Raw genomic sequence first — 57,671 nt, 5'->3', positions numbered from 1 at the left:
GCCATCGCCCAGATCGAGCGTCTGGCCAGCGAAGTGGTGCGTTCCACCGAAGCCATGAGCGTGCTGCAACAGGAAAGCGACAAGATCGGCAGCGTCATGGACGTGATCAAGGCCGTCGCCGAACAGACCAACCTGCTGGCCCTCAACGCCGCCATCGAAGCCGCCCGTGCCGGTGAGGCCGGTCGTGGTTTTGCCGTGGTCGCCGACGAAGTCCGTGGCCTGGCCCAGCGCACCCAGAAATCCACCGAGGAAATCGAAGGTCTGGTGGCCGGTCTGCAGAACGGCACGCAGCAGGTCTCCGCCGTGATGAACAACAGCCGCGCCCTGACCGACAGCAGCGTGGCCCTGACCCGCAAGGCCGGCGACTCCCTGGAAAACATCACCCGCACGGTGTCGAACATCCAGTCGATGAACCAGCAGATCGCCGCAGCCGCCGAACAGCAAAGCGCCGTGGCCGAAGAAATCAGCCGCAGCATCATCAATGTTCGCGACGTGTCGGAACAGACGGCTGCGGCGAGTGATGAGACCGCCAAGTCCAGCGTTGAACTGGCGCGGTTGGGTGGGCAGTTGCAGCAGATGGTTAGCCACTTCCGCGTGTAAACCTGCACACGAAAGCCGATGTACAAAGAAGGGCAGCTGAAAAGCTGCCCTTCTTTTTTGTCCTGAAATTGCCATTTTCAGGAATTGGATGACGGGTTCTGGATCGCTATTACACAAGCGTGCGCTCGCCATTTTTTGTCTGAGCCAACAAAAAAGCCCCGCGCACACTACGTGTGGCGGGGCCCTGGAAATCAACCGTCCTTTACAGGCGTCTCAAACGACACCATGCATGAAAAACTCGACCGGAACCTTGAAGAACTCAGCAAAGCCTTTGATCTGAGCGACGGTCATCTTGCGCTTGTTATTCAATATCTCTGAAACGGCACTCTGAGTTGCGATCCCGGCCAAATCCTTCTGCTTCACTCCTCTTTCGGAGATCAGAAACGCAAGCGCTTCCGATTGCGTGGAGTAAGGAATCAAAACGGTTTCAGTCTCGTACTCATACACACGATCAGCCACCAACTCTGCAAATCGTGCCGCTGCATGATCCTCACTGTCAGCATGAGAGTAGAGCTCATCGATTAATGCCATCCGCCCTTGCAAGTCAGCATCGCTCTTTATCGGATCGTGGCAGGCAGACAGCAATTTGGACAACGTAGCGATCTGATCGCCCAAACCATCAAGCATGGGTGAAATGTCAGCTATGAAGGAGTCCAGTCCAGAGGCTTCGACCTTATTGCGCTTCATGTTGCCACCCTTCATCTCATTAAACATAAATAGTACGGTTCATTCTGACCCACTACTTAACATCACCCTTCCACCACTTGTCATATCCGGCATGGGGCAAAATCTCCTTTATATAAATGGTGCCGATCTTGGGGTTAATCCATGTAATGACCCGGCACTCATTTTTCTTGATATCGAAAACATAAATATCAAGAGGTCCTTTTTTACTCTTAATCCTCAGCTTCGAGTGAGGGATTCGATCAACGTTCCAGCCTGATGCCATAGCCCAGTCTTTTCGAAGCTTCTCGAAAGACTCGAACCGCAGGGATGCCCTGTCGAAGATGGTTAACCATAAGGTGAGAGGATCTCTCCACTGGCTATGGGTTTCGATAGCCCGCGCAACCGCCGCTTTTGTGATCACTCTCATAGATTTTTCGGTTCTGGCGTCCCTACACGCAGAGCAACTTATCTCGGATTCAGATATCTGTAAAGCAGATATTTTTTTGTGGATCTTTGCCCTGTCAGTCAAAGGCGGGAAGCGCTGTACTCATCGCAAGAGTCCTCCCTCACCCCAAATTGGGCTTGGGAGGAAAGGAGCTGATTAGGTCTCACCGCGTCCCCCGCTGCCGCAACGCCGACGGCATGAAATACGAATCCTCCGGCACCGGTTGCGAGAAGTCGACGGTGGAGGCTTCTTCGTTATCCAGGTTCTGCACGTAGTACCGACGCGCCTGCAAGTCGTGGAAGACGTCGAGTGCGCTCCAGGTGGTGGGCAGGTCGTAGAAGTTTTTCAGGTAGGCCATCGACACGCGCCACAGCTCGCCTCGCCCGTCGTATTGGTCCACGAGGGCCGCGCCCCAGCTGTCTTCGTCGAGGAACAGCACGCGTTTGGAATAGATATGCCGCGACCCTGGTTTGAGGGTGCCTTCGACCACCCAGACCCGGTGCAGCTCGTAGCGGGTGTATTGCGGGTTGAGGTGGCCGGGGGTGAGCAGTTGGGCGTATTTGACGTCGGGGCTGCCGACTTTGTAGTTGTTGTAGGGGATGTAGATTTCCTGTTTGCCCTTGAGCTTCCAGTCGAAGCGATCCGGCGAGCCGTTGAACAGGTCGGTGTCGTCTGCAGTGCGCAGGCCATCGGAGGAGGCAATCGGCGTGTCGTACGCGAGGTTCGGTGCGCGGCGGACGCGGCGTTGGCCGGCGTCATAGATCCAGGCCTGGCGGGCGTCCTTGAGCTGGTCCAGCGTCTCGTGCACCAGCGCGGCACCACCGGCGAGGCGCGCCGGGCTTTTCACGAAGGCGAGGTAGTAGAACAGGATGTTTTTCAGGTCAGCGAACTGGCCGCCCGGGCGGTAGTAGTTGAAGAAGCCTTCCTGTTGCGAGGTCACCAGCGCGAAGCTGCCGTTGCGCTGCACCGGTGCTTCGGAGGCGCGACGAACCACGTAGATGCCGCGATAGCGAGTGATGTGATTCCACAGCACTTCGACCCCATCCTTGGGCACCGGAAACGGCACGCCGCCATAGGCATCGGCGAATCCGCTGCCGCCCTCCAGCAGTTTGGCCGAGGTCGCATTTTTCAGGGTGTTGTCATACAGCCACTGCGGCGCCGAGCCGGAGCGGCGCGAGGGGTAGACCGGCATCTGGAAGGTGTCGGGGTAGCTGTTGAACAGGGCGATCTGACCCGGCGTGAGATGCGCTTTGTACTGGTCGAGATTGGCCTTGGTGATGGTGAACAGCGGTTTGTCCGCCGCGTACGGATCGGGGTGATGCTGGCCGGGTTTGTAGCCGGCCGGCGCTTGGGTGATGCCGCCGGTCCAGGCCGGGATTGTGCCGGCAGCATTGCCGGCGCGCTCGGCGCCCATGGGGGTGAGCGAGGTTTTCAGCTGTTCGGCTTGCTGGGGCGAGATGGCGGCCAGCGTGCTGGCGGCGGTGAGGCTCAAGAGCAACGCCAGTGTGGTCTTGGTCAGTCGTGATGCTGGAAACATGTTCGTTCTCCGAAAATAAAACCAGGTCTGCATAGCCAGCAAATCCCCTGTGGGAGCCAGCCTGCTGGCGATGGCGGTGAGTCAGGCAACACAACGTCTGGATGTGCCGTCCTCATCGCGAGCAGGCTCGCTCCCACAGGGGGGCACCGGTGTTCTGGATATCAAAGGAAATACTTGAGGTTGAAACCGACGTTGTCGCGGTCGCGAATGCCGTTGTTCTGCCCACCGCCGTAGAACTCGGTGTACTGCAACTCGGCTTCGAGCCTGTTCTGGTAGTTGGCCTTGATCCCCAGCGTGTAGGCCTTGCGGCCCTCGATGGTGTTGCCGGCCTGGTAGCTGTTGCCTTTGAAGTCGTCCTTGTAGACGACGTAAGGCGAGACGTTGACCCCGGCGTACACGTCGTTCCAGGTGCCGTTGAACATCACCGTGTAGCTGTAGGAATCGCGGTTGACCTGATCGTCACGATCGCCGCCGGACACATATGAAGTGTTGCCGGTGCCGGCGTAGTAACGGTTGCTGCCGTCGTAAGCGGTGTATTGCAGGCTGCTGCCGCGCAGATGCTCGGAGGCCAGTTCGAAGATGCCGAACATCGAGTCGAACGACAGCGTCGGGCCGAAGTTGTAGATACTGCCCAGCGAAGTGTTGAACGCTTCGACCCGCTCGGCGTTGTTGATCTGGCTGTCGAGCGTGACCATTTGCCCGCCGACGTTGATGGTCTTGCCGGACACCGCTGCGGCAGCGCCATTAGCCAGGTCGCCGATCAAGTCGTTGGTGGCCGCGACGCCGATGGGCAGGTTCGGTCGGTAGGCCACTTCACCGAACACCGAGGCCTCGCCCAGCGTGGTGTTGAAGCTGAAACCGTACATGCGGATGTCTTCGGCATACCGCCGATGGGCCTGGATATTGCCCATCACATCGGCAGTCGCCAGACCGTTGGCGAGGGCCCCGGCCTGACTGCCGGCAACGCTGGCGAGCATGTTGGTCAGGGCATTCATGTCGATGCCGTTGTAACCGCCCAGGTCGGCAGCGATGGTCGGCTCCTTGGCGTGGTAATTGACCATGTACAGGCCGAACTCGGTGCTGTTGAGTTCTTCGGCGATGTAGCGGAAGGCGAAGCCGAACTGGCCGTCATTGCGCGCGTTGTAGTCCTTGCCGATCGACGCCACTTTCAGTGTGTTGCCATAGGCCGGAGTCACGCCGTTGGCGTAGAGGCCGGTGGATTTCAGGGCCGGGCCGAGCAACGGATTGTTGCCCAGTGCGCTGTACAGGCCGATGACATTGCCGAACCCCGGCACCGGCGTATCAAGCGCGGTGCCGCTGAAGTTGTTGTAGGCGGTGTTGCCGCCGTCGGCAAACAGGTCGGTCTGCGAGTAGAACGTGCCGACCGGATCGATGCGGGTTTCTTTCCAGTTGGTCTGGTAGAAACTCTCCATCGTCAGGCTGTCGGTCAGGCCGATGTTGAAGCTGACCGCCTCCACTGGCATCAGCACTTCCTTGACCTCGGCGCCGGGCAAGCGATATTTCGCGGCGTCCACCGGGTTGGTGGTGTTGACCCCGCCGCGATAGAAAATCCCCTCGCCCCAGTTGAACACCTGCCGCCCCACTCGCGCGGTGACCGGCATTGATGCGACGTCCCAGGTGCCATGAACGTAGGCGTCGAGCATCTCGATCCGGCTGCCGGCGATGTCGCGGGTCTGGCCGGTGAAACGGTCCTCCTGGGGATAACTCTGGCTCGGCTGCGACGGGCTGTTGTTGTGGTAGTAGTCGTTGCGCTTGTCCATCAACTGGGTGTCGTAGAACGCGGTGCCGCGCAGGAACATCCCGTAGTTCTGGTAGTTGGCTTCGAGCTCCGAAGTGATCTTGTACACCTCGGAAACCAGACCGGTGTCGAAGTTGCGATTGCCGTCGTTGGTGTTGACGTCATCGTTGGTCTTGTCCCGGCCCTGGACCCGCCACAAGCGGCCATAGGACAAGGTCGTGTCGAGCGAGCCGGTGACCTGATTGTCCAGCACGCTGAACTCGGCGGCCTGCACCGCATCGACTGCGCAGAGTTGCAGCAGCCCTGCCAAACCGACACCGGGGAGCGCTACGCCAGACAGGCGCAATCGATTGTTGATCATCTGTTCCTCCTTCCCTGTTCTTATTGTTGTGTGTTGCCGCGATGCTTAGGGCGCCAGCCCCGCACGGACATAAATCCGGCTGTGGGCGCCGAAATGGCCGAGCAGTCTGAGCAGTTGCTGATTGAGTTGCGGATGCTCGAAGGTCTCGCGCTGCAACTGATTGCCTGCGCTGAAATCACTGGTAACGGGCGCCGTTTCCAGCCACTGGCCGATGGCTTCATCGAAGGCGGCAGAGTCGTCGACGGACTCGGCGCTCACCACTTCGCGCAGGTAGTCCACGGAGTACGGCGGGTAATGCGCGTCCCCGGCGGCATCGGTGTAGGCGTCGAGCATCGGATGCGGCTGACCGGCGCGCAGCACGCGACGCAGCCAGGTCGACTGGTATTTCTCGACTTCCATGTGGCGGGTCGCGACCCGTTCGATGGACGCCTGTTTGTCCTCCGCAAAACCGGCCAGCGCCTTGCCCTCCAGCAGCAGAAGGCTCGGCAATTCGACGCCCGGCAACGGCTTGGCGTGATACGGCTGGGTCAGGTCCTGAACGTGGTGCAGGCCCCAGCCGAGAAAGCGATAACCCCAGTAAGAATGACCGCTGGCAAACGCCAGTCGCGCCAGCCCCATGTACTGATACGCGCGCCAGTCCGGCCAGCTGCGCTCGAGAAATCCGGCAGCCGCGTACACCACCGGGCTCTCATGGAAGAAGCCCATGTGGAACGGCGCCTGGGAGCTGTACTGGAAGCGCGCATCGCCAAACGGCTGCGGGCCGAAGCCATACAGCGCGGCGACTTTGCCGGGGTTGTCGCTGAAGAGGTTGATGTCGTGGCCGTAATCCGGCTCATCGGCGGCGCTGGCCAGCACGGCAAGGGGTGCGACTTTTTCGTGGTCGCTCACACGAATGAAACGCTGGCGATTCCACGGTGAAAGAGTCTGCTCGACCATCACCTGATCAGCCTGCAAGTGTTCGCGCTCGGGCAGGTCCTTGCCCGGCAGCGGCTGGATGACCATCGCCAGAAAAATCTGCGGATTGATCCGTAACGCCGTGAGGAAGTCGTGGCGCAGATTGTCGCTCGGCTCGACGGGCAATTTGAGGTTGTCGGGGCGCGGCGGGTATTGATTGAAATGCTCGCGGGCGAAGCGTTCCTGCTCATCGAGCAACGCGACGATGGCCGGGTATTGCTCGGAGAGAAACTGCTCCAGCGGTTCGACTTCGACGGGCGACGCATCGCGCAACGCTGGCAGGTCCTGCAACGCCAGGTAACTGCCCACCGTATGGTTCGACCAGCCCCACGCCGTGGGGGCCATTGCGCAAAGCAGCAGGAGGGAGATCAGCTTCATTGCTTCTGGTTCTTGTTATGTGTGCCGTGGGGATCGAGCCTAACAACCGACCCCGCCTCTGACACTGTCCGATCTCACCAGAAAAGTTCTCCGATAGCGCCACGCGCGATGTTCTTTCAGGCCGGGTAACCGGTGATCTTGCGGATGCTCTGGTACAACGGTTTGAGCTGTCGATACATGCGCAGATAGACGTCCCTGTACAGTCGCTCATAAACCTGCTGCGCCTCGGGTTGCGGCTGAAACACCGCGCCAACCCGGGTCATCGCGGCTATCGCCGTGGGGAAATCCGCATGCAACCCCAGCCCCACCGCGCAGCAAATCGCCGCGCCCAGACCGGACGCTTCATAGACGTGTGGACGCTCCGCCGGCAGACCGAAAATGTTCGCCGTGAGTTGCATCGCCGCATCACTTTGCGAGCCACCGCCAGCGACTCGCAAACGGGTGACGGAGATATTCGAACGCTTCTCGATTTTCTCCATGCCCTGACGCAATGCGTAGGCCAGGCCCTCAAGGATCGCCCGGTAGATGTGCGCGCGGGTGTGCACGTCGCCGAAGCCGATCATCGCGCCTTTGGCTTCCACACCCGGCTCGCGAATCCCCGGTGACCAGTACGGTTGCAACATCAATCCCATCGAGCCCGGCGGCACCGCCTCGACCAATGCATCGAACAGTTGCTCGGGCTCGATGCCCTGCTCTTTGGCCTGCTGCATTTCCCGCAGGCCGAACTCGTTCTTGAACCAGCTGACCATCCAGTAGCCGCGATAAATCATCACTTCGCAGTTGTACTGATCCGGCACCGCCGACGGGTACGGCGGAATCAACGGGACGATTTCCAGATAGCGCGAACGGGTGCTGGTGATGGTCGCGGTGGTGCCGTAGGACAGGCACACCGTGCTCGAGTCGACGACGCCGGAACCGAGCACTTCGCAGGCCTTGTCAGCGCCCGCCGCGATCAGCGGAATGCCTTCGGGAATGCCGGTGTGGCGACTGGCTTCGGCGCTGATGTGGCCAAGGGTTTCACCGGGTTTGTGCAAGGTCGGCAATTGCTCGGGACGCACCGCCAGCGCCTGCCATTTCCAGTCACGCGGCCCGGCCCAGCGCAGGCGTTTGAAGTCGAACGGCAAGTAGCCGACGCAACAGCCCACCGAGTCGACGAAACGTCCGCACAGGCGATGCGTGAGAAACCCCGAAAGCAACAGAAACTTGTCGGTCGCCGCCCACACGTCAGGTTGATGGCGAGCGATCCAGTTGGCCTCGGCCTGGGCGCGAAAGTAATCCACCGTAGCCTGCGCGCCAGCCAGTTTGAACAGCCAGCCCCACGGCCCCTTGATCCCGGCTTCGACTTCGCTCTGACGTTGATCGAGCCAGAGAATCGCCGGGCGCAACGGCTTGCCCTGCGCGTCGACGTTGATCACCGTGCCGCGCTGCGTCGTGAGGGAAACCCCGGCAATCTGCGAACGATCGATGCCGGTTTGCGCCCACACCTGCTGGCAGGCTTCGCCCAGTTTCGCCCAGTAATATTCCGGGTCCTGCTCGGCCCAGCCCGGTTGCGTCGAGTAATAGGCCTGCAATTCAACCTTGCCCTTGCCGAGCAGATTGCCCTGCAAATCGAAGAGCAGCGCGCGCACGCTCTGGGTGCCATTGTCGATGGCCAGCAGGTAACGCTTGTTCGGGTGGTTGTCCATGGAGCTCTCTTCGAGGGGCATCACTGCGCGATATCCGGCAGGCCGTGATGGCGTTGCCATAACGCCTGATAGCGTTGCTGTTCCTGTTGCCAGTGTTCGTCGTCCCAGCCCAGCCGTGGTTGGCAGAGTTGGCGAATATCCGGGAAATAATCCGCGCCGCCATGGGGCAGCAACAGGCCGAGACGGGTGCGGCGCAGCAGCAGGTCATCCAGGTGTAAAACCATTTCCGCTTCGCAGGCGAAGGCCAGTTCGGCCCACAAGGTGTCGGTGGCGCCCACCGTTTCATGGCCCAGTTCGGTGAGCATTTGCGCCAGCCTTGGCAGGTCCCGGCCATGTCGCCCGGCCAGACGTCGCCAATGACCGGGGCTGAGGCCGGGGATTGTCAGTGGCGGCACGGCGGCAAATACCGGCGCGGCATCGTCATCGAAGGAACGGCCGAGCATGTCGGCGCAGGCCTTGAGCACTTCGATGGCTTGCGGGCGGAACGTCGTGAGCTTGCCGCCGGCCAGGGTGACGCAACCCGGCTCCTGCCACAGCACATGTTCACGGGTTTCGTTCGACGGTTTGTCCTGATGCTCACCCGCCGCACTGCCCACCACCGGGCGTACGCCTGACCAGGTTGAAAGCACGTCGGTCGCTGTCACTTCAGCGCCGGGAAACTGCTGTCGGCAGGCTGCCAGAAGATAGTTGAGCTCGTCGGTGCTGATGCTCGCGCTCTGGTCCAGATTCTCGCGGTGATCGAGGTCGGTGGTGCCGACCACCGTGGCGCCTTCCCACGGGAAAACGAACACTGGCCGACGATCCCGCTCATGCAGAAACGTGAAAGCCTGCGCCACCGGCAAGCGCCAGCCCGGCAGCAACAAATGACTGCCGCGCAACGGGCGCAACTGACGGGGCGCCTCGGGTGGACGCAGGCGTTCGGCCCAGGCCCCGGTGGCCACTGCCAATACACCACAACGTAATTGCAGTGACGTGCCGGCTTCGCAATCCTCGACCTGAACCCCGCACACCCGCCCGCTTTCCCGCAGCAGATGTTCGACACGCACACCGTTGAGCACCACTGCGCCGTCGGCCCGTGCTTCGCTCAACACGCGCATTACCAGCCGCGCGTCATCGGTCAGCGCATCGACAAAACAGGTGCCGCCCAGCAGGTCATTTTCTTTCACGCCCGGCGCCAGATAACGCAGTTGCTGCGCATCATGGAAACGATGATCGCGGCGCCCGGCCAATGCGTCATAGATCGACAGCAGACCACCCAACACTCGCGGCCCGGGAAAGCCGCCGCGATAGTGCGGCATCATGAAACTCATCGGTTCCACCAGCCCCGGCGCTTCGTCGAGCAGACGCTGGCGTTCGCGCACTGAATCTCGGGTCAGGCGCCACTGGCCCTTGGCGATGTAGCGCAAACCGCCATGGACCATTTTCGAAGACCGACTGGAGGTGCCCCAGGCGAAATCACGCTGTTCCAGCAGCAGGCAACGCCAGCCACGGCGCGCGGCTTCACGCAGGATGCCGGCGCCGCTGATACCGCCGCCGATGACGATCAGATCCCAGGTTTCACCTGCCAAAGTCGGCAGGATTTGCTGGCGCCATTCGGCGTTCCAGTCCGCGCTCATCGCCGTCACTCCTGCAACAGCGTGCCGGGGTTCAAACGCCCGGCCGGGTCGAAGTGCCGGCTCAGCGCCTGCAAGGTGTCCATCGCCAGTGCGCCCTTTTCGCGCGGCAGGTAAGGCGCGTGATCCTTGCCCACGCCGTGCTGGTGGCTGATGGTGCCGTGGTTGTCGACGATAGTCTGGCTGGCCGCGTGTTTGAGGGCTTTCCAGCGGGCCAGTGTCGCGGGATAGTCCGCCGCCGGGCGAAACACGTAGGTGGTGTAGATGCTCGAGCCTTCGCCGTAGACGTGGGACAAGTGCGTGAACACGTGCACTCGCTCACCCTCCGCCGCCAACGCATCGCGCAGGCTGTTTTCGATCCGGTTGAGCAGGTTGTCGACGTTGCTCCAGTCGGTGGCTGTTTCGAGGGTGTCGACCACGTAACCGGCGTTCCACAGGTTCTCCCGCAGGTAAGGAAAACGGAAGCGGTTCTGCGCCCATTTCTTGCCCAGCAGCGTGCCGGTGAACACACCGCCGAACGCTTTCAAATGCTGACGGGCCTGACTCAGGGACAGCGCATTCTGCTTGCGATTGCCGGTCACGCCGAAGGTCAGCAGGCACTTGCCCTGCCCCGCGCCGCGCAGGTTCAAGTATTTTTCCAGCCAGGCGATCTGTTGCGGATGGCCGGCCAGCGCCAATTGGGTTTCGGTCTCTACTGCATTGGAAAGACGCAGCATCGACAGCGGTACCCGCGCTTGCGCCAGTTGCTGAATGGCTTGCAGCGCCTTGCTCCAACTGGGCAGAAACACGCCGTAGAAACGCTCATCGGCCGGCAACGCACTGACCCGCACCTTGACCTCGGAAATGATCCCGAAACGCCCCTCGCAACCCAGCACCACTTCGCGCAGATCCGGGCCGGCCGCCGAGGCCGGGAAGGTCGGGATTTGCAGCGGCCCGGCAAAGGTTTCCAGGGTTCCGCCGGCGAACAGTTGCTCAATCCGCCCATAGCGCAGCGACTGCTGACCGCTGGAACGACTGGCCACCCAACCGCCCAGCGTCGACAGCTCCCACGACTGCGGAAAATGCCCCAGCGTGTAGCCACGGGCGCGCAATTGGCTTTCCACCTGCGGGCCGCTGGCGCCGGGGCCGAAAGTCGCCAGCAGGCTTTGTTCGTCGAGGTCGATCAGGCGGCTCATCCGCGCCAGGGACACCGTCACCACGGGCCGCGCAGAGTCTGGCGGGTTGATGTGCCCGGCCACCGACGTGCCGCCGCCGTAGGGGATCAGGCACAGGTCCTGCGCCTGGGCGAGCGCCAGCAATTGGCGGATGTGTTCGGCGGTTTCCGGGAACGCCACGGCGTCGGGGTAATTGCCCAGCGCGCCTTCGCGCAACGCCAGCCAGTCCGGCAGGCTCTGGCCTCGAGCATGCAGCAGACGATCATGGGCATCGATGCTGTACAACGCGTGTTCCGCCAGCCGCGAGACCGGCACGCGGGCCAGCGCCGCTTCGAGCGTCGCATCGGGCAGCGCGCGCCCCTTCCCCAGTCGTTCATGGAGAAAACTTGCGCCCTGGGCCGGCAGTTCGACCACCGTGGTTGCATCTCCCCAGCCGTTCCAGCGTCGCATGCGTGTGTCCTTCTGTGCAGTCTGATCAGTGAGATTTCAGGCCCTCATACTAGTCAGCCGGCCGAAAGTGTCACGGTCGCATCCGGCCAGTTCGAGTAGCCAATTGAGTCAAACGTCGCGCAAGCGTCAGCCATTTACTTTAGTCGTGGATTCAAATTACCTTTCAGGGCGCTCATCCGCCCGTGGCGGCCTCGATCAAGGGAATTCGGTCATGCAATCGCTCGGCTTCACCTCCGTTCCGCCGCTGCTCAAGTACCTGCGCCATGCCGAACATCTGGGCCTGGCCATCGAGCCTGCGTTGGCGGCGGCCGGGTTGCAGGCGCAGCAGTTGAGCGACAACAGCCTGCGCCTGCCGGGTGAAACCCATGAGCGGTTGCTCGATTACTTTTGCGAGCACTCGGGCGATCCGTTGTTCGGTCTCAACGCCGCGAATTTCGTCCTGCCCAACTCCTGGAGCGTGCTGGGCTACATCACCATGAACTGCGCGACACTGGGCGACGCCATGAGCCGCATCATGCCGTTCGAAAAACTGGTGGGCGATATGGGCGTCAGCCGCGCCGAGGTGCACGACAGCCACGTTCACCTGATCTGGAGCTGCCGCTTTGAACGCCCGCGGATCCGCCGGCATCTTGTGGAAAACGTGCTCGGTTCCTGGCTGCAATACGCACGCTGGATCGCCGACACCCAACTCTCGCCGGCCGCCGTGTGGCTGGAACACTCGATCCCGGCGGACACCACGCAGGCGCAGTACGAACAGTTTTTCGAATGCCCGGTGCAGTTCGATCAGCCGTATTCCGCGCTGATCGTGCCGCTGCCGTATTTGCAGTTGCCGTTGCGCCAGGCCGATGCGCATTTGCTGCGCACCCTGGAAGAACACGCTCAGAGTTTGATGGCGACGCTGGAGGATGCATCGCTCGAACAGCGGGTGAAAAGCATCCTGCGCCAGTTGCTCAAGGAGGGCCTGCCGCGCAAGGAGCAGGTGGCCGAACTTCTCGCCGTCTCGGTGCGCACGCTGCAACGCCAGCTGCATCAGGCTGGCACCTCGTATCAGCAGATCCTCGATGAACTGCGCCAGGAACTGGCCGAGCATTACCTGCTCAACAGCACTTTGCCGATTCAGGACATCGCCCAGTATCTGGGCTTCACCGAACCGCGCTCGTTTCACCGCACCTTCAAGAGCCGACGCGGCATGCCGCCCGGTGAGTTTCGGCAGACTCACCGGGTAGCGAACGACAGCTAGAGACTGATCGCGTTGGTGAACACCAGACGATTGCCGAACGGATCGGCGATGGTCATGTCCTGGCTGCCCCACGGCATGGCCTGGATGCCCGGGTGCGAGAACTTGTAGTTCTTGGCGACCAACTGCTGCTGAAACGCCTCCAGCTCATCGGTCTCGATCCGCAGGGCCGAACCCGGTGTCGCATCGCCGTGGTGTTCGGACAAATGCAGCACACATTCGCCGCGCGAAACCTGCAGGTACAACGGGAAACCGGGTTCGAAACGATGCTGCCAATCGATCTTGAAGCCGAGGAAGTCGACGTAGAATTCCACGGCCTTGGCTTCATCGAAAATCCGCAGGATCGGGGTGGTTTTGCCGAAGCTCATGGGTTGCTCCCTGACTGATTGGCCCCAGAGTGTAGCCGGGGTGGATGTCAGCAATTCGGCTTGGTGATGGCTTTCTTTAATTGCAATGTGCCATCACCGTGACGCAGTCAGCAAAATTCAACGAAAGCCGTCGCGCAGATCGCCCTGGCGCGCCAGGAACCGCCCTGGTCTCTGGCCATTGGCCTGACCGTCGCGGTAACTCAACACGCCATTGATCCACACGCCATCAATGCCTTGGGCGGCACGTTGCGGCTCGTTGAAATCCGCCACGTCACGCACGGTCGCCGGGTCGAACAACACCAGATCCGCCCAGTGCCCTTCACGAATCTCGCCCCTTTCCTTCAAGCCGAAACGCGCGGCCGACAGACCGGTCATCTTGTGCACGGCGGTGTGCAGCGGAAACAGCCCGACATCACGACTGAAATGTCCGAGCACCCGTGGGAAAGCTCCCCACAGGCGCGGATGGGGGAACGGGTCTTCCGGCAGGCCGTCGGAGCCGACCATCGACAGCGGATGAGCAAGGATCCGTCGCACGTCGTTCTCGTCCATCCCGTAATACACCGCACCCGCCGGTTGCAGACGTTTGGCGGCATCGAGTAACGACAGGTTCCATTCGGCGGCGATGTCCGTCAGGTCGCGGCCGCCCATTTCAGGATGCGGCGTCGACCAGGTGATGGTGATGCGGTGGGCGTCGGTGACCTGCTTCAGATCCAGCGTCGAAGAACTCGCCGCATACGGGTAGCAATCGCAGCCGACCGGGTGAGTTTTCGCCGCCTCTTCCAGCGAAGCAAGCAACTGCGGACTGCGGCCCCAGTTACCGGCACCGGCGCATTTGAGGTGGGAAATGATCACTGGCGACTGGGCGTGACGTCCGATACGGAAAGCCTCGTCCATTGCTTCCAGCACCGGTTCGAATTCGCTGCGCAGGTGGGTGGTGTACACGGCGCCGAATGCTTTCAGTTCTTCGGTCAGTTGCATGACTTCGTCGGTGGATGCCGAGAACGCGCTCGCATACGCCAGACCTGTGGATAAACCGAGGGCACCCGCCTCCAGGCTTTCACGCAACTGCTCGCGCATCGCGGCGATTTCATCGTCAGTCGCGGTGCGAAACAGATCATCAAGATGATTGCTGCGCAGCGCCGTGTGGCCGACCAGCGCCGCCACGTTCAGTGTGGTGTTGGCCGCCTCGACCGCCGCGCGGTAATCGCTAAAACGTGGATAGACGAATGCTGCCGCCGAGCCGAGCAGGTTCATCGGATCCGGCGGATCGCCGCGCAAACTGACCGGCGCCGCACTGATCCCGCAGTTGCCGACAATCACCGTGGTCACGCCCTGGCTGAGCTTGGGCAGCATCTGCGGCTGGCGGATCACCACGGTGTCGTCGTGGGTGTGCACGTCGATGAAACCCGGTGCCAGCACACGGCCGGCGGCGTCGATTTCCTCGGTGGCGCGGGCCTCGTGCAAGTCGCCGATGCGCGCGATGCGGCCATCGAGGATCGCCACGTCGGCGGCGTAACCGGGGCTGTTGCTGCCGTCGATGACCAGGGCGTTGCGAATCAGGGTGTCGTACAGCATGTCAGTCTCCCAGCGGCAGGTGATCGTCGCCGCCACGGTATTCGTCGAGGGCGAGTTTGATCCGCCGCAGACGCTCTTGATTGTCTTCAGGATTGGCCAGCGCCAGCTCGGTGGCCAGCACGTCGATGGCGAGCAGCATGCCGTAGCGCGCCGCCGTCGGTTTGTAGATGAACGAGGTCTCGGCGCCTTGCAGCGGCAGGACGATGTCGGCGAGTTCCGCCAGCGGCGATTCGGCGCGGGTGATGGCAAGAATCCGTGCGCCGTAGTTGCGCGCCAGCGCCACGGTCTCCAGCAACTCCGGGGTGATGCCGGTCAGCGAACAGACGATCACCACCTGCTCGGCGCTGAGGCTGGCGGCGGTGACGCGCATCATCACCGCGTCGTGGCACACCGCAATCGGGTAGCCGAGACGCACCAGCCGCACTTGCAACTCATCGCTGCACAGGGTCGAGCAACCGCCGATGCCGAAGGCGTGAATCATCCGCGCCTGGCCCAGCAACTTCACCGCATCGGCGAAGCGCGACTCGTCGAACGCCGCCAGATGCTGGCGCAAGGTGGTTTCAATATCGCCGACGATCTGCCCGTAAAACGCCGACTGCTCGGGCGTGCCCGCCGGGTCGAGGAAACGGCTGCCAACACCACTGGCCTGAGCCAGTTGCAGGCGCAGGTCGCGCAAGTCGCGGCAACCGACCGTGCGGGCAAAACGCGACAGCGTGGCGGTGCTGACTTCGGCGCGCTGGGCCAGCTCTTCGAGGCTGGCGGAGGCGGCAAATCCTACGTCGTCGAGCATCAGACGGGCGATGCGTCCTTCACCGGCGCTGAAGGAATCCTGACGGGCGCGGATCTGATAGAGGATGTCCATGGCGGATAACTCCGACTACAGCAGGTAAGAAAGACCGACGGTCAGGGCAAAAGCGACAACCGAGATCAGGGTTTCCAGCACCGTCCAGGTCTTGAACGTCTGGGCCACCGTCATGTTGAAGTATTCCTTGATCAACCAGAAGCCGCCGTCGTTGACGTGGGAAAAGATAACCGAGCCCGCGCCGGTCGCCAGCACCAGCAGTTCCGGGTGTGGATAACCCAGACCGATGGCCACCGGCGCGACCACGCCAGAAGCCGTGGTCATGGCAACGGTGGCCGAACCGGTGGCGATGCGCATCAACGCGGCGAACAGCCAGCCCATGATCAGCGGGGACAGGTGAAATTCGTGGGCCAGGCCGACGATCTGATCGGTGACGCCGGCGTCCACCAGAATCCGGTTCAGACCGCCACCGGCGCCCACCAGCAAGGTGATGCTGGCGGTCGGTGCCAGGCATTCGTTGGTGAATTTGAGGATCGATTCCCGATTGAAACCCTGCGCAATGCCGAGCGTCCAGAAACTCAACAGCGTCGCCAGCAACAGCGCGATCACCGAATTGCCGATGAACAACAGGAACTGATTGAAACCGCTGCCCGGCGTGGAAATCAGGTTGGCCCAGCCGCCGATCAGCATCAGTACCACCGGCAACAGAATGGTCGCCATGGTGATGCCGAAACCCGGCAGGCTGTCGCGGGGTTCGCGTTCGAGGAATTGCTTTTCCAGCGGGTTATCCGCCGGCAACTGAATGCGCGGCACGATGAATTTGGCGTACAGGGGGCCGGCAATGATCGCCGTCGGAATACCGATGGCAATCGCATACAGCAAGGTCTGCCCGACCGACGCCTGATAGGCCTGCACCGCCAGCATCGCCGCCGGGTGCGGCGGCACCAGCGCATGCACCACCGACAGCCCGGCGACCATCGGCAGACCGACCATCAGAATCGACACGCCCACCCGCCGCGCCACGGTAAAGGCAATCGGCACCAGCAACACGAAACCGACTTCGAAAAACAGCGGCAGCCCCACCAGAAACGCAATGCACACCATCGCCCAGTGCGCGTTCTTCTCGCCAAAGCGTTCGATCAGCGTGCGCGCCATCTGCTCGGCACCGCCGGACTCGGCCATCATCTTGCCGAGCATCGTCCCCAGCGCCACCACCAGCGCAATATGCCCCAGCGTCTTGCCCACCCCGGCCTCATACGCCCCCACCACGCCGGACGGCGGCATCCCCGCCACCAGCGCCAGGCCGATGGAAATCAGGGTGATGACAATGAACGGATTGAGCCGGTAACGGGCGATCAGAACGATCAGGGCGATGATGGCAACGGCGGCGTAGACCAGCAGCCAATAGCCGAAGGACGGTGTCATGCGGTACTCCTCGAAAGGGTCACGTTCGAATGGGTTGTGAAACTCATAAATCATTTCGAGATCGAGTTTTCAAACGAAGTGAAAGTAATTTTCGTGGAGGGATAAGGGTTGTCGTTTTTGGATATGTCTTGTCGCGAATAATGAAAATCGAGGGGTGGGATTTTCATAATCCTCGGGCACAAAAAAACCGGTGAAAACAAGCAAGCTTGCTTCCACCGGTCTCGGGAACGTCACCTTTTCAGCGTGGACTCACACCATTTCGTTACGAATCCATTCAACCACCGACGTACGCTTCGGCGCCCAGCCCAGCAGTTCGCGGGCGTGTTTGCCGCGTACGCGGCTGTTGGAGCCGAGGCCGTAGTTGGCCATTTCGTAGCCCCACTCGGCTTCGGCGTCTTTCAGCGGCCAGTCTTGTGGCTCGCCGAGGTTCAGGGCTTCGGCCATGGCGGTGGTCATGTCGATGAACGACGCTTCGCCGCTTTCGACGAAGTAGAAGGTGCCCGGGACGTTTTTGGTCAGGGCCAGCAGGTACAGCGCCACCACGTCTTCGATGTGCACGTTGGACCAGATGTTCTGCCCAGTGCCGACGTGACGCACCACGCCGCTTTTGCGCGCCTGTTTCAGCAGGCGCGGCAGTTGCACGCTGTCGCGATTGACGCCCAGGCTGTGGCCGTAGATCAGGGTGTTGCAGATGACGGCCGAGTTCACGCCGTCCTTCGCTGCGTCGAGGATCAGGTTGTCGATGGCCACGCGTGCGGCCTTGTCGACGGTCGGCTCCGGCAGGTTGTCTTCGAAGTAGATGACGTCGCTGGATTTGCCGCCCGAGGCGTCGCCGACGATGCTCGAACCGCTGGTGTGCAGGAACACTTTGTTCGAGCCGCGCAGGGCATCGAGCAAGGCTTCGACCGCGCCGCGTTGATCGCTGCTGGCGGCGTTGATCACGGCATCGGCGGCGCGGGCCTGTTCGGCCAGCAATGCGCTGTCGTCGAGAGTGCCGATCACCGGGGTGATGCCCAGTGCTTTCAACTCATCGGCCTGTTCCGCGCTGCGTACAAGACCGGTGACGGTGTGGCCGGCCTGAACCAGACCGGTGGCGATGGAGCCGCCGATAAAACCGGCAGCGCCGGTGACGAATACGTTCATGGAGAAACTCCCTGCGTGAGTAAGTGATGCAACGAGTATCGACCGGCGAGCTCGGTGGAAAAACCCGCCGACAACCAAATCACTGTTGCGCAGGGGTCACGAATCAGCCTTTGAAATCGGCACTGGCGTAAGCCGCCAGTTTGCTCTGGATGAAGTCGAGGAAGCACTGGATGCGCAGCGCCAGCTGCGAGTTGCGGTAGTACACCGCGTTGATCGGCTGGCGATAACCGCTGTTGAATTCCGCCAGCAACACCTTGAGGCGCCCTGCGCGAATGTCGTCGATGGTCATGAAGTGCGAGAGGCAGGCAATGCCCTGGCCTTCCAGCGCCAGATGGCGAACCGTCTCGCCGCTGGAGGCGCTGATTGCCGGAGTGATCGGCCAGCGGTCGCCGTGCACGTAACGCAGCGGCCATTGGTTGAGGCCTTCGTTCTGGGTGAATCCAAGCAAGGTGTGTTCGCTGAGATCGGCCACTTGGAGCGGTGCGCCATGTTTTTCCAGATAGGCCGGACTGGCGACGATCAGCAACGGACTGCAACCCAACGAGCGGGCATGCAACGTCGAATCGGCGAGGGTGCCGATGCGGATGGCGACGTCTGTGCTTTGTTCCAGCAGGTCAATGATCAAGTCATTGCTGTTGAGTTCGAGCTGGATGTCCGGGTACAGCCGACGAAACTCGTCGATGTACGGCACGATGGCGTGGAGCATGAACGGCGATGCGGCGTTGATGCGCAACCGTCCTGATGGCGTCTGCTGACGCGAAGAGAGGCGCTCTTCGAGTTGATCCATCTGGTCGAGGATCAGCTTGGCCTGTTCGAAGAAATACTTGCCCTCCTCGGTCAGGTCCATGCGCCGTGTGGTGCGGTTGATCAGCGTCGTGTCGAGCTTGGCTTCCAGCCGCGACAGCGTGCGGCTGACGGCCGACGGCGTCTGTCCGACCTGCTCGGCGGCGGCGGAGATCGAACCGCATTCGATCACGCAGACGAAAATCTGCAACTCATCGGATCTGGCTTTCACGGGTGTCCTCGAATCGAAAGGCCTGCTACGCAAGCTCAGGCCTTCGATAGTAGCCGAGCGTCAGGCCTTGAGGCCAAACACCTCGGCCAGATGCTGCTCGTAACGCGCCACATCCGCTTCGATGTTCGGGCGTTTCATCACGTCCACACACAGGAACGTCGGCAGGCCGGTCATGCCAAGAAACTCGTTGGCCTTGTGGAACGGGAAGTACACGGCGTCCACGCCTTTGGCTTCGAAGAAGTCGGTCGGGTCATCGAACGCCTGCTGCGGTGCGTTCCAGGTCAGCGACAGCATGTATTGCTTGCCCTGGATCAGACCACCGCTGCCGTACTTCTGCGACGCATCCGAACGGGTGCGGCCATCGCTGGCGTAGAGGCTGCCGTGGCCTTCGGTGAACACTTCGTCGATGTACTTTTTCACGGTCCACGGCGCGCCCATCCACCAGCCCGGCATCTGATAAATGATCACGTCGGCCCAGAGGAATTTGGCGACTTCTTCGGCGATGTCGTAACCCTCGTCAATGAAGGTGGTCTTGACGTCGACACCGCCACGATCCAGCACGCTCAGCGCCGCTTCATGCAGGGTGGTGTTGTAGCGACCGTCGGAGTGGGCGAATTTTTTACCGCCATTGAGCAACAGCACTTTTTTCATGGGAGAGCCTCGATCGGATTCCGATGCGCAGCGCAGAGCGCTGGATGGAGAAGGGGAAAAATTGAATGGCGGCAGATTAGCGATCCGCCTCGCGCGGAATAAGCACCGATTGCGCAAAATTCATTTGAGTAAAACGCACGAATCGAATGCCGATTGTTGCCGTAGGATTGGCCGCCATCTGAATCTGAATGGAGTTTTTTGCGATGAGCGAACGCCAGGGTTTCATCCTGCACGCCAAGACCCGCCCGGAAAAAGCCGAGGCTTTCGAAGCGTTTTTCCGCGCCTACGTCGAGCCGAGCCGCGCCGAACCCGGCTGCATCGAGTACCACATGCTGCGCGACAAGGAAGACCCGAGCCTGTTCATCTTCTACGAGATCTGGGAAAGCCAGGCGCATCTGGACGTGCACTCGAACCTGCCGCACATGCAGCAGTTTCTGGCCCAGCGCATGGAGTATCTGGAGCGGGATTTCGATATCCGCCCGATTGAAATGCTCAGCGATTCGTCCGCTAGCCGCTGATCAGCAGATGGGCGCCGAGCGCGCCCAGACCGATGAAAAACACCCGCTTGAACAGCACGGCTCTGATGCGCTGGCGCAGCCATTGGCCGAGCAGCATGCCGAGCACCGCCGGGATCAGTGCCAGCAGCGAGGCGCTCAATTCAGCGCCGCCGAGCGAGCCACGCCAGAGCAATCCACCGGCCAGCGCCAGGGTCGACACGGTGAAGGACAGGCCCAACGCCTGAACCAGTTCATCGCGGCTCAAACCCAGTGCCTGCATGTACGGGACGGCGGGAATCACGAACACGCCCGTGGCCGAAGTGATGACGCCGGTGATCACGCCACACAGCGGACCAAGCCACGGTTCATGGCGGCGACTGACACTCAGCGTCGGCAAAAACAATCCACTCAGCGCATAGAGCAACAACGCCGCGCCGAGCCCACGCACCACCCAATGCCCGCCGGCCATGCCGATCCACAAAGTGCCGACGGCCGTGCCGAGAAAGATCGCCAGCAGCATCGGCCACAAGCGTTTCACCAGCCCCTGCAAATGCCCGCCGAATGCCAGTTGCCAGACGTTGGTGAGGGTCGCCGGAATGATCAGCAATGCCGCAGCCTGCGATGGTGCCATAGCCAGACCGAGCAAACCCATAGCGACAGTGGGCAGGCCGAGACCGATCACACCTTTGATCATGCCGGCGACGACGAAGGTCGAAATCACCAGCAATGAAAGGGCCAGACCGAGGTTTTGATAGAAATCTGCGAGTGCGTTCATGGCGATACTGTGCGCCTGCGCGGGTGAACTGAAAATCTGTCATACACTGAGGCAGCCTCTACCTGTACAAGAGGCTTGTAAATTCTTCGCGGCCACTGGCCTCTTCGCGGGCTTGCCCGCGAAGGCGTCAGGACTGACACCACTGATATTGAGGCTGCCCCATGCACTTCGACCTCACCGACCTGCGCTTGTACCTGCACATTCTCGACAGCGGCAACATCACCGCCGGTGCCGCTCGCAGTCATCTGTCGCTGGCGGCAGCCAGTGCGCGGATCCGGGCGATGGAAGCGTCGCTGGGCACCGAGTTCCTTGAGCGCGGACGCCGTGGCGTTACGCCTACACCGGCCGGCAAAGCCCTGGCGCAACATGCGCGGGTGTTGCTGCAACAGGCCGAACGCCTGCAACAGGATCTGGCCGAATACGCGCGCGGCGTCAAAGGCCAGGTGCGTCTGCTGTGCAACACCACGGCGCTCAGCGAATACCTGCCGGAGGTGCTGGCGGATTTCCTGCGCGAGCACCCCAACCTCGACATCGATCTGCAGGAATTGCCCAGTGCCCGCATCACCCATGCCTTGCGTCAGGGCGCGGCGGATCTGGGCATTGTGTCCGACGCGATCGACACCAGCGACTTGCAGACCCGAGCCTTTCGCGATGATCCGCTGGTGCTGATTCTGCCGCTGGAACACCCACTGTCTGACGCGACCGAAGTCGGCTTCAGCGACGCCCTGCGTTACGACTTCGTAGGGTTGCATGCCGACAGCGCGCTGGCGGTGTACCTGGAAGAACAGGCCCTGCACAGCGGCTCGCGGATGCAGATCCGTATCCGTGCCGATGGTTTCGACGGGGTGATGCGCATGGTGGCCCGAGGTGCCGGTCTGGGCATCGTGCCGCTGGCGGCGGTTCAGCGCGCTGCGCCGCAAGCCTTCAAGACCCTGCCGATGAATGAAGGCTGGGCCAGGCGCAAACTGTTGCTGTGCGCCCGCGATTTCACCGCCCTCCCCGCTTATGCCCGCGCCGTGCTCGACGCCTTGACTCTGCCCTGAGGGGCAGACTTTACCCTTGGGGTTTCTTCCTCAGGGGCAGTCATGATGGGCAAGCGGATTTTGTTGATTCTCGGCCATCCATCCAGCGAAAGTTTCTGCGCGGCACTGGCCGGACGCTACACAAAATCGGCCCGCGAGGCCGGGCACGAAGTGCGGGAAATCGCCCTCGGCCAACTCGATTTCGATCCGATCCTGCGCAAAGGTTACCGTCAGGTTCAGACCCTTGAACCGGATCTGCTCCAGGCCCAAGCCGACCTGTTGTGGGCGGAACACCTGACGCTGGTGTACCCGATCTGGTGGGGCGGGATTCCGGCGCTGCTCAAAGGTTTTTTCGACCGGGTCCTGCTCCCCGGCTTCGCGTTCAAATACCGCCAGGGCAAAGCGTTTCCCGACAAACTCCTGCAAGGTCGCAGCGCCCACCTGCTGGTCACCATGGACACCCCGCCCTGGTATTACCGCTGGATCTATCGCATGCCCGGCCTGCACGAGGTGCGCAAGAACACGTTGGCGTTCTGCGGGATCGAACCGCGCCGGACACTGACCTTCGGGCCGGTACTCGGCGCCAGCGACCATCAGCGTGAAACCTGGCTGAAGCAGGCCGGATCGATTGCCCGCCATTGAGTTTTCCGCTATTGGTGCGCATGCCCGCTGACGGAGAAAAGGGATTTGCACATGTACATCGGCCAGGCCGCACAGCGTTCGGGAACCACGATCAAGACCATCCGCCATTACGAGTCGATCGGCCTGCTGCCCGAGGCCCCGCGCCAGGGCAAATACCGGGTCTACGACCCGCAGACGGTCGAACTGCTGAGCTTTATCAAATGCGCGCAGGCGCTGGGATTTCGCCTCAGGGAATTGCAGGCGATCTTTGCTGGCCAACCCGAACTGTCGCCCTATGAAAAGGCCCGCCGCGCGATTGCCGACAAGCAAAGAGAGATCGCGGCGCAGCTGCTGAAACTCAGCCGACAGCAAGAGGAATTGAGCGCGCTGGAGGCCAGTCTTGAACACGCGCAACAGCAATGCCTGTCGAGCGTATCGACCGCAAAATAAGCACAAGGAATAGCTTGCAAGGTACGTATACATACGTACTATATCGCCAGAGCGAACGTGTTGCCCGATACCCGTTTTCGCACAACGACAACGGACAAGGAAGAACGGATCGGCTCCATTAAACCTACATGGAATGAGGTGACGCGATGGTTGATTCAACGGAGTTTCGTAATGCGATGGCGATGCTGGGGAGTGCCGTCACCATCGTCACGACCGATGGCCCTGCGGGGCGTTTCGGCTTTACCGCGTCGGCGGTGTGCAGCGTGACGGATTCACCGCCCACGCTGCTGGTGTGCGTCAATCGCTCGTCGTCCAATCACGAGCATTTCAAGACCAATGGCGTGCTGTGCGTGAACGTCCTGACCGGTGATCACCAGTCGACATCAGGGGCGTTCGCCAATCGGCAGTTGAGCATGCAGGAGCGTTTTTCCAGCGTGAACTGCCAGACCCTCAAGACCGGTTCGCCGGTGATCGAAGAGGCGCTGGTCAGCCTCGATTGCCGGGTCAGCAAGGTCGACGAGGTCGGCACCCACAGCATCTTCTACTGTGAAATCCTCGAACTGCAGCAACACAGCGAGGCCACGGAAGGCCTGGTCTACTTCAACCGCAGTTACTACCGTCTGAACGACGAACTGCGCCTGGCACCCGAGCAGTGATCCAGACACCCGCCGGCATCGCAGATTGCTAGCCGGCGGGCCATGACAGGGATGTAACCATGCTATTCAATGAAGACAACTTCGCGGATATCGACCTGAACCTGATCATCATTTTCCTGGTGCTGTTCCGCGAACGCAGCGTGTCACGCACGGCCGAGCGCCTGCACGTCAAACAACCCGCCATCAGCGGATCGCTGGCACGACTGCGCAAGCGGTTCGATGATCCTCTGTTCCTACGGTCATCCAGAACCATGCGCCCGACCTCGAAAGCCGAGCAACTGGCGCAAGCGCTGACGCCGGCCATCAAGCAGATCGAAGCGGTGATCCGGCTCTGAAAAACCGGCGAAAAAAACCTGCGGGCGTGAACGCCCGCAGGTTTTTTTCATCAGGCCGACTTGAGCGCCTGAGCGTATTCAACCCGTGCCCAGAAGGCAGGCAAAAAGCACTCGCTGACCAGCAGCGCCGAACCATTGCGGGTGAAACGCGAACGCCGGGCCAGCAGACGTTTGGCCTGTGGCGCGAAGCGATAGGACAGCGCCGCCAGCGGTGCGCCGGGGGACAGCAAGGCGCACTGGAAAGGCTCGCGCAGGGTCTGCTCCGACGTGTAGAGAATCTCGGCCAGCGGTCGACGGCCATAGCCGTTCAGATCCGCCCAGTCGCCATTCAGTGCCGGCACGCTGGTCAGGCTGCGCGCGGTGACGCAGGCTTCGCCATCGAGTTTCATCACCACTTCACGCACCCAGCCGATAGTGGCCGGCGGCACGTTCAGCGCTTGCGCTTCTTCAGGATTGAGCGGGCCATGGGACTGCTCGACGACTTCGATTGAATAATCGCCCATGGCTTTCAGACGTGGGGTCAGTGCCCCGGGCAAAAACAGCCAGTGATGCTCGGAGCCGGTCAATTCCGACAGCGGTCGCGATGACCAGTAATGACTTGTATCCATACCCGCTCACACCTTCCTGGTGATGGTGAATTGTTGGTTGCCGTGGAAGGCCAACCCTTCACCGGCGGTGTCTGTCACTCGGCTCCGTTTTCTTCGGTCACTTCGTGTTTGCTGATGACGGCGATGGTCTGTTCATCGGTCTTGACCGCCGACAGCAGCGAGTCGAGCAATCCCGGAAAACGCACGTCCATGTCTTCACGACGCAGGGACAGCAGGTTTTCCCGACCGTAAGGGCGCTGCCAAATCAGACCGCTGTCGCGCAGAACCCGCCAGTGGTGGGTCATGGTCGACTTCGATGCGCCCTTGAGGATCCGGCCGCATGGATGTTCCTGGCCATCGGACAACACTTTCAACACGGTCAGGCGTAGCGGGCTTCCCAATGCGTTCAGCACATTTTCCAGAAGGATCTGATCCTGATTGGGATGATTCGGGACGTTCATAGGTAGGTACCCTTGATGATATAGGCGGGAAAAATCCGGCTTGTATTCGTCTATACGAGAACAGTAAGACTATACACAAGATGCTTTTTCCCCGCGACAGCCGCCCCGAGGGCGGCGTCCCGGAAAACACTACAAATTGCTGCTCTGCGCTGTCTCCAGCGCGGGCGCCTGGAAGCCGCCGCCCAGCGCCGCCATCAACGAAACCGAACTGTCGATGTGCTTGCTGTTGAGGAAGGCCAGGCGCATTTCGTCCTGGATCAATTGCTGCTCGATGTTCAGCGCATCGAGGAACGTGTCCTCCCCGGCCTTGTAGCGCGACTGCGACAGATCGTAAGACGACTGCGCAATCGAACAGGCATCGCGCTGCACGACGATCTGCTGCTCGAACGAACGCAACTGCGTCACCGAAATCGCCACCTCGTGCAGGGCCGAATTCAACACCCGATTGTACTGCGCAATCGAACTGTCGAGTTCGGCATTGCCGGCCTTCAGATCCGAGCGCAGACGACCCGCATCGAAGATCGGCAGCGACACCGTTGGCGCCACATTCCAGAACTTGCTGACCCCGGCGAACAACGCATCACCGGTCAGCGCATGGGAACCCGCCGCTGCCACCAGATTGATGTTCGGGTAGAACGTGGTCTTCACTGCCTCGACGTTCTTGGTCTCGGCCTCCACGCGCCAACGCGCAGCGACGATGTCCGGACGACGGCCCAATAGTTGAGCCGGCAACTGCGCCGGCAATGCCACCACGCTCGCTTGCAGATTCGATGGCCGCTCAAGCGTGTGCGCACGATCAACGCCCTTGCCGATCAGCGCCGACAGTTGAAGACGAGCAATTTCGATGTCTTCGTTGGCGCCGATCAGGGTCGATTCCGAACGCGCCTTGAGGCTCTGCACCTGCTTGAGTTGCGACAAGTTGTCGAGCCCCGAGCCATAGCGTGAATCCGTCAGATCCACCAGTTTGCTCAGGCGTTCGAGATCCCGTTGATTGAGCTCCGAGACCTGCCACGCATACGCCAATTGGTTGTAAGCCTTGACCACGTTGGTCGCCAGAATCAGCCGCGAGGATTGCAGGTCGACTTCCGCCGCTCGTGCGCTGTTGAGCGCCGATTCCCAGGCGGCACGCTGGCCGCCCCAGAGGTCGAAGGTGTAGCTGAAATTCACCGCCAGATTGCGCGCGGTGAAGTACTTGTGTCCCTCGCCGCTGTAGTCCTCGAATCGCGACAGGCGACCGCGAGTGACACCCGCCGACGCGTCCATTTCGGGATAGCGTTCGGCATCGCGCAGGTCGAGAAATGCGTTGGCCTTTGCGACCCGCGCAGCGACTTCCTGCAGGTCCGGATTGCTCGCGTACGCTTCTTCGATCAGCGCGCCCAGACGTGGATCACCCAGCGATGTCCACCAGTCCGCACGCGGCCATTGGGCCGGCGGCAGTTTGTCTTTCAGGCTGTCGGACGGCGCATCGGCGACCGCCAGCAATTTGCCCTGATGATCGATCCCGGCGTAGTTCACACAACCCGCCGCCAACAGGATGGACGCCGCCAGCGGCGCCAGCATCAAACGTGTAATCGAATGCATGTCACGTCCTCACAGGATGGGTTGCGGCACACCGGCCGGTTCGGCTTCGGGTGCGTGGCTCGGTTGCTTGATCGAACTGAGCAGCGTGTACACCGACGGCAGAATGAACAGGGTGAACAAGGTGCCGATCAGCATCCCCACCACAATCACCAGGCCCAGGCCGAAGCGGCTGTTGGCGCCGGCACCGCTGGCGAACAACAGGGGCGCGAGGCCGACCACCATCGCCGCAGTCGTCATCAGGATCGGCCGCAGACGCACCTGCGCGGCGTGCTGGATCGCTCGCACGCGGTCCATGCCTTGCTGGCGCTGCAACTCGTTGGCGAATGCAACCATCAGGATGCCGTGCTTACTGATCAGACCGATCAGCGTGATCAGGCCGATCTGGGTGTAGATGTTCATCGAGGTCATGCCCAGCGCCAGCGGCACCAGGGCCCCGCAGATCGACAGCGGCACGCTGATCAGAATGATGAACGGGTCGCGGAAGCTCTCGTACTGCACGCTCAGCACCAGGTAGATGATCACCAGGGCCAGGCCGAAGGTGAACGCCAGGCTGTTGCCTTCCTGCACGTATTGGCGGGCGTCGGACTGCCAGTCGAAACTGAAGCCGGCCGGGAAGCCTTCCGATTGTTTTTGCAGGAAGCCCACGGCATCACCCAGGGTCACGCCCGGCGCCGGAATGGCCTGGAACGTGGCGGAGTTCTGCTGGTTGAACTGGGTCAGGCGATTCGGCTCGACCTTGACGCTGAGGGTGGCCAGCGTCGACAGCGGCACCGGGTTTCCCTTCTGATCCTTCACGTAATACAGCTTCAGGGTTTCCGGGGTCAGGCGATCCGCCGACACCGATTGCGGAATCACGTCATAGGAACGGCCGTGGAACGAGAACCGGTTGACGTACTTCTCGCCGATCAGGCTGTTGAGCGTCTCGCCGATGTCCTGCATGCGGATGCCCAGGGCGTTGGCCTTGGCGCGGTCAACCTGGATTTCCACCACCGGGTTGTTGAAGTCCAGATCACTGTCGACCACCGCGAACAGACCGCTGGCTTGCGCCGCCTGTTTGAGCTGATCCATCACGTTGTACAGCGCCAGGTATTCCTGATCGCTGCGGATCACCATCTGCACCGGCAGGCCACCGGTGGAGCCCGGCAGCGGCGGCATCTGGAACACGAAAATGCTCGTGCCTTCGATCTGGTTCACCCGCGCCTGCAAGTCAGGCTGGATGGTGTTGGCATCGCGGCCGCGTTTTTCCCAGTCCACCAGGTTGATCCCGCCGACGCTGTTGGACAGACCGTCGGAGCCGTTCGCCACCCAGTTGCTGTAGCCCTCGGGGATTTCGTTGAAGGTCTTGTACAGCTCGTGGGCGTAGGCCTCGAGGTAATTCAGGTTGGCGTGCTGCGGTGCCTTGATCGCGGTCAGCAGGATGTTCTGGTCTTCCAGCGGCGCCAGTTCGGTCTGCGCCGAGCGATAGAGGAACGGCAGGCTGAAGAAGATCACCAGCGCCACGCTCAGGCTGATCCAGCGACGCGACAATGAACCGCCGAGCAGCGCGCCATAACGACGGGACAGGTACTGGAAGAAACGGTCCGCCTTTACGGCCATGAAACCTTCGCTGGTTTTCGCGTCCAGCAGGCGAGTACTCATGATCGGCGACAGGGTCAGGGCGACGATGCCGGAAATCACCACGGCACCGGCCAGGGTCAGTGCGAACTCCTTGAACAGCGTGCCAGTGAGGCCGCCCATCAAGCCAATTGGCGCGTACACCGCCGCCAGAGTGAAGGTCATCGCCACCACCGGACCGGCCACTTCACGGGCGCCGATCAGTGCAGCGTCGAACGGCGTCTTGCCCTCTTCGATGTGACGGTGAACGTTTTCCACCACAACGATGGCGTCGTCCACCACCAGCCCGATGGCGAGCACCATGGCGAGCAGGGTCAGCAGGTTGAGGCTGAAGCCGAACATCTGCATCAGCATCGCCGCGCCGAGCATCGACAGCGGAATGGTCACCAGCGGAATCAGCACGGTGCGGAACGTGCCCAGGCACAGGTAAATCACCAGCACCACGATCACCAGCGCTTCGAGCAGGGTGTAGCTCACCTCGTCGATCGACGACTGAATGAAGTGCGCCACTTCGAACGGGATCTGCACGGTCACGCCCGGTGGCAGGGTTTCCTGAATCTGCGGCAGCAATTCACGCACACGTTTGACGATGACCAGCGGGTTGCCGGTCGGCGCCGCGTCCAGACCGAGGAACAGCGCGGGTACATCGCTCATCGCGCCGCTGGTGTCGGTGGAGGCTGCGTTCAGTTCCACAGTACCGACGTCACGCACACGGATGATGTGGCCGTTGTCGTTGCGCAGCACCATGTCGCGGAAATCTTCGACGCTGTTCAGGTCGGTGTTGACCCGCAGGTTGCTGACCACGTACAGGCCTTTGACCTGACCGGGAGCCGCCTGGAAGTTGTTGCCCTCGATGGCCGCCGACACGTCCTGCCCGGTCATGCCGTATCCGGCCAGACGCTGCGGGTCGAGCCAAAGGCGCATGGACAGTTTCTGCTCGCCCATGATGTTGATCTTGGCCACGCCTTCGATGCCGGCGAACATCGGCTCGACGACGCGGGAGATGTAATCCGACATCTCCGGAATGGTCAGGTTGGAGCTGGCGAACGCGACGTAGGCCACGCTGGTGAAGCCGCCGGAAGTGCGCTCCACCACCGGGTCGTACGCGTCCTTCGGCAAGCGGTATTTGATCTGGTTGACCTTGGCCATGACCTCGGTCAGCGCCGCGATCGAGTCGCTGTTGAGCGCCATGCGGATCGTCACCTGGCTGCGACCCTGGGTCGAAGTCGACGACAGATAGTCGATGCCCTCGACCGAGGCCACGGCCTGGCTGATCGGCTGCGTGACGAAGCCTTGCATCAGTTCCGAAGAAGCGCCGGGATACTGGGTCGTGACCGTGATGGTCGATGTTTCCAGCATCGGGTACTGGCGGATCGGCAGGTTCATCAGCGCGCGCACCCCGAACAGCAGGATCAGCGTGCTGACCACCACGGCCAGCACCGGGCGGCGAAGAAAGAGGTCGGTGAAATTCATTTTTCCAGCCCACTGAGTTTAAGAGCAATCGTGTCCGGCACGCCTTCCACCGCCACGCCGTCGTGGAGCTTGAGCTGGCCGGACGTCACCACTTGCACGCCTTCGGTCAGGCCCTTGTCGACCACCGCCCAGCCATCGCGGCGCTCGCCGACCTTGATGCTTTCGCGCTTGACCTTCTGCACGCCGGCCTCGTCGGTGTAGACCGAGAACACGCTTTCGCCGTAGGCGTTGTAGGTGATCGCGGTTTCCGGAATCAGCAGCTCGGCGGTCTGCGGCAGGGTCACCGAGACCCGTGCGTACATGCCGGGACGCAGGCGTTTTTGCGTGTCGGTGATGACCGCTTGAACGTTGATGGTGTGGGACTGGTTGATCTGTGGATCGACCGCCACGATCTTGCCGGCGAAGGTCACATCACCCCAGGCATCGACCTTGGCCTGCACGGTCTGGCCCAGTTGCACTTGCGAGCCATCGCGCTCGGCGAGGGTGAAGTTGACGCGCAGCACGCCCGGATCGGTCAGGGTCGCCACCGCGCTGCCGGCTTGCAGGTATTGGCCCAGATGCGCCTGGCGAATGCCGAGGGTGCCGGCGAACGGCGCACGAATGTGCCGTTGGGCGATCTGCGCCTGCATGCGCTCCATGTCGCCTTTGGCCGCGTCGTATTGAGCGCGGGCACTGTCGAAGGCGCGACGGCTTTCAGCGCCGGTCTTGGCCAGTTCCTGGACACGGGCAAACTGCGCCTTGGCCGATTCGTACTCGCCTTTCAGGCGCACCAGTTCGCCTTGCTCCGGCGCATCGTTGAGCTTGAGCAGCACCTGCCCCGCCTTCACTTCATCACCGGACTCGAAATCGATGTCCACCACTTTGCCGCTGACTTCAGCCGACACCAGCACCTGACGCTGGGCTTCGAGTTTGCCGATGGCCTCGAGGTAGTAGGTGTAAGGCTGCTTTTTGACCACGGCCAGACCGACCCGGGTGCTGGGGATCCGTTGCTCGGCCGCCGCCGGTGGCGGCGACCAGAAACGCCAGCCCAGTGCAGCGGATAACACCACCACAAGAATAATAAAGATCAGCGACTTGATAATGTTTCGAGCAAGCATGTGGCACTCCCTTGACTCTTTGCTGCGAGCACAAAAGTTTGAGTTTTAAGAAAATAAAGGTGCAACTTAAGGCGGGCGCGTTATCGATCCCTGTGAATTTTCACTTGTAAACGCGCCCGCTTTATTTATCCGCTGTTACGCCGCGGCCAGTACGTTGGTTTTATCCAGGTAGTACTTGCCGATACCGTGCAAGTTCAAAGGCGACAACGTGAAGTGCTTCGATCCGGTGTGAATATCGCGGAAGCAACGCTCCAGGAAGTGCGACTTGTAGACGGCTTTGGAACCGGCCATCGAGTAGATCTGGTTGACCGCATTGACCGAGTTCTCGGTCAGCACCGAGGCTGCCAGGCCGACGCGGGCGCTGACCGGTTCGCCGACGGTTTCACCACGGTTGATGACCTGGTGGATCGCATCTTCCAGCAGCAGTTGTGCGGTATGCACCGAGGAGATGGCTCGACCGGTCTTCTCGAAGATCACCCCTTCCAGACCCGGATCGGTGTTCACGGCGCGGTCATTGCGGAAATGATCGACCGCAGCGCGGGCCACGCCCAGTACGGTGGACATCGCCGCCAGGGTGCCGAACTCGTAGTAACCGGTGGCATAGGCCCGGGAGCTGCGTGCTTCGGGGGATTGCTTGAGGGTCTCGACGTCCAGCGAGAAGGACTTGTGGACGATCACGCTGGAGCACTGGAAGTGATGGCTGCCGGTGCCGCGCATGCCCAGGGTGTCCCAGGTCGGCAGGATGGTGCATTGGCTGGCGGGCACGAAGAACATCCGCACTTCCGGAGTGGTGTTGTTTTCGGTGCCTTTGACCGTGGCGGTGCAGACCAGCCAGTCGGCGTGGGCCGAGCCACTGGCGAACGCCCATTTGCCGCTCAGCAGGTACTCGTCGCCCATCGGCAGCGCTTCGCCGCCGGAGTGGATGGCGCCGATCACGAAACCGTCGCAGTGGTTGTAGATCGCTTCGGAGGTGGCTTCCGGCAAGTAATCCGACAGGCGCCCCATCGCCACTTGCACCGCCAGCTGCCAGGACAGCGAAGCGTCAAACCGGGCGAATTCCAGCAGCAGCGCCGAGGTGGTCTGGATATCGACCTGGGACCCGCCGAACGCTTTGGACACCGAGGTGCGGCCAAAACCCTCCTTGAAGAATCGGGACATCACATCCTTGTGCGTCGCATTGGTCTGCTCGCTGTAATCGCGGTGCTGAATAATCAGCGGATTGAGTGCACGCACCTTCTCGAGCCATTCATTGGATTCGGAGGGAAGGCTGTTCCATTGCATTAGATTTTTCATAACGGCTCCTAGCTATTATTTATTTACGATCAGCAGACGAAAAAACAGACAGAACTTTTTATTGTTGTTAAACCCCGATAAAAATGTACGTCTACAGTCGTACATTTGACAAGCACTATTATCAGACTTCTTTCATTTCCCAATAAAAGAGCAATCACTGTCCGACAATTACGCAAGGCGCAAGAGGCCAACGTAACTTGCGAACAAGTTACGTTGCTTGAATCTTTTTGCTTACTTCACGCCGGCGCGCCGGTCACTGACTTTTGACAGTGAGGCCCAGTCCTGATCGGCCTGACCATGGGCCATGCCGTCCAGCAGGTTGTCCTTCAACACGCTGGCAAACGGCAGCGGCACCTGCGCCGCCTCACCGGCCTCCAGCGCCAGGCGAACATCCTTGAGGCCCAGCGATAATTTGAAACCGGCCGGCTCGAATTTTTCATCGACCATCAGCTTGCCGTAGCCCTGATAGACCGGCACGGCAAACAGGGTCGAGGTGATCATTTCGATGAACGCCTCGCGACTGATGCCGTAACCGCCGGCCAGGGTCGAGGCTTCGGCCATGGATTCGATCGCCGAGGCAATCATCAGGTTAGCCGACAGTTTGGCGGCGCAGGCCACTTCAGCCGTGTCGCCGAACGTCCAGGTCTTGCGCCCCAGCACATCGAACAGCGGCTGCACCCGGGCCAGTGCTTCGGCGGGCCCGGAGGCGAGAATGTTCAGATTGCCGGCAGCCGCCACATCGACCCGCCCCAGCACCGGTGCCGACACGTAACCGACGCCACGTGCTTGATGCACGGCCGCCAGTTCCCTGGCCAGCGCCACCGATACGGTGGACATGTTGACGTGAACGCTGCCGGCCCGCAGACCGTCCAGCGCCTTGGCATCGAAGAACACCGAGCGGATTGCCGTGTCATCGCCGAGCATCGAAATCAGCACCTCGGCCTGGGCCGCCAGTGCCGGTGTCTCGACAGCTTCGGCGCCGGCCGCAGCCAGTGCTTCCAGCGGTGCCGACGAACGATTCCACACGCGGACCCGATGCCCGGCTTTCAGCAGGTTCAGCACCATCGGTGCGCCCATCGTGCCCAGACCGATAAATCCCAGTTCCATGTCGCGCTCCTCTCTCGATGAGGTCTTCAAATCCGTTTGTGCAATGACCCATGTTTGCGATTGTACGTGTACAGGCGTACATTTCAAGTGCCGCGATGATTCATTGTTCGCGGCAAGGGTTTCAAACACACCTTTACCCAAGGCAAGGAGGCTTTATGCAATTCGGGATCTACACCGTTGGCGACGTCACACAAGACCCTACCAACGCCCGTACCCCCAGCGAATCCGAGCGCATCCAGGCCACCCTGCAAATTGCGCAGAAGGCTGAAGACATCGGACTGGACGTGTTCGCCACCGGCGAGCACCACAATCCCCCGTTCATCACCTCCTCTCCCACCACGCTGCTGGCCTACATCGCAGCCAAGACCCAACGCATCATTCTCTCGACGTCCACCACCCTGATCAGCACCAACGATCCGGTGCGTCTGGCCGAAGAATATTCGCTGCTGCAAAACCTCTGCGGCGGCCGCATGGACCTGATGCTCGGCCGGGGCAACACCGCGCCGGTCTACCCCTGGTTCGGCAAGAGCATCGCCGACGGTCTGCCACTGGCGATGGAAAACTACCGCCTGCTGCACCGGCTCTGGCGCGAAGAAGACCTCAACTGGAGCGGACGCTTTCGCACCCCGCTGAAAAACTTCACCTCGATCCCGCGGCCCCTCGATGACCTGCCGCCCTTCGTCTGGCACGGCTCGATCCGCACCCCGGAAATCGCCGAACAGGCGGCGTATTACGGCGACGGTTTTTTTGCCAGCCACATCCTCTGGCCCCGTGAGCACTTCATGGCGCTGGTCGAGTTCTACCGCGCGCGGTTTGCCCATTACGGTCACGGCACGCCGGAGCAGGCGATCGTCGGTCTCGGCGGGCATATTTTCATGCGTCGCAACTCGCAGGATGCGCGCCGTGAATTCCGTCCCTACTTCGACAACGCCCCGGTGTACGGCCACGGTCCATCCCTGGAAGAATTCATGGAAATGACCCCGCTGGCCGTCGGCAGCCCTCAGGAAATCATCGACAAGACCCTGACCTTCCGCGAGTACTTCGGCGACTATCAGCGCCAGCTGTTCCTGTTCGACCATGGCGGCATTCCGCTGAAAACCGTGCTGGAACAACTCGACATGTTCGGCAAGGAAGTGTTGCCGGTGCTGCGTGAAGAAACCCGCAAACGCCGCTCCCCGCTGGCGGCCGAAGCGCCGACTCACGCCAATCGCCTGGCCCGTTTGCAAACCCCGTCGGCCGAACCGCACTCGACGGTCAAAGCTGCCCAACTCGACAGCGTGACCGGCCACTGACCCTGTGGGAGCGAGCAGGCTCGCTCCCACACTTGATCAGGCAGCGCCTTTCAACGGGCGCTGCGCATCCATCGCAACCACCACGTCATCGTTGATCAGTCGCGCCAGATACTGACCGTAACCGGTCTTGCTCATGCTGCCCGCGTGCACCAGCAATTGCGCGTCGTCGATCCAGCCCTTGTTGTAGGCGATCTCTTCGAGGCAGGCGATTTTCAAGCCCTGGCGTTTCTCGATGGCCTGCACGAAATTGCCGGCCTCAATCAACGCATCGTGGGTTCCGGTATCCAGCCAGGCCATCCCACGACCCATCACCGATACGTTCAATTTCCCGCGTTGCAGATAGACGTTGTTGACATCGGTAATCTCCAGTTCACCTCGCGGCGATGGCTTGATGTCGGCGGCAATCTTCAGCACTTCGTTGTCGTAGAAATACAGGCCTGTGACGGCATAGTTGGACTTCGGATCGCTCGGTTTTTCGCAGATGCTCAAGGCCTTGCCGGCAGCATCGAATTCCACCACGCCAAAGCGCTCGGGATCGGCCACGTAGTAGCCGAACACTGTCGCGCCTTCATCACGCGCCGCCGCTTGCAGCAGGGTTTCACCGAAACCGGCGCCGTAGAAAATATTGTCGCCGAGCACCAGGCACACGTTGTCTTCACCGACGAATTCGCGACCGATGATGAACGCCTGCGCGAGGCCGTCCGGGCTCGGTTGTACCGCGTAGCTCAGGCTCAGGCCCAACTGGCTGCCGTCGCCGAGCATGCGCTGGAAGCCCGGCAGATCTTCCGGCGTGGAGATGATCAGGATCTCGCGGATTTCCGCCAGCATCAGCACCGACAGCGGGTAGTAGATCATCGGTTTGTCATACACCGGCAGCGACTGTTTCGAGACGCCCAGGGTGATCGGGTGCAGACGCGAACCGGCGCCGCCTGCCAGCAGAATTCCTTTGTACTTGGCCATGCTTTTTTCCTTTCAAGCAGTGAGATTTGAATGACTGAATGGTCAGGCCACGAGGGCTTCGTCGCGTTGCTCGCCGAGGCGCTCCAGCGCGTAGGCACCGGACATCACCCGCACCCACCAGGCGCGGTTGTCCAGATACCAGTCGACGGTTTTCTTCATGCCGCTTTCGAAGGTTTCCTGCGGCGTCCAGCCCAGCGTCGCGTGGATTTTTCCGGCATCGACCGCGTAGCGTTTGTCGTGGCCCGGACGATCCTTGACGAAGGTGATCAGGTCGCGGAAGTGCGCAACACCCGCCGGTTTCTCCGCACCGCGCGCTTCGAGCAGGTCGCACAGGGTGTGCACCACTTCCAGGTTGGTCTTCTCGTTGTGGCCGCCGATGTTGTAGGTCTGCCCGACCTCACCGCGCGTGACCACCGCATACAAGGCGCGGGCGTGATCCTCGACGAACAGCCAGTCGCGAATCTGCGCACCATCGCCGTACACCGGCAACGGCTTGCCTTGCAGCGCATTGAGAATGACGTGTGGAATCAGTTTTTCCGGGAAGTGATACGGCCCGTAATTGTTTGAGCAATTGCTCATCACCACCGGCAGGCCGAAGGTGCGATGCCAGGCGCGGACCAGATGATCGGAACCGGCCTTGGTCGCCGAGTACGGCGAACTTGGCGCATACGGCGTACGCTCGGTGAACGCCGGATCTTCGGGCTCCAGGTCGCCATACACTTCATCGGTGGAAATGTGATGGAAACGGAACGCCGCCTGACGCTTAGCGTCCAGTCGGTTCCAGTAACCACGCGCCGCTTCGAGCATCGTGTAGGTGCCGACGATGTTGGTTTCGATGAAGGCTTGCGGGCCATCGATCGAGCGGTCCACATGGGACTCGGCGGCCAGGTGCATCACCGCATCCGGTTGCAGGCGCGTGAACAGTTCGTCCAGCGCTGGCTTGTCGCAGATGTCGACCTGGCAGAAACGGTAACGCGGCGAATCGGACACATCGGCCAGCGATTCAAGGTTGCCGGCGTAGGTCAGTTTGTCGACGTTGATCACTTCACATTCGGTCTCTTCAATCAGAAACCGCACCACGGCCGAGCCAATGAAGCCCGCGCCCCCTGTCACTAAAATTTTCATCAGCGCCTCCCCTGGCAAAATGATGACTTAACGTCCTTCGATGCTGTGTGCGGGTCAGTTCAACAACGCCACCCAGTATTGCGACAGCCCTTGTTCGAGAATCAGCAGTGTCTGGATGCAGACGAAGCTTTCGTCGGTGGTCGCCGAGGTCGCATTGAGCGGGCCGAATCCACCGTCCTGCTTCTGATGGGAAGCGATCCAGTCTTTCGATGCCTGCAAATACGTCGGCTGCGCGTCGAGCAGATACATCGCTGCGATGGCCATGTAAGTGCCCACCAGGCTGACCGCTTTGCCTGGCCGGTAATGGAACGAGCCGTTGGCCAGTTGCAGCTTTTGCAGCCAGGCGACGGTCTGTTCGGCATCGACGATGCGTCGGTTGAGAATGAACAGCGTCGACACCACGCGGTACACCGAAAACGCGTCCGGCGGATATCCGGGCTTGTTGGCGAAACCGCCATCGGCCGAGCGGCAGCGCAAGGCAAACGCCATCACGCCCTGCTCGTCCGGCGCCTTGGCTTCAAGGGCATGCAGCGACAACACTGCCAGATTGGTGTGCCAGATGTCCGAGCCGAAACCCGGCACATCGCCGAACCCGCCATCGGGGTTTTGGCACGCCTGCAGGTAACGCACACAACCGCCGATATCGTTCGGCAACGCGCCCAGCACCCGCAGCGACAACACCGCGCAGTAAGTGGCGAACACATCGCTCAGATGCCCCGGCTGCTCGGCGAATCCGCCATCGGTGTTTTGCGAAGCCCTGATGCAATCGATCAGGCTGGCCTTGTTTTCGATTTGCAGACCCAGCGCGTGCAAGTCCGAGATCACGTGCAACCCGGAAAACACCTGCCAGGTCTTGTCGGCACGGAAACCCAATGGCGCGGTTTCGGCGGTCAGCCCGTAAGGTGTTTCATTCGACGCCCGGGCCTTGGCCAACCACGCCAGATAACGCTGCAGATCGACATTGATGGTCGGCACGCCATTCGGGTGAATGCGCTGCACATCACCACCGCCATCGATCACTTGCAGTTCACGGTTTACCAACGCCGCATCGTCATGATGAGCGACGGCAGCGGCCGGCTCGATGGACTGCAAGGCGTGGGCCGCGGCGAGTTGGGTTTTCAGGCTTTTCAGGTGCAACGGCAGGTACGTCAGGTTACCGATGCTGAAGATCCCCGGCTGACGCGGCGGCGCCCAGAACTGCCGAATGAACGGCACGGTCGGGTCATCCGGCGTCGACCAGAAATAGCCCTTGCCCATGAACAGCCCGCCATTGCGGGCGTCGTGAAACTCCAGCAACGCCGCCGTCACCGAAGCCCGATCCGTTTCGCTCGCGCCGGACGGCAAGGCTTGAATCGCCTGCAACAGCAACGCCACGTCGTAGGCAGTCTTGATCGGGAATGGCGACTCGTGATGCTTGTACGAGGTGTGCCAGTCGCAACGCACTTTGCCGTTGATCCCGACCCGGTCCCAATACCCGCCGTACGCCGGATCGCGGAACAGCGCCAGGGTTTGCAGCAGGAACGAGCGGGCCACATTCGACAACGCATTGTCGTCGCGCGCATCAGCCAGTTGCGCCAGCACCAGGCTGACCTCAGCACGCACGCCGCAACGGGTCAGCGCCACATCGACACAGGACTGGCTGTCGCTGCCGGCCACCCGGCCGATCAGGGTTTCTGCATGAATCTGCAGATGCCCGACCAAGCCGAGACCCAACGGCTGATTGTCGATACGCGCCAGCAAGGCCGTGGCGCTGATGTCGAGATCGATCGAAGTCGCGAGTTCCAGCGGCGTCGACCAGTCGCTGCTGTACAGGCCGGCGACCGTGGAGCGGGCATAGAGCGCTTCAACCTTTTCCAGCAAGCCGTGGATCGCGGCATCGTTCGCCGCGTCCTGCGGCACCCTACGCTGATAGGCAATCAATGCCGCCAGCGCGTCCAGTTGCAGCGCCAGCGTGCGGCAGCGCCCGGAGCCGTGCGGCGTCCAGTAGCGATCAGCGAGCTCGTGGAAACCGCCATTCGACGCATCATGCAAACGCATCAGCCCGTCATGGGCAAAACGCAGTTCGACATCGTCGCCGTGCTCGGCCTGATAGAGCGTCGCGGCGACCTGATCCTGCAACTGCTTGTCGCTGGAAATCGCAACCTCGCCACTGGCATCGGTCACGGCGAAAAAGCCGCCGTGGTCGATGTCTTTGAGGCCTTGATCAAATAGAAACTGCGGATGCAGTGACATGGTGAATCCCTCTTCCTTGAGGTTAAGCGGCTTTGCTTTCGGTCAGCGACACAACGCTGCCCTGGCACAACTCGATGATGCGCGTCGCGGCGCGGGCGGCACCTTCGCCATCCGGCGCGGCCACTTGCTGATGCGGCGCGTAGTAGGTCGAAGCGTCGGTGTCTTTTTCCAGTTCACCCTGGATCAGCTCGACGATCGCATCGCGGTCGTGGCCCAGATGCGTCGGGAAACCCAGCAGCTCCAGGCGACGCAGCGCCTCGAGTTCGTGGTACTCGGATTTGGACGGCAGCACGAACAGCGTCGGAATCTGCAGTGCGGCGATTTCCGTCACGGTGATCCAGCCCGGCGCCGAAATCAGCAGGCTGGCTTCGCGCAGCAGGCCCATCCAGTCCGGGTAGTACGGCACGCAGACGACGCCGTCCTGAGCCTGGATATCCTGACGGCCCAGCAACACCAGTTTCAGTTCCGGATTGCGCTCGCGCAGGATCTTGAAGCTGTCCAGATAGGCGGCAAGCAGCGCGTCTTTGTTCTGGGCAAACATCGTGGTGCCGCTGATCGAAGCCACAATGAACGGCGAGTCGCCGAGGTTCAGTTGCTCGCGCACGTTCAAGCCGGTCTGCACATTGATGTCGCGGATCATCGGGCCGACGAAATGCGCCTTGCCACTGACCAGCGCTTCGGCCACCGGTGTGCCCTGATCGAGAGAGGCCACATACGGTTTGTCGGTCAGCACCAGTTGGCTCTGATTGATCATCCAGTTGAACTGACTGTGCAGCGCGGTACGGGCCCGGGCCATTTCCAGCGCGTTGACTTCGAAACCGCCGTCAGCCAGATCATGGTCTTCGAGCTGGCACAGGGTGAAGTCGTAGCGCTCGGTGACGAACACCAGCGGCGTACCGCTGAAGATCGCGGCCAGGCAGGCGGCCATGTTGTAGTCCGACACCAGAGCGGTGGGCTTGTATTCGGCGATCAGGGCCAGGTAAGACAGAATTCGCTCACCGGACAGGAAGGTATTGGCGATATATCCGCCAATGTAATTATTCCAGTCGAGCTCTTTCGACAAGTTGCTCTTTTTCGAGTAATCGACCAAACGGCCGGCAATATCCACAACTTCAACGCCAGACTTTTCGAACATCGGCGTAAAGGTCGGCTGCAGGGAAGCCAGGGCCACGGTCAATGGCATGTCCGGACGCTGTTTCTTGATCGCCTGAGCGATGGACAGCGCGCGCATGTTGTGACCGGAACCGGTTGGATTGGGGGCAAATAAAATCATTCTTGAATCTCCATTAGTTGAACAACGCCATGAACCACAGTGTTTTCCAATACATCCCTTATAACCACCGAGTACGGTTTGATAACGGCACCGTCACCAATATTCAGTGGACCTACCAAGATGGCGCCCTCGCCAATAACGCAACGACTTCCAATGCGCACCGGTGCCTCCTCCCAGGGCAGTGAGCGGAACGAATGATCATGGGTGGAGGCAACGATCGTGACCCCCTCGGACAACTCGCTGAAGGCACCGACGGACACCCCGCCGGCCGCCTCGATAACCACACCGGCAGCCAGTCGCACGCCGGTGCCCAATTCGATGCCGCCCAGTTGCGACATGCCGCCCTGACGGTTGCTGCGCCCGATCAGAATGCAGTCCCGGGCGATTTCCACCGACGCTCCGCCGCGCAATTCGGCATCGATCAGGGCGTCGTCGCTGATGTCCCAGGTCTGGGTGTCGGGGTTCAGCGACTTGAGCCGCGCGACCGACTGCGTGGACCGATCGAGCATCGACGGCAAGCCCTGGCGCGCCCGCTCCCGGACTTTGGCCAGCACCGGTTCCGGGCTCGGCCGGCCGTCCTCGACCACGGTGCGCCGGGCAATGACCCGCGCCGGACGACCGACGACGATTGCGTCCGGCGGCACATCCGCTGTCACCAACGCGCCAGCCGCCACCACGGCCCCGGCACCGATGGAGACACCGGCAGCCACGGTGGACTTGGCGCCCAACCAGACGTTTTCGGCAATCCGAACGGGCGATTGCGCCGTCCCCAGGCACCGGGCCCCGGTGGCGAACATGCTGGATTTACCGATGGACGCGTGCTGCAAATCGCACCTGAAGCCGATGAAGCAGTCATCGCTGATCTGCGCATTTGTCAGGCGACTGCCGGCACGCACCCAGACGTGCCGGCCAAGTTCACTCGCACTATCAACAATCGTCGAAACTTCAATTACGTTTATGTCGTCCACAATAAAGCCTCATTCCATTGATGCCGGGCACATAAAAATTCGATAGGCGTGCGTATCCCGCAGATATAAATCCGCCAGTACACAAATAATAATTAACTGTTTATTTAAGGCCTCTACTCAAAGCACGCGAGACATTGCGTCCGCGCCACTTATTAACTGACCGGTTCATTCAACTGTCATTATTCATTAACAACAGATAGAAGTTCACACTTGAGCCGAAGACCAAGTCAGTTATCGAGATGAGAAAAAGCCGATTCAAGTCTGTCCGTGACTCAGTTGGAGCTCCCTTCCGAGGAATAGTCCTTTAGTACGAATGTTATAGTACAGACGATTTTGTTTTGCAATAGGTGTCAGAATGGTTATCTCGTTTTAGTCTAAAAATTGATTGAACTTTTACGGTGCATGCTTGTATTAAAACCGTCATATATGCACAGCGATGGTGCAAATCCAGTTTTTACGCAGGTCTGCGCCAGCGCTTACAGGCATCTGGAGGTCGACCCCAGACATTCCGACAGCACCCGCGAAGGCTACGGTGACGGCTCTAACTCCCTCTGGCCTGGAGCCGTCATGCCCGCACCTATCACCGTTTTGCGCGACACCCATCCCCTGCCCGTACTCGACGCCTGCAAATGGGAAAAGCTCGAGGGCGACCCGCACACCGTCAACCTCAACGCCTACACCAGCGAAGACGGCAGCAAGATCATGGGCACCTGGATCTGCACACCGGGCAAGTGGCGAGTGGATTACGTGAAGTGGGAGTACTGCCATTTCCAGGAAGGCTACTGCGTGATTACCCCGGACGGCATGGAGCCGATCCACCTGCGCGCCGGCGACATCTTCGTGGTCGAGCCAGGCATGAAGGGCACCTGGGAAGTGGTCGAGACCGTGCGCAAATATTTCGTGTTCGCCTGATACAAAAAAGCCGGGAAACCACCCGACGTGATTTCCCGGCAACACCTACTGCATCTGAATTGCAGGCCTGTGACGAGCACAGGTCTGACGACGATTACTGCGGCTTGCGATAGCTGTTGATGATCGCCGAGAAGTCCTTGCCACCTTCCCCGCGCTGACTCATCGCCTGATACAACTGCTGCGCCACCGCGCCCAGCACCACCGGCTGATGGGCCTGACGTGCCGCTTCGGTGGCCAGCCCCAGATCCTTGAGCATCAACTCGGCGCCGAAGCCACCGGTGTAGCCGCGCGAGGCCGGCGCCGTTTCGACGATGCCCGGCCACGGGTTGTACATTTCCGAACTCCAGCAACGCCCGGTCGAGCTGTTGATGATCCCGGCGAGCACCGTGGTGTCGATGCCCAGCGCATCGCCCAGCGCCATCGCCTCGCTGACGCCGACCATCGAAATGGCGAGCAACAGGTTGTTGCAGATCTTGGCGATCTGCCCGGTGCCGACTTCACCGCAATGCACGATGTTGCGGCCCATCTGCGCCAGCACCGGTTGCAGGGTGGCGAACAGTTCCGGGGTGGCGCCGACCATGAAGGTCAGCGTCCCGGCCGTGGCGCCACCAGTACCACCGGACACCGGTGCATCGGCCATGGCCACGCCTTGTTTGGCGGCCGCCGCCGCCACATCGCGCGCAGTCTGCGGGTCGATGGTGCTGCAATCCACTGCCGGCACACCTTTGCCGATTCCGGCCAGCACGCCATCTTCACCGAGCCAGACACTGCGTACATGCACCGCCGCCGGCAGCATGGTGATCACCAGTTCTGCATCTTCAGCAGCTTCGCGAGCCGAAGCGCGGATGGTGCCGCCCAGCTGCTCGAGCTCCGCCAGCACGGTTTTGTTCAGGTCCACCAGATTCAGCGAATGCCCGGCCTTGATCAGGTTGCGCGCCATCGGCGCGCCCATGTTGCCCAGACCGATAAATGCGATTTTCATGGCCATTCCTCAGCGCAGGTTGATGGTGGTGTTCACGCCGTCGTTGACGCTGTCGTCATCGAACCAGCGCGCCGTGACCGTTTTGGTCTGGGTGTAGAACTGCACCACTTGCTTGCCGTACGGGCCGAGGTCGCCGAGTTTCGAACCACGCGAACCGGTGAAGCTGAAGAACGGGACTGGCACCGGAATCGGGATGTTGATGCCGACCTGGCCGACATCGATTTCAGTCTGGAATTTACGCGCCGCCGCACCGCTCTGGGTGAACAGGCCAGTGCCGTTGCCGAACGGGTTGGCATTGACCAGCGCGATGGCCTGATCGAGAGTGTCGACTTCCAGCACCACCAGCACCGGGCCGAAGATTTCCTGGGTGTAGATCTGCATGTCGGTGGTTACCCCGGAAAACAGGGTCGGGCCGACGAAGTTGCCTTTCTCGTAGCCCGGCACGCTGATGTCGCGACCGTCCAGCTCGAGTTTGGCACCTTCCTTGATGCCGCTTTCGATCAGATCGAGAATCCGCGCCTTGGCCTTTTTCGAAATGACCGGGCCGACATCGGTACCCGGCTCGTTGCCGGCGTTGACCTTGAGTTTCTGCGCCAGCGCTTTCAGATCCGGCAGCCACTGCTTGGCCGCGCCCACCAGCACCACCACCGAGGTGGCCATGCAACGCTGACCGGCCGCACCGAAACCGGCGCCGACCAGCGCGTTGAGCGCTTGCTCACGATTGGCGTCCGGCAGCACCACCGCGTGGTTCTTCGCGCCCATCATCGATTGCACGCGCTTGCCGTGTTTGCCGGCCAAGTCGTAAACGTGGGTGCCGACGGCGGTCGAACCGACGAACGAAACCGCCTTGATGTCCTTGTGGGTGCACAGGCCATCGACCACGTCCTTGCCACCATGGACGACGTTCAGAACACCGGCCGGAATGCCCGCTTCAATCGCCAGTTCCACCAGCAGCATGGTCGACAGCGGATCCTGTTCGGATGGCTTGAGGACGAAGGTGTTGCCGCAGGCGATGGCCATCGGGAACATCCACAGCGGAATCATTGCCGGGAAGTTGAACGGGGTGATGCCGGCGCAAACGCCGATCGGCTGGCGCAGGGTGTAGGTGTCGACGCCGCCGGCCACGTTCTCGGCGAACTCGCCCATTTGCAGGCTGCCGATGGAACAGGCGTGCTCGACCACTTCCAGGCCACGGAAAATATCACCTTCAGCGTCAGCGATGGTCTTGCCCTGCTCGGCGCTCAGCACCACGGCGATGCGTTTGGAATGCTCGCGGATCAGCGCTTGCAGCTTGAGCATGATGCGCATGCGCGCGCCGATCGGGGTCAGCTTCCAGGTCTGGAAGGCGCGCTGTGCGGCGCTGACGGCGGCGTCAACTTCAGCGGCGGTGGCGAACGGGACTTTAGCCAGCACTTGCTGGGTCGCCGGGTTGACGATGTCGTGCCATTCGGTGGTCTGCGACTCGACCCACTCGCCGTCGATCAGCAGCTTGACCTTCTGGACCGTGGTTTCGTTGGGCGTAAGCGATGCGTTCATGCTGGTCTCCAGAAATTGTTTTTATCTTGGGAGCCAAGGCGAAAGGTTCGCCTTGAGATGAGGCGTGTGTCGCGAATTGGTTGTCGGACTGTTTTTGGAGTATAGATGTGCAAACTTCTAATAAGAACGCACATATAAGCCCGTCCATCATGCAAAAAAACATCACCTCTCTAGGCTCGCTGAACTGGGACGACCTCAAGTTTTTCCTCGAAGTCGCCCGTACCCGCAAGGCCAGCACGGCGGCCAAACGCCTGGCGGTAGACTACACCACCGTGTCGCGGCGGATCAGTTCGCTGGAATCGGCGCTCGGCACTTTGCTGTTCGAAAAGTCCCGCACCAGCGGTTTTGTGCTGACTGCCGAAGGCCAGCGCCTGCTGAGTTATGCTGAGTCGATCGAAAGCACGCTGCACATGGCCTGCGAGCAGGTGTCCGGCTCCGGCGTCGCGCTGTCCGGGCATGTGCGCATGGGCTGCACCGAAGGTTTCGGCAGCTTCTTCATCACCCCGCAACTGAGCCACTTCGTCGACGCCTACCCGGCGATTTCGGTGGATATCCTGCCGCTGCCGCACTTCATCAGCCTGTCCAAACGCGAGGCCGACATCGTCATCGCCCTCGAGCGTCCGGAACACGGGCCGTACGTGTGCTGCAAACTCTGCGACTACCGCTTGCAGCTGTACGCGACCCAGGAATATCTCGACAAACACCCGCCGATCCGCCGCCCCGCCGACCTGGGCAAGCATCAATTCATCAGTTATGTGGATGACCTGGCGTTCAGCTCGGAGCTGCTGTATCTGGCGAACGTGTTGCCCGGCGCCAGCGCCAATTTGCGCAGCACCAGCGTGATCGCGCAATTCGTGGCGGCGCAGCAGGGGCGCTCATTGGCGATTCTGCCGTGCTTCCTCGCGGCCCAGGATCCGCGCCTGTTGCCGGTGTTACCTGAGGAAATCGACATCACCCGGCAGTTCTGGATGTACTGCCGGGAGGATCTTCGGAAGTTGAAACGGATCACCCTGTTGTGGGATTACATCCGTGAGGTGACCGAGCGCAATCAGGGTCTGTTGATGGGTGAGACCCGCGAAATGCAGTTCGCCGATTAATCGGCGCTGACCACGATCGACACCCGGCGGTTTTCGGTGCGGCCGGCGGCAGTGTCGTTGGAGGCGACCGGTTCGCGGCTGCCGAGGCCTTGCAGCTGGATATTCTCTTCTTTCATGCCAACCGACGTCAGCACTTTGCCGACGCTTTTCGCGCGACGCAGAGACAGCTGCTGGTTGTAGGTTTCCTTGCCCGAGGCATCGGTGTGGCCATCGACCCGCACCCGCTCAATGCCGACACCCAGCAACGCCTTGCCGATACGCTCGACGATTTCGGTACTTTGCTTGTTCAGGCTTTCGACATCGCTGCCAAACAGCACTTTGCCCGACAGGCCGAACTCCCAGCCGTCATCGGTCAACTCGAAGCCTTGCTGCTTGAGGACCGCGACTTGGGCAGGCGTCAGACCCTTTTGTGGAGCGGTCTGGCAACCGGTCAGGGCCAGCATGGCCGTCAGCAACAGGGTGGAAAACAGTCGAAAGGAAAGTGAGAACACGGGCATCAGCTCCTGGTTTGAACGGGATCGACCGGGTGCTCCGACCCGGCCGTGAATTGGGCGCCGCGCGACAAACGCTTGGCTTGATACATCGCGGCATCCGCCGCATCGAGCAAGGTGCCGGGCGTGGCGCCATGATCGGGGTAAACGGCGATGCCGATACTGAGCGAAGTCACGACACTGCTGTCGCCGGGCAGTGCAATCGGGATGTCCATGCTGGCGAGGATCTTGTCGGCAATGCGCTCGGCGTCTTCGGTCTTGTGCAGGGGCGTCAGCAGAACGGCAAATTCATCACCGCCCAGACGCGCCACCAGATCCTCTTCACGCAACTGCGCCCGCACCCGATTGGCTACCGCCACCAGCACTGCGTCGCCGGCGGCATGACCGAAGCTGTCGTTGATGTCCTTGAATCGATCGCTGTCGAGAAACAGCACCGCCACGCGCTCGTTCAGTTTGTGGGCGCTGCGTAGCGCACGAATCAGGCGGCCTTCGAAAAAGGCCCGGTTCGGCAATCCGGTGAGGCTGTCGTGACTGGCCTGGTGGGCGAGGGTTTCGTTCTCGCTTTGCAGGTGGGTTTGCCAGTCTTCGAGCTCATCGAGCAAGGCATTGAAGTCATTGCCCAGATTATCGAGCTCGGCAATCTTTGCCCGAGGTACGCGTCGGTCCAGTGCCCGCTCGCTGCGGGCCGCATGCGCGACCGCCGCCAGGCTGTGCAACGGACCGATGATCCTGCGCAACTGACGCTGCGCCAGGTACAGCGCGACCCAGGCGCTGATCGCCGTGCAGAGAATGATGCCCGCCAAACCGCTCAACAGAAAACGCATCAGGCTGCCGCCGTGGCCGATCAGCAAAATGCGCCCGATTTCGCGATCCTGATGCAGGATCGGCAGGCTGATGGGTTTTTCCAGAATGACCCGCGCGACCTGCATCTCCAGTTCGGAAAACAAGCCGTTCTCCGGACGCTGCCAGCGCGCGAGCAACTGGCCCTGAGTGTCCAGCACCTGGGCATCCGCCACTTCTTCGGTCGAGGCGATCAGCGCCAGCGCTTCGGTCGCGGCGGCCTTGTCGTTGAACACCACGGCGGCTTCCACGGTGTAACTGATCGAGCGGGCGATCAAGTGCAGGTTGTGATCGGCATACACCCGCAGCGCCAGCACCCCAAGCAGCGTCAGCGACACACTGGCCATTGCCACGGCGACCAGCGCCACAATCAGGTTGCCACGGCCGATGACCGAGCCGAGTGTCGGGCGCCCTGTGGATTTGTCGCGTCTCATGGCACCGCCGGTTTGCGGCGCGACAACTGCAGCACGCTGGGATGAATGCGCACGCCGCTGCGGGCGACGGAGTCGAGATTGACCTCGAACGACACTTGTTCATCGCCGACCCGCAGGCAGAACAGGCTGCCGACCGTGCACTGATCGCCGCCTTCACTGATGCTCAGCACCGGATGGCCGATCAGGGATGCGAACAGCCGGCTGCGTTCGTCGGTCGTGAGTTTGCCGATGTAGACCGCGTCGCACTCGCTGACGATGGCCGGATTGTCAGCCAACAGTCGACGCACGATGACCGGACGCCCCGTGGCCTGGGTCGTACCCTTGACCAGGTCGTCGGTGTATTCGGTTGGACCGACGATGCACAGGCGCAATTGCGCCGGCTCTACCGGCCAGCGCGCATAACTGAGGATACCGAGGACAACCTGGGTGACGGATTTGGCCCGCTGCTCGGCCATGCCCGCCGGGGGTTGAGTCTGGGCAGCGGCCACACCCGAGAGCAAACAGAGCACACCGGCAAGCAACGCCCGCTTGCAGCCAACTACGCGCTCTGTCGCCCAGACAGCCACCTTCATGCAGGGATTCTCTTGGATCGTTACGAAATGATGCCGCAACGATAGCACAGCGTTGGAACGCCAGCGATACAGCGGCCTCTGACCGGTCGGTCAATTATCGGCGGCAATTGAAAGCTCCTTCATCCTTTATGCGGCGTCCCGTCTTCCAGTTCCAGCATCAGTCCACTCAAGCGCTTCACCTTGCGCTGCACCGCTTCTTCAAACACGCCGCTCCGAGGCTCGATCAAGGTGAACCAGTCCTTGGCCCGGGTAATTCCGGTGTAGATCAGTTCCTTGGTCAACACGGGATTCAGGGCGTCCGGCAGGATCAACGCGGTATGGGCAAACTCCGAGCCCTGCGACTTGTGCACAGTCATCGCATAGACGGTCTCGACATCATTAAGCCGGCTCGGCAGCACGAAACGCACCCCGCCGCGCCCGTCGTTACGCGGGAACGCCACTCGCAACACCGATTTACCGGCATCCGGCCCATCGCGCTCGGGCAGTTTCAGGGCGATACCGATGTCACCGTTCATCAGCCCCAGACCGTAGTCATTTCGGGTCATCAGCACCGGCCGACCTTCGTACCATTGCTGGTCGCTCTCGATCAGTCGCGCCTTGAGCAAAGCGTCGGTGATGCGCCGGTTCAGCCCCTCGACACCCCACGGCCCTTTGCGCACTGCGCACAACAACTGGAAGGTATCGAAGGCTCGCAGGACGTCACGCGCCCATTCGATCCAGCCCGGGCTCTCGAGCGGCGTTCCGCTCGCCGGACGTCGATCACGCAAGACGCTCAGATAGTGTCGATATCCGTGAGGGCCTACGCCGTGCCCATCGAGTACCAGGTGCTCAAGGTTCCGGTCGTGCTCGTTCTGAAGCGGCAACGAAAACACATCGCCATGAGTCTTGGCTTCCAGCAACTGCCGAGCCTCGTCCGGGAGCTGCTGATTCACCCGCCGCGCCAGTTGGCCGATGCCGCTGCCCTCGCCGAAACGCCGCGAGTAACGCAGCATCACTACCTGCTGGGCCAACGGATGCGAACCGTCAGTGCCTTCGTGCAAGCCGCTGTCCTGCAGGGATTCGCCGCTCACCTGCTCCAGCCACTGACGGGTCTGCGGACTGTACCAACCGGCTTCGGCATCGCGGCACAAATCCCCCAGCACCGCGCCGGCCTCCACGGAGGCCAGTTGATCCTTGTCGCCCAGCAACACCAATCGGGCATGAGGCGGCAAGGCATTGAGCAGGTTGGCCATCATTTCCAGGTCGATCATGGACGCTTCATCGACCACCAGAACGTCCAGGGGCAGACGGTTACCGGCATGGTGGCGAAAGTGCCGCGTGCCGGGACGGCTGCCAAGCAGGCGGTGCACCGTGGTCACCTCGGTCGGGATTTTTTCCCGGACACTGTCAGCAACTTTCAGCGACTGCACCTGCTGACTGATGGACTCGGTCAGACGCGCCGCCGCCTTCCCGGTAGGCGCCGCGAGGCGAATGCGCAATGGCTGATGCGCCTCGACCGCAGGTGCCTGGAGCAACGCCAGCAGACGGACCACCGTCGTCGTCTTGCCGGTGCCCGGGCCACCCGTGATGATGCTGAAAGCACTTCGGGTGGCCAGGGCGCAGGCGAGTTTCTGCCAGTCGATGACATCCGCACGCTGCGCTGGATCGAACAGCTCGTCCAGCCGCCGTGCAAGATCGGACGGTGTCGCTTCCTGCTCCGCGAGCCGCTGACGCAATGCGCTGTCGATGCGCCGCTCGTAGGCCCAATAGCGCCGCAAGTACAAGCGTTTGCCGGACAGCACCAGCGGGCGCTCCTGAGCCGATGCACCTTCGTCGGCGGCCAGTGCCACCAGCGAACTGCCGGCCAGCACTTTGCACCAATGCGCTCCATCGAGGGTTTCGAGCAACTGCGAGGGCAACAGCAATACGCCGGGTTGTGCGTCCCCCTCCGGAGGCAGAGACAGCGCGAAATCCGGCGCCTTGAGGGTTTCGAACAGATCCAGGCAGACATGACCATGGCCGAGCTGATGACTGGTCAATGCGGCGGCGAGCAACACCAGCGGATCGACATCGGGTGCCAACTCATGAAGGAAGGCCACGAATGCCTTGTCCAGCGCCCGCAACCAGCCACGCTCGACCCATTGGGTCAGCAACAGCAACAGATCATCGGCCCGGGTCAGGGGCGTCAGTTGCGCGAGGCTGTCGGCGGTCAGCGGCGATGGCAGCAGGTCGGCGAATGTCCGGTTCATAGCAGTACTCCCTGTTCCCACGCGGGCTCGGCCTTGGGTTGCGGTTTGCCCTGGAACATGAGGTCCAGACGTTCGATCAGCTCCCTTGGTGGCCTCGCGAAATAAACGCCACCGCCAGGGGCCCGTGTCCCGCGCAGGAACAGATACAACGCGCCGCCGATATGCCGGTCGTAGTCGTAATCGGTAAGCCGCGCCTTGAGCTGACGATGCAGTGCCAACAGGTACAGCACGTATTGCAGGTCATAACGGTTGTCGAGGATCGACTGCTCCATGGCTCGCTCGGTGTACGCGGCGTCATCGACACCCAGCCAGTTGGATTTGTAATCGGCCACGTAGTAGCGACCCTGGTGCTCGAACGTCAGGTCGATAAAGCCTTTGAACATGCCATTGAGCTGCACCGCTTCGGCGCCGACCCGGGCAACACCGTTGTGGGTGAACTGACGCACCTGTTCGTCGAGCTTGAGCACGTCGACTTTGTGGCTGGCAAACCAGAACTCCATCTCGACCCGATATTGCTTCAATTGCTCAAGCACCACTGGCGGTTGGTCGAGGCCCGCAGGCAGCGGCAGTTTGAGCAAGTGTTGCAGCCAGTCGCCGAGGGTGGTGATCCAGCCTTCCCAGCCCCGTCGATTGCAACGCCGGGCAATCGCATCATCCAGCGATTCGCGGGTGACCGCGAACCCTTCCTCCCCTGCCCATTCCAGCAAACCGTGAAGAAACGTTCCCGGATTCGGGCCACGAGGGAAGCGGTGAATGTCAGCCCCGCCGGCAATGATCTCGCGCGGAGCTTCAGGGTCGAGGCGTTCGTCATCGAACAGCTTTTGCGCTTGCGGACTGTCGGGAGCTTCGTCATTGCCGACGCTCAAAACGTCACTGATGCGCAAGGCACTGTATGACGCGATCCACCAGTTTTCGCTGGCCCTGCGGCTCGGCAAAAGGGTGGCACGTAGCGTGGCTTCGTTACGCGGAGGCTGGTACTCCTCGCTTGTGGCCTCCGGCATTTCAACAACGCTCAGCGCCGAACAATCCTGTTGCAGATCGTCCAGCCAGCGGGCCAATCCGCTGGACTCGTTCAACGTTGCGCCACCGCCCAACAGATAGCCCAGCGCAGAAAGATGCAGCACCGAGCTGCTGTGGTTACCGCGTTTGAGATCCGTCACCCCGAGCCAGCACGCATGTTGTGCGCGGGTCAGCGCGACGTAGAGCAAACGCAGATCCTCCGCCAGGCGCTCATTGTCCGCCAGGGCGATCAGTTCAGCGTCGGGCTTCAGACTGATTCGGGCCTTGCCGGACTCATCGTGGTAATGCAGCGGCAATCGACTGCCATCCACGGGTTTGGCCGAGCAGATGAACGGCAGGAACACCAAAGGGTATTCAAGCCCCTTGGACTTGTGAATGGTCACGACCTTGACCAGTTGTTCGTCGCTTTCAAGACGCAGGATCTGCTCTTCACCGGCCTGCCCGGACAGCGCCAGATGCTCGGCCAGATGACGGATCAGCGCCTGCTCGCCATCGAGTTCCGACGCGGCCTGCTGCAACAACTCCGACAGGTGCAACAGGTTGGTCAGCACCCGTTCACCATCACTGCGGGCAATGAGCATCTGCGGCAGTTGAAAGTCGTGCAGCAGGCGCCGCAACATCGGCAGCACCCCTTGCTTGCGCCAGAGCTCGCGATAACCGCGAAACTGCATGACCCGGGTTTCCCAGACCAGTTCGTCCTGATTCAGACGCTCCAGCTCAGCCAGCGGCAGGTTCAGTGTGATGCACGCCAGCGCCGCTTTCAGGGAGCGTTCGACATCCGGCTCGGCGCACGCCTTGAGCCACGACAGCAGGTCATGGGCTTCCTGAGCGGCAAAGACCGAGTCCTTGTCCGACAGATAAACGCTGCGGACTCCGCGCGCTGCGAGCTCACCGCGTATCGCCTGCGCCTCTTTACCGTCGCGAACCAGGATCGCAATGTCCGCTGGCCGCAGCCCACGCCAATCCTTGCCCTCCTGCGCAAACCCGGCACGATCGGTTTGCCCGCCATTGAGCAGGGTCGTGATCTCACTGGCGCAGGCTGCCGCCAACTGCTGACGATAAACCGCCCCCGACAGTGGCTTGTCGGTGGATAAATGCCAGATGTTCAGCGCTGGCACGTCCAGCCCGGATACCTGCAAACGTTCTTTACGACCCTGAGCCTCTACAGGCTGGAATGGCACCGGGTTATCGCCGTTTTTCTCTCGGAACAGAAATGCTCCGCGCCCTTGCTCACGGGACTCGGCACGTTCGAAAACATGGTTGACCGCACTGACCATCCCGTGACTGGAACGGAAGTTCGTGCCCAGGGTATGCAGGCGTCCGGTTGTGGCCTGCCGGGCTCGCAGATAGGTGTAGATGTCCGCGCCACGGAAGGCATAGATCGCCTGCTTGGGGTCGCCAATCAGGAACAGCCCGGTCTCGGGATTATTCTCTTCAATGCGATAGATGCTTTCGAAGATCCGGTACTGCACCGGATCGGTGTCCTGGAACTCATCGATCAGGGCGACCGGGAACTGCTCGCGGATTAGCGTGGCGAGACGTTCCCCACCATCGGATTGCAGGGCAGCATCCAGACGCAACAGCATGTCGTCGAAACCCATTTCGGCCCGACGGCGCTTCTCGTCTTCAAAGCGAGCACCAACCCATTTGGCAGCATGCTGCAGCACGGCCGCATCGGGCGTCGGCAAATTGTCGAGGCTCGACTTGAGCACAGGCATGGCATCCAGGCCCGGGTGACTCGGCGGCTCGCCCTTCCAGGCTTCAGCCATGCCCTCCGGCGTGAGCCTGGCGAACCCGGTGCCGATATCCAGTTGCTCGAGCGACTCGTCCTCGGCCCAGGCCTTGAGCTTTTCGAACCAGGGTTCGAAATAGCGGGCCTGCATCTTGCGCCCGTCCACGGTTTTGTTGGCGACGCCCTGATGGCAGATGGCGAGTAACTCATCAGCCCACTGCCGCCATGGCCCCTTCAACTCCACCAATGCCGCACGGCGTTCCTGCAGGCAGTCTTCGATCAGCTCGGATGGCGTCTTTTCTGAATCCCCTTCGCGCTCGGTGCCAAACAGCCCACGCACACGCGGCAACAGGGCCGCCGGCCCTCCCCAGTGGCTGCGAACCCAGTTCAAGGCATCGCCCTGCATCGGATAGCAAAACAGCCGCCAATAATCGCGCAGCACTTCGCCGAGCAGGTCGCTGTGATCGGTTTCCAGGGTCTGGGTAAACAGACTGCCGCTGTCGAACGCATGCTCGCGCAACATTCGCTGACACCAGCTGTGGATCGTCGAGACCGCAGCTTCATCCATCCATTGCGCGGCGATATCCAGGCGGTTCGCGCAGCCGGGCCATTGTTGCGGATCGAACTGTGCACGCAGTTCATCAATCAACGCATCAGGGGGCGGTGACTCGTCACGGAAGAAACGGGCGGCCTCGGCCAGACGTGTGCGTATACGTTCGCGCAGTTCTTTGGTGGCTGCGTCGGTGAAGGTCACCACGAGAATCTGCGGGGGCAACAGCTCTCGAGCGAAACCACTCGCCTCGCCTCCGTGGCCGAGGATCAACCGCAGATACAACGCCGAAATGGTAAACGTCTTGCCAGTGCCCGCACTGGCTTCAATCAGTTGGCTGCCCTTTAACGGGAATGCCAGGGCGAGAGGCTGCTGGTTACTCATGCGCCTGCCTCCTCGTGGGTCCATGAACGCCAAGGTGCCTCAAGCAGAGGGCGATACAGTGCATCACACCAACCGGAGAAAGTTTCATCCGCCTGCAGTGCATCGAAGTCGGCGAATTGTCGGGACAGAGCCGGACTTTCACGCCGCTCGCCTTCGCTGGTCTGACCATCGCCCTCATAGGCTTTACGGGCAGCCGCTTCAGCCTTGATTGGATCGGTCTGCCCCAGCCATGCGAAAGCTGTTTTCACCGCAACTGGAAGTGGCTGGCGCATGCCCGTCTGCCAGGCACGCAGCAGATCCTCGAGAATTCGCCCCGCTCGAGTCTGTTCCAGAGGTTCAAGAAGGAGCGTGTCATCACTCGCCACCAGTGCGGTCGTCAGGGAGAGTCCACTGGCGCACGCGACGAGATGGCTGACCCAGGGCTTGGTCATGCGATGCCATTTGCGGCTCTTGATCGAGCCTATGCTGTTGGGGATCGTCGTGATCGACAGTACGCCGCCATCGGCACGCCGGTGCAAACCGCCCAACCATCCTTCAAGGCGCAGTTCCTGCCATTCAAAATTGATCGGTAGCGCGTTGGTTAGCGGTGTTGGCCATAACGCCAACAGCTGTTGATATCGTTGCAACAAGTCTGGCAAAGGCTCGATCAACTCTCGTTGAAGGCATTCACCGAACCCGGCCATGGGCAGCAGTCCGCTGTTCTGCAGGCGTCGGGCTTGAGACTCGAGCGCCTGATCAACATTGTTCGGGTGTCTCAAGGCTGCCCCGAGCAAGCTGTCGCTGAGCATGTATCGCTGCAACGCATCCAGCACAAAGGGTTCCTCGTCAGCCTGAGGTACCTGCGCCGCTTCAAAGTAAACCTTGAGTCGCTGAATGAAAAAGTGTCGAACCGGATTGCGCAGGAAGTCCTGCAGCAGCTCCAGACTCAACGGTTCCTCCTGAACATGGGGGGCAAGCATTGTTGCGACGTCATTCTGCTCGTGATGCTGATGCAGCACTTGCCATTCGCTGGCATAGCTGAACAGTTTGTCTTCCTCATGGAAGTAGCGCGAACTGAATGGCTGCAACGGATGCTCCTGAGTCATGGCAATCAGAAGATCTTCGTTGTCGTCGACCGATCGCCATCCATTGGCGAGATGATCGCGCAACTGGCCGATCAACACAGAGGCTGGCCGCTCGCTGTTGTCGCGAATGCTGCGGCCCACCCAACTGATGTAGAGCTGGTGACGGGCGGACAAGAGCGCTTCGAGCAGAAGATAGCGATCATCCTCCCGACGGGATCGATCTCCCGGCCGGTAGTCGCAGCCCATGAGATCGAAGTCCAGCGGCGGTTGAGCGCGTGGATAATCGCCATCGTTCATGCCCAACAGGCAAACCAGCCTGAACGGGATCGCGCGCATCGGCATCAGCGTGCAAAAGTTCACGGCTCCCGCCAGGAAGCGCTGCGACAGACGCCCCTGATCCAGCCCCGCCAGCCAGGCCTCACGGACGACGGTCAGTGGCAGCTCGTCCAGCAGACCGACGGCCTCGCAGGTTTCCAGCCAGGTTTCGCGCAACTCCTCGAGCTGAGCCAGCAGGTAGTCGTCATGCTCATCTTCGGGTTTGAAAAACAGCTGCATCAACGCCTGAAGCCGATATCCCCATTCCTGTGGTTGCGCGGGTTTCATCAGTTGCTGATGCGAAAGCTCCAGTGCATCCAGCAACGCTACCAACGGGCCGATCAACGCGGCATCGAGACCACCGATTTCATCGTAGGGTTCGATATCCCCACAGGCTCCGGAACTGCCGACGGCATAGCCGAGCAGCATCCGACGCAGGCCGAAGCGCCAACTGTTTTGCTCCAGTTCGTCGGGCAACCCCAGTTCGGCCCGTTGCCCGGCATCGATGCCCCAACGTACGCCGGCCCCTTCGATCCAGCGATGCAGAGTCGGCAAGTCTCGCTCCTGCACACCAAACCTGGCGCGTAACGCAGGAACGTCGAGCAGGTCGAGAATTTCACTGACGGGGAAACGACTGTCCGGCAGCTTGAGCAAATGCTCGACAGCGATCAGTAATGGATCCCGTCCGCGCTGCCCCTGATCGGCCATGGTGAAAGGAATGAAGCGTGGATCCTGACGATCCAGTTGGCCAAATACGGCGCGGATATGCGGCGCATAACTATCGATGTCAGGCACCATCACGATCACATCGCGAGGGCGTAATTGAGGGTTGGCACTGAAACGGGCCAGGAGCTGGTCGTGGAGAATCTCCACTTCGCGCTGGGCGCTATGAGCTATGTGAAAGCGGATCGAATCGTCTTGAGTCAGATCGACTGCCGGCCAGAGCGTTCGAGTCTCGCTGAGCGGCCGCAGCTCCAGAATGTCGTCCTGTAACTGATTCAGCATGTTCTTCGGCTGGTTTTCGCTGAACAGATCGATACGTCCGTTGCGAAATGCTGCGCGATAGCTGTCCGGCTCGTCGTAGCTGTCGAGAAGGTTGATGTAATCGCGACCTTGCTTACCCCACGCTGCGAGGAGCGGGTGAGCATGTTGGTGGAGCGATTCCGAATCCAGCACCACAGGCATGCCGTTTTTTCGGGCCTGCCGCTTGTACTGATGACGCAAGAGATCCTTGTCGGCAACGATATCGGCCCAGTGATAACGACAGGGGTTATGGACGCACAATAAAACCTGGCTGAAACGAGACAACCCGGCCAATGCTTCCAGTACCTGGGCGGGCAACGAGGAAATTCCGAAAACGATCACTCGCTGGGGAAGTCCGGTCGGTGCGCGTTCAAGACTGTTGATGCGCTCCATGAACCGCTGGTGCACGCCCGCGCGACTCTGGGCCATGCCTTGCTCGCCCACATCGTCCAGCAGAGCGCGCCACAATTCTGCCTGCCAGCAACTGGTCGGTGAGAGCGGCTTCGCTTCACCTCTTACATTTCGGAGTTGATGATGCCCCTCTGCCCAGTCCTCAAGCCAATCAGCGCGGTAAACCTGGTATTGGTCGAAGAGGTCTGCCAGACGTTCGGACAACTGGTAGCGTTTGCGTAGATCGGTGTCATGGGTGAGGAAGCGCTGTAGCGGTTCGAAATGCGGTCGGGTGATGACCTGTGGCAACAGGCGCATCAGACGCCAGGTCAACGGTGCCTTATCGAGCAGCGACTTTGCCGGAATGTCCTCTCGTCCCAGAACCATCCGGTAAAGCTGCCACATGAAACTGCCCGGCAGTTGCACATCAATAGCGGCGGCGATACCACAGCCGCCGGAGTCGTCCTCTTCAGGATCCTCAGCCAGTGCCAGCTTGAGCCATTGAGCGATGCCGTTGCTCTGTACAAGCGCGATTTCGTTCTCCAGGGGAGCCAGTGGATAGCGCCGCATGATGCTGATCACAAGGCTGCGCAGTTCATCCAGGCTGTTGCTCTGAACGACCATGAATGCAGCGTTGAGGGACTGGGTGTCCGGCATGAAGGCTTCCTTGGAAAAGTACAAAAGCTAGGGCTGAACCTTAGCATTGTCGGCAGGCGACGACAGCCGCAAGGCGGCTGAGAATGCTGTAAGAACTTTCCCGCGGGCAAAACAAAACCCCAACTGCTTTCGCAATTGGGGTTTCGGAATTTAATCTTGACGATGACCTACTCTCACATGGGGAAACCCCACACTACCATCGGCGAT

The 57,671-nt window shown here is 61.1% G+C and carries 47 protein-coding genes (1 of these 47 running past the window's edge); 11 read left to right on the top strand and 36 right to left on the bottom strand.

What is annotated here, in order from left to right; genetic code table 11:
• A protein-coding gene (locus tag CAF90_RS29940; protein ID WP_371915863.1) for a methyl-accepting chemotaxis protein crosses the window boundary here: on the top strand, positions 1–600 show its 3' portion. It extends 264 nt beyond the left edge of the window; only the last 600 of its 864 coding nucleotides appear in the window; its start codon lies off the left edge, out of view; the stop codon is at positions 598–600.
• 213 nt (positions 601–813) lie between these two features.
• Here CAF90_RS29940 and CAF90_RS18240 read toward each other — a convergent pair whose 3' ends face one another.
• The 8 genes from CAF90_RS18240 to CAF90_RS18205 all read right to left on the bottom strand — a co-directional run bounded on the left by CAF90_RS18240 (position 814) and on the right by CAF90_RS18205 (position 11,602).
• On the bottom strand, positions 814–1,287 hold the full coding sequence (locus tag CAF90_RS18240; protein ID WP_085608176.1) for a type II toxin-antitoxin system HigA family antitoxin: 474 nt from the start codon (positions 1,285–1,287) through the stop codon (positions 814–816).
• A 52-nt stretch (positions 1,288–1,339) separates the two neighbouring features.
• Positions 1,340–1,693: a type II toxin-antitoxin system HigB family toxin gene (locus tag CAF90_RS18235; RefSeq protein ID WP_170929405.1), complete on the bottom strand. Its 354-nt coding sequence runs from the start codon at positions 1,691–1,693 to the stop codon at positions 1,340–1,342.
• Between the two features lie 181 nt (positions 1,694–1,874).
• Positions 1,875–3,248, bottom strand: a complete 1,374-nt coding sequence (locus CAF90_RS18230) for a DUF1329 domain-containing protein (protein WP_085608013.1) — start codon at positions 3,246–3,248, stop codon at positions 1,875–1,877.
• Between the two features lie 161 nt (positions 3,249–3,409).
• Positions 3,410–5,368, bottom strand: coding sequence for a DUF1302 domain-containing protein (locus CAF90_RS18225; RefSeq protein WP_085608012.1), 1,959 nt, complete (start codon positions 5,366–5,368; stop codon positions 3,410–3,412).
• A 45-nt stretch (positions 5,369–5,413) separates the two neighbouring features.
• Positions 5,414–6,700: a phospholipase gene (locus tag CAF90_RS18220; RefSeq protein ID WP_085608011.1), complete on the bottom strand. Its 1,287-nt coding sequence runs from the start codon at positions 6,698–6,700 to the stop codon at positions 5,414–5,416.
• 116 nt (positions 6,701–6,816) lie between these two features.
• Complete coding sequence (locus CAF90_RS18215) at positions 6,817–8,385, bottom strand: FGGY-family carbohydrate kinase (RefSeq protein WP_085608010.1); 1,569 nt, start codon at positions 8,383–8,385, stop codon at positions 6,817–6,819.
• A gap of 20 nt (positions 8,386–8,405) precedes the next feature.
• Positions 8,406–10,001 (bottom strand): glycerol-3-phosphate dehydrogenase/oxidase, encoded by a 1,596-nt coding sequence (locus CAF90_RS18210; RefSeq protein WP_085608009.1) that lies wholly within the window; start codon positions 9,999–10,001, stop codon positions 8,406–8,408.
• Between the two features lie 5 nt (positions 10,002–10,006).
• Positions 10,007–11,602, bottom strand: a complete 1,596-nt coding sequence (locus tag CAF90_RS18205; protein ID WP_085608008.1) for an FAD-binding oxidoreductase — start codon at positions 11,600–11,602, stop codon at positions 10,007–10,009.
• Between the two features lie 211 nt (positions 11,603–11,813).
• Between CAF90_RS18205 and CAF90_RS18200 the strand changes: the two genes are divergently transcribed.
• Positions 11,814–12,842, top strand: coding sequence for an AraC family transcriptional regulator (locus tag CAF90_RS18200; RefSeq protein ID WP_085608007.1), 1,029 nt, complete (start codon positions 11,814–11,816; stop codon positions 12,840–12,842).
• On the opposite strand, the gene CAF90_RS18195 is transcribed toward CAF90_RS18200, so the two are convergent.
• The 7 genes from CAF90_RS18195 to CAF90_RS18165 all read right to left on the bottom strand — a co-directional run bounded on the left by CAF90_RS18195 (position 12,839) and on the right by CAF90_RS18165 (position 19,818).
• A complete protein-coding gene (locus CAF90_RS18195) occupies positions 12,839–13,207 on the bottom strand; it encodes a glyoxalase superfamily protein (RefSeq protein WP_007953815.1) in 369 nt (122 codons plus the stop codon). The two genes, CAF90_RS18200 and CAF90_RS18195, sit on opposite strands and share 4 nt — an antisense overlap.
• Positions 13,208–13,324: 117 nt before the next feature.
• Positions 13,325–14,782, bottom strand: a complete 1,458-nt coding sequence (locus CAF90_RS18190) for an amidohydrolase family protein (RefSeq protein ID WP_085608006.1) — start codon at positions 14,780–14,782, stop codon at positions 13,325–13,327.
• Between the two features lies 1 nt (position 14,783).
• Positions 14,784–15,644: a MurR/RpiR family transcriptional regulator gene (locus CAF90_RS18185; RefSeq protein WP_085608005.1), complete on the bottom strand. Its 861-nt coding sequence runs from the start codon at positions 15,642–15,644 to the stop codon at positions 14,784–14,786.
• Between the two features lie 15 nt (positions 15,645–15,659).
• Complete coding sequence (locus CAF90_RS18180) at positions 15,660–17,009, bottom strand: GntP family permease (RefSeq protein WP_085608174.1); 1,350 nt, start codon at positions 17,007–17,009, stop codon at positions 15,660–15,662.
• Between the two features lie 249 nt (positions 17,010–17,258).
• On the bottom strand, positions 17,259–18,152 hold the full coding sequence (locus CAF90_RS18175) for an NAD-dependent epimerase/dehydratase family protein (RefSeq protein ID WP_085608004.1): 894 nt from the start codon (positions 18,150–18,152) through the stop codon (positions 17,259–17,261).
• A gap of 103 nt (positions 18,153–18,255) precedes the next feature.
• Positions 18,256–19,167 carry a LysR family transcriptional regulator gene (locus CAF90_RS18170; RefSeq protein ID WP_007953823.1) on the bottom strand — a complete coding sequence of 304 codons (912 nt, stop codon included), beginning with the start codon at positions 19,165–19,167 and terminating at the stop codon, positions 18,256–18,258.
• Positions 19,168–19,227: 60 nt separating this feature from the next.
• Entirely contained in the window at positions 19,228–19,818 is a 591-nt protein-coding gene (locus CAF90_RS18165) for an NAD(P)H-dependent oxidoreductase (protein WP_085608003.1), read from the bottom strand.
• Between the two features lie 203 nt (positions 19,819–20,021).
• Here CAF90_RS18165 and CAF90_RS18160 point away from each other — a divergent pair, with 203 nt between their 5' ends.
• Positions 20,022–20,336: a putative quinol monooxygenase gene (locus CAF90_RS18160; RefSeq protein ID WP_085608002.1), complete on the top strand. Its 315-nt coding sequence runs from the start codon at positions 20,022–20,024 to the stop codon at positions 20,334–20,336.
• Here CAF90_RS18160 and CAF90_RS18155 read toward each other — a convergent pair.
• On the bottom strand, positions 20,326–21,090 hold the full coding sequence (locus CAF90_RS18155; protein WP_085608001.1) for a sulfite exporter TauE/SafE family protein: 765 nt from the start codon (positions 21,088–21,090) through the stop codon (positions 20,326–20,328). The two genes, CAF90_RS18160 and CAF90_RS18155, sit on opposite strands and share 11 nt — an antisense overlap.
• A gap of 161 nt (positions 21,091–21,251) precedes the next feature.
• On the opposite strand from CAF90_RS18155, the gene CAF90_RS18150 reads away from it, so the two are divergent.
• The 5 genes from CAF90_RS18150 (at position 21,252) to CAF90_RS18130 (ending at position 24,174) form a co-directional block, all read left to right on the top strand.
• Positions 21,252–22,133: a LysR substrate-binding domain-containing protein gene (locus CAF90_RS18150; protein ID WP_085608000.1), complete on the top strand. Its 882-nt coding sequence runs from the start codon at positions 21,252–21,254 to the stop codon at positions 22,131–22,133.
• 42 nt (positions 22,134–22,175) lie between these two features.
• On the top strand, positions 22,176–22,754 hold the full coding sequence (locus CAF90_RS18145; RefSeq protein WP_170929404.1) for an NAD(P)H-dependent oxidoreductase: 579 nt from the start codon (positions 22,176–22,178) through the stop codon (positions 22,752–22,754).
• A gap of 51 nt (positions 22,755–22,805) precedes the next feature.
• Positions 22,806–23,183, top strand: coding sequence for a MerR family transcriptional regulator (locus CAF90_RS18140; protein WP_085607998.1), 378 nt, complete (start codon positions 22,806–22,808; stop codon positions 23,181–23,183).
• A 146-nt stretch (positions 23,184–23,329) separates the two neighbouring features.
• Positions 23,330–23,839, top strand: a complete 510-nt coding sequence (locus tag CAF90_RS18135) for a flavin reductase (protein ID WP_007953834.1) — start codon at positions 23,330–23,332, stop codon at positions 23,837–23,839.
• Between the two features lie 59 nt (positions 23,840–23,898).
• Complete coding sequence (locus CAF90_RS18130) at positions 23,899–24,174, top strand: LysR family transcriptional regulator (protein ID WP_007953837.1); 276 nt, start codon at positions 23,899–23,901, stop codon at positions 24,172–24,174.
• Positions 24,175–24,224: 50 nt separating this feature from the next.
• Here the strand turns inward: CAF90_RS18130 and CAF90_RS18125 are convergent, their stop codons facing one another.
• From CAF90_RS18125 to CAF90_RS18095, 7 genes are all read right to left on the bottom strand, one after another.
• Entirely contained in the window at positions 24,225–24,782 is a 558-nt protein-coding gene (locus tag CAF90_RS18125) for a chorismate lyase (protein WP_085607997.1), read from the bottom strand.
• Positions 24,783–24,856: 74 nt separating this feature from the next.
• Positions 24,857–25,222, bottom strand: a complete 366-nt coding sequence (locus tag CAF90_RS18120) for a helix-turn-helix transcriptional regulator (RefSeq protein WP_085607996.1) — start codon at positions 25,220–25,222, stop codon at positions 24,857–24,859.
• Positions 25,223–25,351: 129 nt separating this feature from the next.
• A complete protein-coding gene (locus CAF90_RS18115) occupies positions 25,352–26,803 on the bottom strand; it encodes an efflux transporter outer membrane subunit (RefSeq protein WP_085607995.1) in 1,452 nt (483 codons plus the stop codon).
• Between the two features lie 9 nt (positions 26,804–26,812).
• Positions 26,813–29,890, bottom strand: a complete 3,078-nt coding sequence (locus CAF90_RS18110; RefSeq protein ID WP_085607994.1) for a MexW/MexI family multidrug efflux RND transporter permease subunit — start codon at positions 29,888–29,890, stop codon at positions 26,813–26,815.
• Positions 29,887–30,987 (bottom strand): efflux RND transporter periplasmic adaptor subunit, encoded by a 1,101-nt coding sequence (locus tag CAF90_RS18105; RefSeq protein WP_085607993.1) that lies wholly within the window; start codon positions 30,985–30,987, stop codon positions 29,887–29,889. Before CAF90_RS18105 ends, CAF90_RS18110 begins: the two co-directional genes overlap by 4 nt.
• A 135-nt stretch (positions 30,988–31,122) precedes the next feature.
• Complete coding sequence (locus tag CAF90_RS18100) at positions 31,123–32,280, bottom strand: oxidoreductase (RefSeq protein ID WP_085607992.1); 1,158 nt, start codon at positions 32,278–32,280, stop codon at positions 31,123–31,125.
• Positions 32,281–32,511: 231 nt separating this feature from the next.
• Positions 32,512–33,516: an NAD(P)-dependent oxidoreductase gene (locus tag CAF90_RS18095; protein ID WP_256578442.1), complete on the bottom strand. Its 1,005-nt coding sequence runs from the start codon at positions 33,514–33,516 to the stop codon at positions 32,512–32,514.
• Between the two features lie 26 nt (positions 33,517–33,542).
• Here CAF90_RS18095 and CAF90_RS18090 point away from each other — a divergent pair, with 26 nt between their 5' ends.
• Positions 33,543–34,679, top strand: a complete 1,137-nt coding sequence (locus CAF90_RS18090) for an LLM class flavin-dependent oxidoreductase (protein WP_085607988.1) — start codon at positions 33,543–33,545, stop codon at positions 34,677–34,679.
• Positions 34,680–34,715: 36 nt separating this feature from the next.
• Here the strand turns inward: CAF90_RS18090 and rfbA are convergent, their stop codons facing one another.
• From rfbA to CAF90_RS18065, 5 genes are read right to left on the bottom strand one after another with little or no spacing between them, the layout of a single operon-like run.
• Entirely contained in the window at positions 34,716–35,639 is a 924-nt protein-coding gene (gene rfbA, locus CAF90_RS18085) for a glucose-1-phosphate thymidylyltransferase RfbA (RefSeq protein ID WP_085607986.1), read from the bottom strand.
• A 42-nt stretch (positions 35,640–35,681) separates the two neighbouring features.
• Positions 35,682–36,764, bottom strand: coding sequence for a dTDP-glucose 4,6-dehydratase (gene rfbB, locus CAF90_RS18080; RefSeq protein ID WP_085607984.1), 1,083 nt, complete (start codon positions 36,762–36,764; stop codon positions 35,682–35,684).
• A 54-nt stretch (positions 36,765–36,818) separates the two neighbouring features.
• Complete coding sequence (locus tag CAF90_RS18075) at positions 36,819–38,996, bottom strand: prenyltransferase/squalene oxidase repeat-containing protein (RefSeq protein WP_085607982.1); 2,178 nt, start codon at positions 38,994–38,996, stop codon at positions 36,819–36,821.
• A gap of 22 nt (positions 38,997–39,018) precedes the next feature.
• Positions 39,019–40,269, bottom strand: coding sequence for a hypothetical protein (locus CAF90_RS18070; RefSeq protein ID WP_007953861.1), 1,251 nt, complete (start codon positions 40,267–40,269; stop codon positions 39,019–39,021).
• Positions 40,266–41,237, bottom strand: coding sequence for a DapH/DapD/GlmU-related protein (locus CAF90_RS18065; protein ID WP_085607981.1), 972 nt, complete (start codon positions 41,235–41,237; stop codon positions 40,266–40,268). Before CAF90_RS18065 ends, CAF90_RS18070 begins: the two co-directional genes overlap by 4 nt.
• Positions 41,238–41,804: 567 nt before the next feature.
• Between CAF90_RS18065 and CAF90_RS18060 the strand changes: the two genes are divergently transcribed.
• Positions 41,805–42,149 carry a cupin domain-containing protein gene (locus tag CAF90_RS18060; protein ID WP_007953863.1) on the top strand — a complete coding sequence of 115 codons (345 nt, stop codon included), beginning with the start codon at positions 41,805–41,807 and terminating at the stop codon, positions 42,147–42,149.
• A 94-nt stretch (positions 42,150–42,243) separates the two neighbouring features.
• Here CAF90_RS18060 and mmsB read toward each other — a convergent pair whose 3' ends face one another.
• Together mmsB and CAF90_RS18050 are read right to left on the bottom strand one after the other, a co-directional pair.
• Positions 42,244–43,131: a 3-hydroxyisobutyrate dehydrogenase gene (gene mmsB / locus CAF90_RS18055; RefSeq protein WP_039772935.1), complete on the bottom strand. Its 888-nt coding sequence runs from the start codon at positions 43,129–43,131 to the stop codon at positions 42,244–42,246.
• 9 nt (positions 43,132–43,140) lie between these two features.
• Positions 43,141–44,667 (bottom strand): CoA-acylating methylmalonate-semialdehyde dehydrogenase, encoded by a 1,527-nt coding sequence (locus CAF90_RS18050; protein WP_085607979.1) that lies wholly within the window; start codon positions 44,665–44,667, stop codon positions 43,141–43,143.
• 149 nt (positions 44,668–44,816) lie between these two features.
• On the opposite strand from CAF90_RS18050, the gene CAF90_RS18045 reads away from it, so the two are divergent.
• The gene (locus CAF90_RS18045) at positions 44,817–45,764 is read left to right on the top strand and encodes a LysR family transcriptional regulator (protein ID WP_064382631.1); all 948 of its coding nucleotides are present in this window, start codon (positions 44,817–44,819) and stop codon (positions 45,762–45,764) included.
• Here CAF90_RS18045 and CAF90_RS18040 read toward each other — a convergent pair.
• From CAF90_RS18040 to recC, 6 genes are all read right to left on the bottom strand, one after another.
• The gene (locus CAF90_RS18040) at positions 45,761–46,261 is read right to left on the bottom strand and encodes an OmpA family protein (RefSeq protein WP_170929403.1); all 501 of its coding nucleotides are present in this window, start codon (positions 46,259–46,261) and stop codon (positions 45,761–45,763) included. The two genes, CAF90_RS18045 and CAF90_RS18040, sit on opposite strands and share 4 nt — an antisense overlap.
• On the bottom strand, positions 46,261–47,529 hold the full coding sequence (locus tag CAF90_RS18035) for a diguanylate cyclase domain-containing protein (RefSeq protein WP_085607977.1): 1,269 nt from the start codon (positions 47,527–47,529) through the stop codon (positions 46,261–46,263). The genes CAF90_RS18040 and CAF90_RS18035 overlap by 1 nt, the downstream gene beginning before the upstream one ends.
• A complete protein-coding gene (locus CAF90_RS18030; protein WP_007953870.1) occupies positions 47,526–48,101 on the bottom strand; it encodes a YfiR family protein in 576 nt (191 codons plus the stop codon). The genes CAF90_RS18035 and CAF90_RS18030 overlap by 4 nt, the downstream gene beginning before the upstream one ends.
• Positions 48,102–48,220: 119 nt before the next feature.
• Entirely contained in the window at positions 48,221–50,329 is a 2,109-nt protein-coding gene (gene recD / locus CAF90_RS18025) for an exodeoxyribonuclease V subunit alpha (protein ID WP_085607975.1), read from the bottom strand.
• Positions 50,326–54,015, bottom strand: a complete 3,690-nt coding sequence (gene recB / locus CAF90_RS18020; protein ID WP_085607973.1) for an exodeoxyribonuclease V subunit beta — start codon at positions 54,013–54,015, stop codon at positions 50,326–50,328. Before recB ends, recD begins: the two co-directional genes overlap by 4 nt.
• Positions 54,012–57,464: an exodeoxyribonuclease V subunit gamma gene (recC, locus tag CAF90_RS18015; RefSeq protein ID WP_085607971.1), complete on the bottom strand. Its 3,453-nt coding sequence runs from the start codon at positions 57,462–57,464 to the stop codon at positions 54,012–54,014. The genes recB and recC overlap by 4 nt, the downstream gene beginning before the upstream one ends.
• Between the last annotated feature and the right edge of the window lie 207 nt (positions 57,465–57,671).

The organism is Pseudomonas sp. B37(2017), from assembly GCF_002112885.1.
GTDB classification, from domain to species: Bacteria; Pseudomonadota; Gammaproteobacteria; order Pseudomonadales; family Pseudomonadaceae; genus Aquipseudomonas; species Aquipseudomonas paraglycinae.
This window is presented reverse-complemented; position numbering and strand designations above follow the sequence as displayed.

Bases quoted from the DNA above. Each gene is read 5' to 3' on its own strand.
- CAF90_RS18240 (WP_085608176.1), bottom strand. From the start codon at position 1,287: ATGAAGCGCAATAAGGTCGAAGCCTCTGGACTGGACTCCTTCATAGCT.
- CAF90_RS18235 (WP_170929405.1), bottom strand. From the start codon at position 1,693: ATGAGAGTGATCACAAAAGCGGCGGTTGCGCGGGCTATCGAAACCCAT.
- CAF90_RS18230 (WP_085608013.1), bottom strand. From the start codon at position 3,248: ATGTTTCCAGCATCACGACTGACCAAGACCACACTGGCGTTGCTCTTG.
- CAF90_RS18225 (WP_085608012.1), bottom strand. From the start codon at position 5,368: ATGATCAACAATCGATTGCGCCTGTCTGGCGTAGCGCTCCCCGGTGTC.
- CAF90_RS18220 (WP_085608011.1), bottom strand. From the start codon at position 6,700: ATGAAGCTGATCTCCCTCCTGCTGCTTTGCGCAATGGCCCCCACGGCG.
- CAF90_RS18215 (WP_085608010.1), bottom strand. From the start codon at position 8,385: ATGGACAACCACCCGAACAAGCGTTACCTGCTGGCCATCGACAATGGC.
- CAF90_RS18210 (WP_085608009.1), bottom strand. From the start codon at position 10,001: ATGAGCGCGGACTGGAACGCCGAATGGCGCCAGCAAATCCTGCCGACT.
- CAF90_RS18205 (WP_085608008.1), bottom strand. From the start codon at position 11,602: ATGCGACGCTGGAACGGCTGGGGAGATGCAACCACGGTGGTCGAACTG.
- CAF90_RS18200 (WP_085608007.1), top strand. From the start codon at position 11,814: ATGCAATCGCTCGGCTTCACCTCCGTTCCGCCGCTGCTCAAGTACCTG.
- CAF90_RS18195 (WP_007953815.1), bottom strand. From the start codon at position 13,207: ATGAGCTTCGGCAAAACCACCCCGATCCTGCGGATTTTCGATGAAGCC.
- CAF90_RS18190 (WP_085608006.1), bottom strand. From the start codon at position 14,782: ATGCTGTACGACACCCTGATTCGCAACGCCCTGGTCATCGACGGCAGC.
- CAF90_RS18185 (WP_085608005.1), bottom strand. From the start codon at position 15,644: ATGGACATCCTCTATCAGATCCGCGCCCGTCAGGATTCCTTCAGCGCC.
- CAF90_RS18180 (WP_085608174.1), bottom strand. From the start codon at position 17,009: ATGACACCGTCCTTCGGCTATTGGCTGCTGGTCTACGCCGCCGTTGCC.
- CAF90_RS18175 (WP_085608004.1), bottom strand. From the start codon at position 18,152: ATGAACGTATTCGTCACCGGCGCTGCCGGTTTTATCGGCGGCTCCATC.
- CAF90_RS18165 (WP_085608003.1), bottom strand. From the start codon at position 19,818: ATGAAAAAAGTGCTGTTGCTCAATGGCGGTAAAAAATTCGCCCACTCC.
- CAF90_RS18160 (WP_085608002.1), top strand. From the start codon at position 20,022: ATGAGCGAACGCCAGGGTTTCATCCTGCACGCCAAGACCCGCCCGGAA.
- CAF90_RS18155 (WP_085608001.1), bottom strand. From the start codon at position 21,090: ATGAACGCACTCGCAGATTTCTATCAAAACCTCGGTCTGGCCCTTTCA.
- CAF90_RS18150 (WP_085608000.1), top strand. From the start codon at position 21,252: ATGCACTTCGACCTCACCGACCTGCGCTTGTACCTGCACATTCTCGAC.
- CAF90_RS18145 (WP_170929404.1), top strand. From the start codon at position 22,176: ATGATGGGCAAGCGGATTTTGTTGATTCTCGGCCATCCATCCAGCGAA.
- CAF90_RS18140 (WP_085607998.1), top strand. From the start codon at position 22,806: ATGTACATCGGCCAGGCCGCACAGCGTTCGGGAACCACGATCAAGACC.
- CAF90_RS18135 (WP_007953834.1), top strand. From the start codon at position 23,330: ATGGTTGATTCAACGGAGTTTCGTAATGCGATGGCGATGCTGGGGAGT.
- CAF90_RS18130 (WP_007953837.1), top strand. From the start codon at position 23,899: ATGCTATTCAATGAAGACAACTTCGCGGATATCGACCTGAACCTGATC.
- CAF90_RS18125 (WP_085607997.1), bottom strand. From the start codon at position 24,782: ATGGATACAAGTCATTACTGGTCATCGCGACCGCTGTCGGAATTGACC.
- CAF90_RS18120 (WP_085607996.1), bottom strand. From the start codon at position 25,222: ATGAACGTCCCGAATCATCCCAATCAGGATCAGATCCTTCTGGAAAAT.
- CAF90_RS18115 (WP_085607995.1), bottom strand. From the start codon at position 26,803: ATGCATTCGATTACACGTTTGATGCTGGCGCCGCTGGCGGCGTCCATC.
- CAF90_RS18110 (WP_085607994.1), bottom strand. From the start codon at position 29,890: ATGAATTTCACCGACCTCTTTCTTCGCCGCCCGGTGCTGGCCGTGGTG.
- CAF90_RS18105 (WP_085607993.1), bottom strand. From the start codon at position 30,987: ATGCTTGCTCGAAACATTATCAAGTCGCTGATCTTTATTATTCTTGTG.
- CAF90_RS18100 (WP_085607992.1), bottom strand. From the start codon at position 32,280: ATGAAAAATCTAATGCAATGGAACAGCCTTCCCTCCGAATCCAATGAA.
- CAF90_RS18090 (WP_085607988.1), top strand. From the start codon at position 33,543: ATGCAATTCGGGATCTACACCGTTGGCGACGTCACACAAGACCCTACC.
- rfbA (WP_085607986.1), bottom strand. From the start codon at position 35,639: ATGGCCAAGTACAAAGGAATTCTGCTGGCAGGCGGCGCCGGTTCGCGT.
- rfbB (WP_085607984.1), bottom strand. From the start codon at position 36,764: ATGAAAATTTTAGTGACAGGGGGCGCGGGCTTCATTGGCTCGGCCGTG.
- CAF90_RS18075 (WP_085607982.1), bottom strand. From the start codon at position 38,996: ATGTCACTGCATCCGCAGTTTCTATTTGATCAAGGCCTCAAAGACATC.
- CAF90_RS18070 (WP_007953861.1), bottom strand. From the start codon at position 40,269: ATGATTTTATTTGCCCCCAATCCAACCGGTTCCGGTCACAACATGCGC.
- CAF90_RS18060 (WP_007953863.1), top strand. From the start codon at position 41,805: ATGCCCGCACCTATCACCGTTTTGCGCGACACCCATCCCCTGCCCGTA.
- mmsB (WP_039772935.1), bottom strand. From the start codon at position 43,131: ATGAAAATCGCATTTATCGGTCTGGGCAACATGGGCGCGCCGATGGCG.
- CAF90_RS18050 (WP_085607979.1), bottom strand. From the start codon at position 44,667: ATGAACGCATCGCTTACGCCCAACGAAACCACGGTCCAGAAGGTCAAG.
- CAF90_RS18045 (WP_064382631.1), top strand. From the start codon at position 44,817: ATGCAAAAAAACATCACCTCTCTAGGCTCGCTGAACTGGGACGACCTC.
- CAF90_RS18040 (WP_170929403.1), bottom strand. From the start codon at position 46,261: ATGCCCGTGTTCTCACTTTCCTTTCGACTGTTTTCCACCCTGTTGCTG.
- CAF90_RS18035 (WP_085607977.1), bottom strand. From the start codon at position 47,529: ATGAGACGCGACAAATCCACAGGGCGCCCGACACTCGGCTCGGTCATC.
- CAF90_RS18030 (WP_007953870.1), bottom strand. From the start codon at position 48,101: ATGAAGGTGGCTGTCTGGGCGACAGAGCGCGTAGTTGGCTGCAAGCGG.
- recD (WP_085607975.1), bottom strand. From the start codon at position 50,329: ATGAACCGGACATTCGCCGACCTGCTGCCATCGCCGCTGACCGCCGAC.
- recB (WP_085607973.1), bottom strand. From the start codon at position 54,015: ATGAGTAACCAGCAGCCTCTCGCCCTGGCATTCCCGTTAAAGGGCAGC.
- recC (WP_085607971.1), bottom strand. From the start codon at position 57,464: ATGCCGGACACCCAGTCCCTCAACGCTGCATTCATGGTCGTTCAGAGC.